The sequence below is a fragment of the Streptomyces sp. NPDC052079 genome (assembly GCF_040680275.1).
Classification (GTDB): domain Bacteria; phylum Actinomycetota; class Actinomycetes; order Streptomycetales; family Streptomycetaceae; genus Streptomyces.
Map to the genome: position 1 here is coordinate 55754 of NZ_JBFAWL010000010.1, position 55667 is coordinate 111420.

The window sequence follows — 55667 nt, forward strand, 5'->3', positions numbered from 1 at the left end:
CCCAGCAGTACGCGCCGGGCTCGGCCATCGCCTCGAAGCCCTCGTGGGTACCCGCCTGCCAGAGGCCGAACACCACCCCGCCGGGGTCGCGGGCGAGGCACATGGTGCCGAAGTCGCCGACCTGCATCGGCTCCATGAGCACCTCACCGCCGTTGTCGCGGATCCGGGCGGCGGTCGCGGCGGCGTCCCGGGTCGCGAAGTAAAGGCACCACTGCGAGGTTCCCTCCTGCCCGGGCATGGGCGGTACGACGGCGGCGACCGCCTTGCCGTTGGCGTACGCCAGCGTGTAGTTGCCGAACTCCGACGAGGTCTCGCCGTAGGTCCAGCCCAGCACGTCACCGTAGAAGCTCTTCGCTCCCTCGATGTCGTCGAACATCGCGTCGGCCCAGCAGGGGGCCCCTTCGGGTTGTACGGCCATGGCTGCGGCCCTCCGGACGGCATGGTCGGTCCGCTTCCTCACGCTAGCCACCCCCGCTCCGGCCCGCGCGGCGAGCGGCCGCCCGGCGGGGAGTGCGTCTTCCCCGGCGGCCCGGCTGTGCTTGCCTGGGGGCCGTTTCGCCACCGCGCGGGGAGCCTTTCGTATGCGCAAGCCGTGGATCGGTCCGTGATGCTCGCACCCGCGCCGGCTCGACGCGTGCACCGATCCGTCGTCGGGACCGGTGACCGGGCCGCCACCGGCCGCCCCGCCGCAGCCGTCTACCACCACACACCAGCGGCCCACCGCCTCCGCACCGCGCGGCGTCCGACCGAGCAGAGCCGTACGGCGGGCGGGAGCGGGGGCCGCGGATCGTCTGGGTGCTGCAGGGCCCGAACCCGGTCACACCGACTGGGTGCGCCGGGTGAACGCGCTCTACGAGCGGCGGGCCGGGCTCCGGCGATGGCCGACGCGGGGAGGACGGTGAGCCCGGCGGGGGCGCGGTACACGTGGGCGCGGTACCTGCCGTTCGACGCCTACGAGCGCAGCCACCCCGACCACTGCACCGACCCGGAACCGGACGGCCCTGCACCGGGACGACGACCCCCTGCACTTTCTGTCTGGGCTCACGACGTGCATGCCCCGGGTGTGCCCGGTCCCCTCCCCCGGCATCGTGCGCATCGCACGGGAGATCACCCAGGCGCTCGGCGATCACGTCCGGGGCGGGTGAGCGGACGGTGCGAATCCGTTCCCCCTGGGCCCTCGCCGCGAACGCACGCCGGCCGACCGCGGGTAGCGGCGGGACCGGTGTACCGGGCCCGCCCCCGTCTCATTCGCCCGCGTACGCCTTCTCCAGGGCGGCGATGTCGAGCTTGCTCATGGTCATCATGGCCTTCAAGGCACGGTCGGCCTTCTCGCGGTCCGGGTCGCTGATCATCTCGGTCAGCCGCACCGGGTTGACCTGCCATGACACGCCGAACCGGTCCTTGAGCCAGCCGCACGGGCCGTGCTCGCCGCCGCCCTCGACCAGCTTCTCCCAGTAGTGGTCGATCTCCGCCTGGTCCTCGCAGTCGAGCTGGAAGGAGATCGCCTCGTTGAACGTGAACTCGGGTCCGCCGTTCAGCGCGACGAACCTCTGGCCGTTGGCCGTGAACTCGACGGTGAGCACGGAGCCCTCCTCGCCGGGCGCGGCACCGGTGTTGTGGACGATGTCACCGAGGCTCGAGTTCTTGAAGACCGAGACGTAGAAGTTCGCGGCCTCCTCCGCCTGGCCGTCGTACCAGAGACACGTGGTGAATCCGTCGGTCCTCATGAGTACCTCCCGGGGATGGATCGCGGTCATGGGTGTCGACTCCCGCGCGAGCCGGAACTCATCGGTGCCCGGCGCACCGGGAGCCGGACGGGCGCTCTGCCCGTGGCGAATCTGCCGCGGGCAGAGATTTCCCCGCTGGCCCGCCCGTCCCCCCGACAGTGGGTGACACGCACGGGCCGCGTTCCGACGAGCGATCCCAGGAGCGCCGATGTCTCCACTCACCGCCGGCTCATGGCCGGCCACGCTGCCCCGGGCCGAGGAGGGCGACACCCCGCCGACCCGGTTCGACGACCATCTCGCCGCCCAACTGCTCGCGCAGCGGATCGTGCTGCTGGGCACGCAGGTCGACGAGGTCTCCGCGAACCGGGTCTGCGCACAGCTGCTGATCCTGTCCGCCGAGGATCCCCGCACCGACATCAGCCTGTGCATCAACAGCCCCGGCGGTTCGGTACACGCCGGACTGGCGATCTACGACACGATGCGGCTGATCCCCAACGACGTCTCCACGCTGGTGATGGGCTTCGCGGCCAGCATGGGCCAGTTCCTGCTCTGCGTGGGCACGCCGGGCAAGCGCTACGCCCTGCCGAACGCGCGCGTCATGATGCACCAGCCGTCGGGCGGCATCGGCGGAACCACGGCCGACATCGAGATCCAGGCGGAGAACCTGGAGTTCACCAAGCGCACCATCGAGCGGATCACCGCCGAGCACACCGGACAGACCCCGGAGACGATCTCCCGGGACGGAGACCGGGACCGCTGGTTCACGGCCGAGCAGGCGCGGGAGTACGGGATGGTCGACCGGGTGGTGGAGTCGCTGGACGACGTCCGCCCGGCGGCGACACGGCGCAGGATGGGGCTGCAGTGATGGGGACGTACACGATTCCGAACGTCGTCGAGCGCACACCGCAGGGCGAGCGGTCGTACGACGTGTTCAGCCGGCTGCTGTCCGAGCGGATCATCTTCCTGGGGACGGAGATCGACGACGGCGTCGCCAACGTGGTCATCGCCCAGCTGCTCCACCTGGAGTCGGCGGCCCCGGAGAGCGAGATCGCGGTCTACATCAACTCCCCCGGCGGCTCGTTCACTTCGCTGATGGCGATCTACGACACCATGACGTTCGTCCAGGCGCCGATCTCGACGTTCTGCGTCGGGCAGGCGGCATCCACAGCGGCCGTGCTGCTGGCGGGCGGGGACCCGGGGCGGCGGTTCGTGCTGGAACACGCGCGTGTGCTGCTCGGGCAGCCGGCCTCGGGCGGGGCGCGCGGAACGGCGTCCGACCTGTCGCTCCAGGCCAAGGAGATGGTGCGGATCCGCTCCCAAGTGGAGGAGGTGCTGGCCCGGCACACGCACCACGACGTGGCGACACTGCGCGCGGACATGGACCGCGACAAGGTGTTCACCGCCGCCGAGGCCGTGGCCTACGGTCTGGCCGACGAGGTGCTGGCCCGGCGCCTGGCGCCTGTCTGAGGCGCCGGGCGGTGTGACGGGCGCGGTCAGGCGGCCAGGCAGAGTCCGCTGTGGGCGGAGCCGGACACGCCCCGGGCGGTGGGTGTCCGCCGGCTGGTGACGCGGACCAGCTCGCCCTGGGCCCGGTGCAGCAGGTCGCCGAGGCCGAGACCGAGCGCCTGGGCGGCGGCCGCGAGGACCTCCGAGGAGGCCTCCTTGCGGCCCCGCTCCACCTCCGACAGATACGGCATGGAGATCCGGGCCGCGTCGGCGACGTCCTTCAGCGTCCGTTCCTGGGCGAGCCGTTCCCTGCGCAGCACGTCGCCGACGAGGTCGCGCCACAGCGGCTCTCGCGGGGCGGGGGCCGGAGCCGGCGCGGCCGTCGGGGCGGCATCGGATCGCAGGGGTATGACGCGGGCGTGGTTCGGCGCTTGATTGGTCACCTGCTCAGCCTAGGGATGGTGGCCCGGAGGGGAAGGGAGCGGCATTCCGCCCTGAGTGAAGGCCGTCCGGGCTGCCCCGCGGAGTAGGTGGGCGTACCCTCGAACTCAGGCGTGACGACCCGTGCGCACCGTGTTTCCGGGCTCCCGGAAAACCGGTGGGCATAGGTTCGTGCGCCCTGGGTACTCGCGGGGCTCAGACACAGGGCATCCGTGACGTTCGTGGGGAGAGGTAATGGAGACCGCCGTGATCCGGTCGCAGGCACAGGGAGCCGACGGGCGCACCGAGGCCGGGACGGGCGGCGGAGACCTGTGGGAAGTGGTGGACCCGCGCGCCGTCGCACCACGCGACGCCAGGGAACTGTCCCGCCAGTTCTTCCGGCGCATGGCGGAACTCGAGGAGGGGACGCACGAGTACCAGTACGCGCGCAACACCCTCATCGAGATGAACATGTCGCTTGTGCGGTTCGCGGCCGGGCGGTTCCGCGGCCGGGGCGACGACATGGACGACATCGTCCAGACCGGCATGATCGGCCTGATCAAGGCGATCGACCGGTTCGAGCTGGCGCGCGAGGTCGAGTTCACCTCCTTCGCGCTGCCGTACATCGTCGGTGAGATCAAGCGCTTCTTCCGTGACACCACCTGGGCCGTGCATGTGCCGCGCCGGCTGCAGGAACTGCGGGTGGAGCTCGCCAAGGCCCGCGAGGAGCTCGCCAGCCGGCTGGACCGGGAGCCGACGGTCGCCGAGCTGGCGACGTTGATGAACATCACCGAGCAGCAGGTCGTCGAGGGGCAGCTCGCCGCGAACGGGTACAACTCCTCGTCGCTGGACGCCGCGCTCACCGGTGACGGGCCGGAGAACGGCGAGGCGGTCCTCGCCGACTTCATCGGGGTCGAGGAGGAGGGCCTGCGGCTGGTCGAGGACTTCCACGCGCTGGCACCGCTCATGGCCGAGCTCAGCGAGCGCGACCGGGAGATCATCCACCTGCGGTTCGTGGAGGAGGCGACGCAGGCGGAGATCGGTGAGCGCCTCGGCTGCTCCCAGATGCATGTGTCCCGCCTGATCAAGCGGATCATCGCCGGTCTGCGCGAGGGGATGCTGGGCGAACTCGGCTGCGCCTGACGGAAAAACGGGACAGAACCTCAGCCCGGGACGAGGCTCAGCACCGCGCGTACGCACTTGCCGACCGGCACCCGCTCCACGCCGACGTCCCGGGCCAGCGCCCGGACGATCTCCAGCCCGTGCCGTCCGACCCGCTGCGGATCGCGGGGGAAGACGCGGGGCAGGGTGCCGTCACTGTCGTAGACCGCCACGGTGAGCGAGGTGTCCGTGCCCTCCAGCTCCAGGATGTACGGGCCCTGGCTGTGCCGGTCGGCGTTGGTGACCAGTTCGCTCACCACCAGCAGGACCGCGCCGTCGGTCCGCGCGTCGATGACGGCGCACCATTCGGTCCTCAGCTGCTGGAGGAACTCCGCGGCGAAGGCCCGCGCCTCGGCGATGTTTCCCGGCTCGCCGGTGAAGTGTGCCGCGCGCCGCAGCGGTTCCACGGGCACGTCGAAAGGGGTCGGTATCACTGCCCCGTCCAGGTCATAGGTCATGCGTGTTCTCTCTGCCAGGCCGGGTGGCCGGTCGATCTCCACCAGTCCTGGTACCCCGGCTCCGGCGGCGCAGTCCCACCTGATCGGTGTCCGGTGCCGCGGGCGGGGAACCCGGATGCCGCGGGGCCGGCTGGAAGGGTGTGCCATGAACGGACTGACGTCGGTGCGGGCCCTGACGACGCTCCCCGTGGTGACGCTGGGCGGTGACGCCGTGGCCCATGTGAAGGACACGGTCTTCGACACGTCGGCCGGGCGGATCGCGAGTTTCACCCTCACCGGCCGGACCCTGCTGTCAGGGCCCCTGCCGCTGGACCTGCCCTGGCCCGCGGTGCACTGTCTGGGCCGGGACGCGGTCATGGTCCGCGACGCGGGGGCGCTGTGCGACCTGCCGCTGTCGGCGGCACGCCGCGACGCCGCACGCGGGCGGCTGCTCGGGGCGCAGGTGATGACCGACGACGGCGAGACGGTGGGCACGGTGCTCGACGTCCTGGTCGAGGGCGGCACCAGTGGCCGGCTCGTCGCGTTCCGGCTCGCCGCGCAGCGTGAGCTGGTGCACGGCTCCCGGCACCGCCGGCACCGGGTGTACGTGCCCCGGGGCGAGGCGGTGAGCCTCGACGGCCGGACCCTGGTGATCCCCGCACGCGCGCGGACGTATGTGACCGACGATCTGCCGGCCTTCGTGGCCCGCGTCGGAGCCGGCCACGGCCTCGGGAGGGAAGTGGCCTCGTGATGCTGTTCTCGCGGGCGCGGGGGCTGCCCGTCCTGACCCCCGGCGACGCGGACCGTGTGGGCGAGGTGCGAGGGCTCACCGTGGACGGGGCTCCCTGGCGGGTCACCCATGTCCTGATCTCGCGGGGGCGGCTGCGCAAGGGGGCCATGGTGGCGTGGAACGCCCTGCGCGCGGCAGGACCCGACATGCTGGTGGTGCGCCCGGCCCGGGGCCCGGACGAGATGCCCCCCCACCGCGAGCTGGTGGGGAGCCGGGTGCTCACGGAGTGCGGCGAGGAGCGCGGCACGGTGCTCGACGCGGCGTTCGACCCGGTGACGGCACGCATCGAGGCGGTGCTGACGACGCGCGGCGAGCTGCCGCCCGACCGTCTGCTGGGTCTTGGCGACCACGCCCTGGTGGTCCGCTCCGGCGCCGCGCACCACCGGGAGTAGCACGACGCGTACGGACCTCCCGGCAGGCGGCGTCGGCGAGGGCTGCTTAGCGTGCACACGTGAGCGCACGCACCTCTTCCGGCCCCTCGGTCGCCCGGCACGGCTGGGCCCAGGCCCTGGCCGCGGTCCTCGGCGCACTGGTCGCCATGGCGGTCGTGGCGGCCCCCGGGCTGTGGGCGGCGGGTGCGACGGGCCTGCCCGGCGATGCCTTCCCCCAGGTCGTCGCGGCGACGCTCGTGACGGCCGTCGGCGGCACGGTGAGGCTCTCCGGCGATGCCGGCGAACTGGCCGGAACGGAGGGCGGACTGACGGTCATCCCCCTGTCCGTCACGCTCACCGGGGCCCTGGTCCTCGGCTGGTGCTTCCGGCGTCCATTGCGTCACCGGGTGGTCGCCGGGGCGCCCGAGCTGGCCGTCTGGGCCGCGCGGATCGCCGTGCTGTGGCTGGCGGCGCTCCTCGGCCTGGGGCTCGCCGCGCGGCACACCTTCGAGATCTCCCTCGGGGAGGGTCCGCTCGGGGACCTGGGCGAGCTGTTCGGCATCAGGCCGATGGCCGGCTTCGCCGCCGACGTGCCGCTGACCATGCTGATCGGCCTGGTCTGGCTGGCGGGGGTGCTGCTGGTGACGCTGCTGGTGTCCCATGGGGCCCCGCTGCCCGCCGGGCTGCTGCGTTTCCAGACGGCGGCGCGTCCCGCGGCGCAGGCGATGGTGATGCTGCTGCTCGCCTCCGTCGTCATCTGCCTAGTCGTCGCGCTGGTCGTCGCCGCCACCCGGGGCCACCCGGTCGAGACGTTCGCCGTGGTGCTGCTCGGGCTGCCCAACGTGGCCTGGCTCGCGCTGACGGTCGGGCTCGGCGCCACCTGGGAGGGCAGGGTGGAAGGGCCCTTCGGGCTGCCGATGCCGCAGGTGCTGGACGAGGTGCTGCGCACTCCGGACGTGTCCGAACTGAACCTGGGCACGCTGGTGGAGCACGACGGGAACAGATGGTGGTGGCTGCTGGTGGTGGACGCGGTGCTGCTGCTGGCCGTCGCGTTCCTGACGGCGGCCCTGTCCCCCGCCGATGTCCGGGTCCTGCGGCACGCCGTGTACATGGGGGTGGCGCTGGCGCTGACGGTGCTGATGATCTGTCTGATGGCCCGGATCTCCGCGCGGATCGGTCTGTCCGTGCTGGGCATCGGCGAGCTCGCCGAGGGGTTGTCCGGGGAGGTGCTGCTGAAGGCGCGGCTGCCGAGCGCCCTGGGGCTGGCCCTGCTGTGGGGGACGGCCGCCGGGTTCGCGGGAGCGTGGGGCGCACGTGCGGTGCGCCGGCGGGGCGGCGGGGCGGGCCGCTGACCCGGCCGCGGGCAAGGGGCCGGTTCCGGTCACGCGACCGGGACGCCGAGCACACGGGCGGCGCGCTGCATCCGCAGGGCGTCCACGGATTCGGCCAGCAGTTCGTACTCGGTGGTGTCGTCACCGGTGGCGACCCGCACCAAGCGTCCGGCGGCGAGCGCCTCGGCGACGTCCTCCTGCCGGTCGACGTCACCGCACCAGGCGCGCAGCACGGCGGGTACGTCGGGCACGCCGTCCGGGACGGGGACGAGCGCGCCCGGCGGTAAGTGCTCGGCTTCGGGCTGCGGGTCGAGCCGCTCGGCGATCCAGGAGGCGCGGTCGCGCAGCCACCACAGGGCCAGGGCGAGGGTGGGCGCCCGGTAGGTGCCCAGGGGTACGCCGATGCGCCGGCCGTCGCAGACCCCGTACGCGGTGACATGGCACAGGAATTCGTCGTGCACGTTCCCTCCCCCGCTGCGTTGCGCGCCTGCCGGGAAGGGCCGGCTGCCCGCCCCCGTGGGCTCGCGTGCTGTGCGTGAGGGCGCCGTCGCGCGGTGTGAAGCGCTCTCGCTGTCGAGTATGTTCACCGCTGAAACAGTGTCACCACGTGTTTCCGGCCAGTCTCCTGGCATATGCACGGGGGGATGCCTGGCCGAAACGGGCCCGGTTCCCGTCGCCGGAGCGGATGTGATCACGCTCGACGCCGGGACCGGGCGCGTGCCGTGTACGGGACTCTGGACCGACTACCGCGTGCCGTGCACGGATTCCGGGCGGACTACCGCCTCACCACCGCGTCGATGCGCCTCAGCTCGTCCTCGGTGAAGTCGAGGTTGCGGGTGGCGGCCACGCTGTCCTCGAGCTGCTGCGGGCTGCTCGCGCCGACCAGGGCGGAGGTGAGACGGCCGCCGCGCAGCACCCATGCCAGCGCCATCTGCGCCAGGGTCTGCCCCCGGGAGGCGGCGATCTCGTTGAGCGTACGCAGCCGGCCCACCAGCTCCCCGGTGACGGCGTCGCTGCTCAGGAAGGGGCTGTCGCTCGCCGCCCGGGAGTCCTCGGGGATGCCGTCGAGATAGCGGCCGGTGAGCAGGCCCTGCTCCAGCGGGGAGTAGGCGATGGAGCCGACCTGGAGCTCGTCCAGGGCGTCCAGCAGTCCCTCGTCCTCGGGACGGCGGTCGAGCATCGAGTAGCGGGGCTGGTTGATCAGCAGCGGTGTGCCCAGCTCGCCAAGGATGCGGGCGGCCTCGCGGGTCTGCTCGGCGGAGTAGTTGGACACGCCGACGTACAGCGCCTTGCCCTGCTGGACGGCCGTGTGCAGGGCGCCCATCGTCTCCTCCAGGGGAGTCTCCGGGTCGAAGCGGTGCGAGTAGAAGATGTCGACGTACTCCAGGCCCATCCGGCCGAGGCTCTGATCCAGCGAGGACAGCAGGTGCTTGCGCGAGCCCCATTCGCCGTAGGGGCCGGGCCACATCAGGTAGCCGGCCTTGGTGGAGATCACCAGCTCGTCGCGGTACCGCGCGAAGTCCGTCCTCAGCGCATCGCCGAAGGCGGTCTCGGCCGCGCCGGGCGGCGGCCCGTAGTTGTTGGCCAGGTCGAAGTGGGTGATGCCCAGGTCGAAGGCGCGGCGCAGGATGGCGCGCTGGGTCTGGGCCGGACGGTCGGGTCCGAAGTTGTGCCACAGGCCGAGCGAGAGCGCGGGGAGCTTCAGGCCGCTGCGTCCGGTGCGCCGGTAGGGCATGTCCGCGTAACGGTCGGGGTGTGCGGTGTACAACGCGACTCCAGAGGGGTTGGCACGTCTTCCGGCGGTTCTGTCGAACCGTTACTCCACTCTGTCGTGACCTGCGGGCAGTGGTCCAACAGAAGAATCCGATGGAATTCAGCGGATACGGTTCTCAATCATGGAACTGCGTCACCTCCAGCACTTCGTGGCCGTCGCCGAGGACCGGCACTTCACCCGCGCGGCGGAACGGCTGATGGTCTCCCAGTCGGGCCTGTCCGCGTCGATCCGCGCGCTCGAGCGGGAGCTGCGGACGCCGCTGTTCGTACGGACGACCCGCAGGGTGACGCTCACCGAGGCCGGGCGGGCGCTGCTGGCGGAGGCCGAGCGGATCCTGGCGCAGGTGCGGGCGGCGCACGAGGCGGTGGCCGCGGTGCAGGGTGTGCTGCGCGGCACGCTGGCGCTGGGCACGGAGCAGTGCATCGCGGGGGTGAACGTGGCCGGGCTGCTCGCCGCGTTCCGGCGGCTTCACCCGGACGTGGAGATCCGGCTGCGCCAATGGGGCTCGGCCGCGCTGGCCGAGGAGGTAGCGGCGGGCCGGCTGGACCTCGCCTTCGCCTACCGGACGGAGGCCGATCCCGAGCATCTGCGCTGCGTGCCGCTGACGGGTGAACCGATGACCGTGCTGTGCCATCCGGACCACCGCCTGGCCCGGGACGGGGTGCCCCCCACGCCGCGCGACCTGGCCGGCGAGGTCTTCGTCGACTTCCACCCCGACTGGGGCCCGCGCCGTGCCACCGACGCCGCCTTCGCCGCGGCGGGGGTACGGCGCACGGTGGCGCTGGAGGTGAACGACGTGCACAGCCTGCTGGACCTGGTCGACGAGAACCTGGGCATCGCCGTGGTCCCGCGGCACTTCCGGCACAAGCGCCCGGCGCTCACCGCGCTGCGGCTGAAGGGCACGGGCGAGGCGGCGTACGAGACGGTCGCGCTGGTGCCGGCCCCGCGGGCGACCAGTCCGGCGGCGCGGGCCCTGATGGCCCTGCTGGACGACGGGGGCGCGTGAGGCGCGCGGATGCGCGAGGGTGGACCCATGCATGCCAAGGACATCCTCATCGACGGCTTCGGCCGCATCCGGGAAGAAGTCCACGCCGCCGTCGAGGGCCTCGGCCCGGACGAGCTCGCCGCCCGGCCCGGCCCGGAGGCGAACTCGATCGCCTGGCTGGTCTGGCACCTCACCCGCATCCAGGACGACCATGTCGCGGACGCCTTCGGCCTCGACCAGGTGTGGCTCTCCGACGGCTGGGAGAAGCGCTTCGGGCTCGGTCTGCCGCGCCACGACACCGGGTACGGCCACACCCCGGCGCAGGTCGCCAAGGTGCGGGTCGACTCCGGCGACCTGCTGACCGGCTACTACGACGCGGTGCACGAGCAGACCCTCGGGGCCCTGCGCACGCTGACCGCCAAGGATCTGGAGCGAGTCGTCGACGAGCGCTGGGACCCCCCGGTGACGCTGGGGGTACGGCTGGTCAGCGTCCTGTCCGACGATCTGCAGCACGTCGGACAGGCGGCCTACGTGCGCGGGCTGGTCCGGACCGCCGCGTCGTAGCCGGGCAGCACCACGTCACGGAGGAGGGCGGTCCGCTCGTCGAAGGGCAGGAAGGCGCTCTTCACCGCGTTCACCGTGACCGTGCGCAGATCCTCGATCGTCCACCCGGCCTGCTCGACCAGCAGGGACATCTCCCGGGTCATGGTGGTGCCCGAGACGAGGCGGTTGTCGGTGTTGAGGGTGACGCGGAAGCCGAGGTTCTTCAGCGCGGTGATCGGGTGGCCGGCGATCGAGGCCGCGGCGCCGGTCTGGAGGTTGGACGTGGGGCACATCTCCAGCGCGATCCGGCGGTCGCGGACCCAGCCGGCCAGCCGCCCGAGCTTGCCCGCCCCGAGGTCGGGGATGTCCTCGGTGATGCGCACACCGTGCCCGATCCGCTGGGCCCCGCAGACCTGGAGGGCCTGGTGGATGCTGGGCAGTCCATGGGCCTCGCCGGCGTGGATGGTGAACGGCACGCTCTCGCGCCGCAGATGCTCGAAGGCGGCGAGGTGGTCCGCGGGCGGGAAGCCGTCCTCGGCGCCGGCGATGTCGAAGCCGACGACTCCGGCGTCCCGGAAGGCGACGGCAAGGTCGGCGGCCTCACGGACGCGGTCGAACATGCGCATGCCGCAGAGCAGCGTGCCGACCCGGACGGGCGTCCCGGCGGCGGCCGCCTTGGCCATACCGGCCGCGAGCCCCTCCTGGACGGTCTCCACGACCTCGCGCATCGTCAGCCCGCCCCGGGTGTTCAGCTCGGGGGCGTAGCGCACCTCGCCGTAGACGACGCCGTCGGCGGCGAGGTCGAGCACGTACTCCTCGGCGGTGCGCAGCAGGCCCTCGCGGGTCTGCATGACGGCGAGGGTGTGTTCGAAGGTGGCTATGTAGCGGACCAGGTCCCCGGAGTTCGCGGCCTCGACGTACCAGGCGGCGAGCTCCTCGGGATCGGTGGTGGGCAGGGTGTGGCCGACCGCCTCCGCGAGCTCCACCACGGTGGCGGGGCGCAGACCGCCGTCGAGGTGGTCGTGCAGGACGGCCTTGGGGAGGCGGCGGATCAGTTCGGCGTCTACACGCGTAGCGTTCATACGGGACTTCCTTGAGCGGGCGGTTCGAAAGCAGAAAAGCGGGGGGGGGAGAGGTCAGGCGGCGGGCTGGAGCAGGTCCCAGCGATTGCCGTACAGGTCCTGGAAGACGGCGACCGAGCCGTAGGGCTCATGACGCGGCTCCTCCAGGAAGGTCACGCCGGCGGCGGTCATGCGCGCGTGGTCGCGGGCGAAGTCGTCGGTGTGCAGGAAGAAGCCCACGCGCCCGCCGGTCTGGTCGCCGACCCCGGCCCGCTGGGCGTCGCCCTTGGCGCGGGCGAGCAGCAGTCCGGCGCCGGTGTGTCCCGCTTCCGGTTCGACGACGACCCAGCGGCCGCCGTCCGGCCGGGGCGCGTCCTCGGCGAGGCGGAAGCCAAGGGCCTCGGTGTAGAACCGGATCGCCTCGTCGTAGTCGTCGACGACGAGGGTGACCAGGGCGATGCGTCTCATCGTGACCTCTCGCGGGTGGTGTGACCGGAGAGGTTATACGTAAAACTGCCGTGGGCGCCACTCCCCTCCCCGAGCGGTTCCCCCGGGGAGGGGACCGGTCGGCCCCTACGGGTAGATGTACGTGTTGAGGTCGGCGACGGCGGCCGCGGGGTTGCCGAGGTCGTAGCGGTCCACGGCGAGGTAGTTGGGCTTCTTGCGGGCGGCCGGCCCGCAGAACCGGCGGGCGCGGTCGGCGAGCTTGGAGTTGTCCGTACCGGCCGTGGAGGCCATCGCCGCGTCCCGGAAGTGGTTCATGACGAACAGAGGCCTGAAGCCCGGCTCGGTACGGGTCAGCGGGATGTTGGTGCCCGCGTCGTACCAGCGGCTGTAGCAGGACCAGTCGGAGGCGCCCAGGCCCGAGCCCATGGACCAGTAGTTCTCGACGGTCCACTCGCGCTGGTACATCACGCCGAAGGTGTCCCGGGTCAGCCCGGCGGCCTCGTCGGCGGCGCGGCTGTGATCGGAGAAGATCAGCAGCCGCTGCCCCGCGGCGGTCAGCTCCGCCAGGGCAGGCCAGCCGTTCTCGCGGACACCGGTGCGGTCCGGCCGGTACAGCACGTCCGACAGCCCCTGGACGCGGGCGAGTTCGGCGCGCAGGACGCCCGGGTCGACGTAGTCCTCCAGGAAGACGGTGACGAACTGGTCGGGGCGGGCGCGCAGGAAGTCGACGATCCGCTGGAGGTCGACCCACAGGGCGACCGGCCCCCGGACGAGGGTGCAGCTGTTGTGACAGAGGATCGCACCGTCCGGCGTCTGGTGGATGTCGAGCATGAAGCCCCGGACCCCGTCGGCGAGCTGGCGCTCGATGCCACGGGTCTGGTTGGGGAAGAGGTCGACGAAGGGCGGGGCGAAGCCGCCGTCCACGCCGTTGGCGTAGGCGTTGTGGGCGGTGAGGAAGGTGACCTGGTCCAAGGTGCGCCGGCTCTCGGGCGGCATGGGGCGGGTGACCGGGTCGACCGGCGTGAGGTACCAGGCGGCGAGGTCACCGGTGCCGGGGCCGACGGCGAGCGGGGCGGGGTGATTGGCGCCGGAGGGCTTGGGGGCGACGGTGAGGCGGCGGTCCGTGCCGGGGACGGTGAGCGTGAACCGGTCGGCGCCCGCGGAGGCGATCTCCCAGCGCGCCTCGGGGCCGTCGCAGGCGACGGTCCGGGCGCGGTCGCCCGCGCGCCCGAGGCATATGCCGGGGCTGTCGGTGCTCTCCAGGGTGCCGTCGGCGCTCAGGCTCCACTGCTGGTGGTCCTCGTTGCCGCGCGGTCTGTGCTGTTCGACCGCTCCCGCGCTGTCGGCGGCGTTGAGCCCGGTCACCGCGCTCTGCACGTAGTACGTGCCGGGCGGCGGGAGGGCGCCGGCGGCTGCGGCGGACACGGCGGGCGCCGGTGCCAGGACCGTCGCGGCCAGCGCGGCCGAGACGGTCACGGCGAACAGGGCGTGGGGGGTGCGCATGGCGGATGCCCTTTCGTCCAAGTACGGCCGGGCGCGCGAGGTGCGCGCCCGGCCGTGCGGATGGTCAGGGGCATGACATCACGGAGGGCGTCAGCAGTACAGGTTGCCGCCGGGCGACGTACCGAGGATCTGGGCGAACTGCTGATACTTGGTCACCCTGCTCTGCACCTGCGCCGGGTTCTTGCCGTCGCACTCCACCCAGCCGTTGATGGCGCGGATCGTGTGGCCGAACCCGGCCTGGTTGACCATGGCGCTGTGCGCGGTCATCGACCCGGGACCCCGCTGGGTGTTCCAGTACCACAGGGCGGTCTTCCAGGCGACGGTGGAGTCGTTCTGCACGAGCCAGGGGTTGTTCAGCAGATCGATGCCGAGCGCATCGCCCGCCGCCTTGTAGTTGTAGTTCCAGCTCAGCTGGATCGGGCCGCGCCCGTAGTACGCCGCCTGTCCGGCCGGGCATCCGAACGGCTGCCCGGAGTCGCAGTAGTGCGGGTAGTTGGCGGTGTTCTGCTCCACGATGTGCACCAGACCGCCGGTCTCGTGGTGGACGTTGGCGAGGAAGGCTGCGGCCTCCTGCTTCTTGACCGCGTCGCTGCCGGTGTTGGCGAAGCCCGGGTAGGCGCTCAGGGCGGCGGTCAGCCCCCGGTAGCTGTAGAAGGAGTTCCGGCCCGGGAACATCTGGTTGAACTGCGCCTCGCTCACGACGAAGTTCCCGACGGGCGCGCCGGGGCCGTTGTCACAGGCGTAGGGCTCCCAGTACCAGGTGCTGATGACCGGGTCGTAACCCGGGTTGGCGTGCTCGGCGATGTACGCCTTGCCGTCGGTGTAACGCACGATGTCACCGGCGTTGTACGACCTTCCGGCGACCCAGTTGGGATAGCTGGAGCAGGAGGCGGCGGAGGCGGTCGCGGCGGGGAGCAGTACGGGGGCGCTGCCGGCGAGGACCAGGGCGGCCGTCATGGCGGCGATACGGCGTCTCGACAAGGGATCAACTCCTTTGGGGGCACGGCCGCTCCCGGGCGAGGACATGCCTGAGCGAAGCCTCGCCCGCACGCGCCGGCGGGGCCGGTCACGGCAGTGGGGGGCGGCCGCGGTGGGGGTGTGGAGCACACTCAAGCGCTTTGGTCTGTACCAGTCAAGGGTTTAGACCAGTCATCACAGCAGACCGGTTGACCGGATTCCGCCCCCAGGCTCTACACATAAAGACGAGATAAGCGCAAAATAAGACTTATGCGGCTCTTATGTCGCATACCACACAAGACGCAGTCAGGCTTGCTAGTCGAAGGAGAGGAGTCATGGCCAACGTCTCGCACCCGCGCGGTGACCTCGCGAGCCATCCCGACGCAGCGGAGCTGCGGGCACGGTACGACCGTGTGCTCGGCGGTCGTGACGTGGTCCTCGTGGACGGGCCGGTCTTCCTGCTCGGCCTCTACTGTGCGGTGTCCCCGTGGATTCTCCATTACACGGCGAGCCAGCCCGCTCTCGTGCCCCACAATTTGATCGTGGGCATCGCGATCGGCCTGCTCGCCCTGGGGTTCACCGCGGCCCCGGCCCGTATGTACGGCCTCAGCGGAGCCATGTGCGCCGTGGGCATCTGGATGATCATCTCTCCGTGGATCGTCGGCGACGGCCCGGACGCCGGTGTGATCTGGAACAACGTCGTCATCGGCGCCCTCGCCGTGGCACTCGGCACGGTCTGCCTGGCCACCGCCGCCAGGACCGGGCGCAAGGCATAGACAGGCCACGAAAGGAGCGGAGCGCCGGCCCGCGTCGACCGCGGGCCGGCCCTTTCGTGTCCGGGCCGGACTGTCCCTCCGGCGAGGGGGCAGACGCACAGCAGCGGGGACACGAGGAAAAGGGGCGAGATGGAGATCGACGGCATCATCAGTGCCATCCTCATCGGCATTGTCATCGGCGTTCTGGGCCGGCTGGTGGTCCCGGGGCGCCAGCGCATCGGGGTCCTGTGGACGATCCTGGTCGGCATCGTCGCCGCACTGATCGGCTCGGCGCTCGCCGCGGCCTTCGGGGTGGCCGACACCAAGGGCGTCGACTGGATGGAGTGGCTGATCCAGATCGGCCTCGCCGGACTGGGGGTGGCGGCGCTGGACCGCACGAAGGCCGGCCGCTGACGGCCGTCGCCGACTCGCGTCAGAGCGTGGCGGGCCACTGCTCGTACCGGGTCACCGTGGCGTGCACGGTGTCCCCGAGCGGTGTCTGCGCCATGACGACTGTGGTGTGCGGAAGGAGGCCGTCGCGGCCCGGGCGGACGCGTCGCTGCCGGAACGGGCTGTCCCGCCTTACCGCGCGGGCGCGCACGCACCGGAGTCGTCGTGCTTACGGCGCCGGTGCGTACACGTACGGAGTCGTCGTGGTGAGGGCGGCGAAGCCGAGGCGTTCGAGGATCGGACGGCTCTGTTCGGAGGCGTCGACCTGCAGGTAGCGGTAGCCACGGTCCGCGGCGAGCCGGGCCCGGTGGGCCACCAGGGCGCGGTAGATGCCGCGTCCGCGCCACTCCCGCACGGTGCCCCCGCCCCACAGTCCGGCGAACCGGGCACCCGGCACCAGTTCCATGCGGGCCGCGCTCACCGGCTCCCCGCCGGCCAGGGCGAGGACCGCGACAACCGTGTCCGGGGCGGCGGTCAGCCGGTCGAGCAGCTGCTGTCGGTACCGGGAGGCGTCGGCCCCGAACGCCTTCTCGTGCACCTCGGCCACCAGGTCGACGCCCGCCCGGTCGGTGACGGGCACGACACGGATGCCCTCGGGCGGCTCAGTGTCGAGGGAGAGGCCGGACACCTCGCCGATCATGAGCGTCTCCTCCGGCCCGGGCGTCAAGCCGGCGGCCACGAGCCGCTGCCCGAGATCCGCCGGGAGGTCATGGCCGTACAGCTTCCATTCGAACTCGAGGCCGAGCCCGGTGAAGTACGCGATCTGCTCCGCGATGGCCGCGTCCACGTCCCCCTCGTCCAGGGCCGAACAAACGACGCCGTTCCAGCCGTGCGCGGGAGCCGTCTGCCGGACCACCCCGCCCACGCGCTCGACGCAAGCGCCGGGGCCGTCGGGCCGCGCCCCCTCGCGCATGTCACGGTCGAACAGGGCGAGTACGGCGGCGTGGTCCATGCGCATGAGTCGACCATGGGCCGCCATGGGGAGCAACGGAATTAGGGTTGCTGTCGATCACGCCGTCACGAGGAGGCCGGACGATGGTCGTGAAGGATGACGAACTGCCGTATCTGCGGCGCTGTGTGGAGCTGGCGGCCGAGGCGCTGGAGTCCGGCGACGAGCCGTTCGGTTCGGTCCTGGTGGACGGCGACGGTGCGGTGCTCGCCGAGGACCACAACCGGGTGGCCTCCGGAGATCGCACCCGGCATCCGGAGTTCGAGCTGGCGCGTTGGTCGGCGGCGCACATGTCGCCCGCCGAACGGGCCGCGGCCACGGTGTACACGTCCGGGGAGCACTGCCCGATGTGCGCCGCCGCCCACGCCTGGGTGGGCCTCGGACGCATCGTGTACGTCGCCTCCTCCGAGCAGTTGACCTCCTGGCTGTCGGAGCTGGGTGTGCCCGCCCCGCCCGTACGGATGCTGCCCGTCCAGGAGATCGCTCCGGGCGTCGCCGTGGCCGGGCCCGTTCCCCAACTGGCGGAGGAGGTCAGGGAGTTGCACCGGCGTTTCCACCGCGGGCGCGGCTGACCCGCGGGGCCCCGCCGGACGGTGCGGGCGGCGGGACCACGCGGGCCTGATCGTTTCTCCGGGGACGTCAGCCGTCCGTCCGCGGGCGGGCTCGGCGGTACAGGGCCACTCCGCCGAGGAAGAGGGCGGCGCCGGTCGCGAGGACCGGCAGCGTCCGGTCGGCGCCCGTGTCGGCGAGGGCGGCGTCGTCTCGCGGGGCCGCGTGCGGCGCCGGATCGGGGAGGGTCCGCGGCGGCGTGGACGGCTCGGGCTCCGGTTCCGCCGGGCGGTCGGGGCGCTCGCCGGAGGTGTTGGTGGAGGTGTTGTCCGTCGACCCGTTGCCGACGCCGGCCAGGTTCACACTGTTCCCGCTGACATTGACCGGGAGGTCCACCGGCAGCTGCACCCCGTTGCCGGACACCACGCCCGGGGAGTCCTGCGTGTCGCTTTCCGCGGCCGCCCCGGCTGCGGAGTCCGCGGCACGATTCTCCTCGCGCGTGTCCTCGTTGACACAGGTGTTGCCCGCGGCGGGGTTGAGGAGGCCCGCCACGTTCACCGTGTTCCCGCACACGTTCACCGGGAGGTGCACCGGGAGCTGGACGGTGTTTCCGGACACCACTCCGGGTGAACCGGCGGCGACGCCGTCCGCCCCGGCGTCGGCGTGCGCCGGCACCGCCATGGCCATCGCGCCCGACGCGGCGGCGACGGCGATCACACCGTTTCGGGTAACCCGTCTCATAGGTTCCCTGCCCTTCCAGACTTGGTCACGAGCGCTCGCCCGTACCGGAGAGAACGCGGCTGCGGCATCCGGGTTATGGCTCATCCGAATGCCGCAGCCGGTTCACCCCATCGGGGGTACCGTCGCTCGAACCGCGGGCAAAGGCCGTCGAACTCATGGCGGACGCACGCACGGCACGGCCCGCCCGGAGTACCGCCGTACGGCCGACAGGCGGGTGCCACGGGGCGCGCCTATGGTGAGCAAGGGCGCCGGTCGGGGCGTCCGTGGAGGCATCGATGCTGGCCAAGCTGTCGAAGCGACCCCGGATCCGGAGCTGCGCGGTGCGCCCCTCGGGTCGGCGCTGCGCGGCCGCCGGGGCGGTCGGCCTGGCCCTGCTGGGCACGGGACTCGCGGCCAACGGCCCGGTCAAGCCGGACCTCGACCGGTTCTACGACCAGAAGATCACATGGTCGGCCTGCGAGGGCGTGGAACTGCCGAAGGACATGCAGTGCGGGACCGTCACCGTGCCCCTCGACTACGCGGAGCCCGGGGAGGGCACGCTGGAGCTGGCGCTGGCCCGCTACCGGGCCACCGACGGCCCCCGGGGCTCGGTGGTGCTGAACTTCGGCGGCCCGGGCGTTTCCGGGGTACAGGGACTCGCCCAGGGCCGCAAGGACTTCCTGGGCCTGACCGACGACTACGACGTGGTCTCCTTCGACCCGCGCGGCGTCGGGCTCTCCTCACCGGTCAGCTGCGGTACCGACGCCACCAGCCGGGCGCTGGAGGCGACCGACGGAGAGGAGATGGCCGATCCGCGCGAGGTGCTGCGGCAGTTGCGCGAGGTGGCCGCCGAGTGCGCCAAGCACTCGGGCCCCGTCCTGGAGCACATCGGCACCGTGAACGTCGCCCGGGACCTCGATGTGATGCGCCAGGCGCTCGGCGACGACAAGCTCAACTACCTGGGGTTCTCCTACGGAACCCGGCTCGGCGCGGTGTACGCGGCCCGGTTCCCGGAGAAGGTGGGGCGCATGGCGCTGGACGGCGTGGACACGCTGACGGAGCCGCTGGCCGAGCAGGGGCTGGCGAGCACGCGGGGGCAGCAGACCGCGCTGGAGAACTTCCTCACGTGGTGCACCGAGGAACTCGCCTGCCCCTTCGGGCAGGACGCGCGCGACGCCCGCAAGCAGGTCGTGGAGCTGGTCCACTCGCTCGACGAGAACCCGGTGCCGACCGACTTCGGGTACGAGTTCACCGGTCAGGACCTGGCCGGCGCCATCGGACAGGGCCTCTACACCAAGGAGACGTGGCCGCTGCTGCAACGCGCGCTCGCCCAGCTGATGCAGGACGGGGACACCAGCGGGGTGGAGGCACTGGCGACCGGCGGGGCGGCACCGACCGCACCGCAGCGGGCCGAGGACCCCGTCGTCGACCCGGAGGACGTACCGCCGGACAACGTGCCGGCCGCGCTGATGGCGGTGAACTGCGCGGACGACCCCGACCGCCCGGACGCCGAGCGGCTGACCCGGGACCTGGCCCGGCTGCGGTCCGAGTACGAGGAGGTCTCGCCGGTCTTCGGCCGCTACCGGCTCGCCCAGGTGGTGCTCTGCTACGGCCGGCCCAAGGGCACCGACTACATCCGGGAGCAGGTCAAGGACCTCGACACGCCGAAGATGCTGCTGGTCGGCACCCGGGGCGACCCCGCCACGCCGTACCGGTGGGCGGTGGAGACCGCCGAGCGGATCGGCTCCCCGGCGGTGGTGCTCGACAACCGGAACGAGGGCCACACCGGCTATGGCTCGTCCGAGTGCGTCCACCGCAAGGTCGACGACTTCCTGCTGTACGGCTCCCTGCCCCCGAGCGGCAGTTCCTGCGGCCCCGGGGGCGACGACCGTCTCTGACCGGCTACCCGGACGCCACGAACCCGTACTCCTCGCCCCCGTCCCCGCCGCGGCGCAGCGTTTTCGCCGCCCGCCCCGCGTCGGGCACGGAGACGGCCAGGCGGGCGTAGGGCACCGGGTGCCACAGGTCGATCAGCACGGTCGGCACCCCCGCGCGCACGGCCACGAAGTCCCGGCCGAGCGGATGCTCCCGCTCCCCCACGCAGAACCTGCCCGGCCGGCAGCGTCCGGTGACGGGCGTGCCGCGCATCGCGCGCCACCAGTCGGGTTCCACGCCGGTCGCCCGCACCTCGGACAGGGGCACGCGCACCGTGCGCCTGCGGGCCAGGAGCGCCTCCCACCACGACAGGCGGACGACGAGGGTCCGGGCGTCCGCCGGCCCTTCCACGTCCAGGTGCGCCATCGCCGGTTCACCTCCCCCACCAGCGTGCACCCGCGACCGGCCCCGCCCCACTCCCCCGCCGGGGCCTTTGCCCCAAATGCCGTACCGCCCGATCGGCCCTATGGTGCTGTCATGGAGCACGATCTGAGTCCCGCGGCCCTGGCCGAGCTTCGTCGCCCGCGCCCCTACCCGGCGGTGTCCGTGCTGACGCCGACGCATCGGGGCCGGCGCTTCAACAGCCAGGACGCGGTCCGGCTGCGCACCATGGTGGCCGAGGCCAAGAGGCGGCTGGAGGCCGATCCCGCGGTCAGTCGGGACCGGCGCGCCGATGTGTCCCTGCAGCTCGACCGGGCCCTGGCGGAGGTCGACCCGACGCACACCGAGGACGGTCTGGCCATCTTCGCCGCCCCCGGCGAGCACCAGGTGTGGTCCCTCGCCCGCGGCGTGCCCGAGCGGGTCGCCATCTCGGACACCTTCCTGACCCGCAACCTCGTCTCCGCCCACACGGCGGAGCGGCCGTTCTGGGTGCTGTCCGTGTCCGCCGACCGGGTCAGCCTGTGGAGCGGCGGGGTAGACCGGGTCGCCGAGGAACGCACCGGAGGCTTCCCACTGATCCGTGAGGGGCGGGCGTTCGACCCGGAGCGGCAGGAGAGGGTCGGTGACCAGCCGAGCAGCTTCCGGGACGAGGACACCCGGCGGTTCCTGCGCGATGCCGACGCGGCGATGGCCGCGCTGCTGCGCCGGCACCCGCGCCCGCTGTACGTCACCGGCGAGCCCGCCGCCCTGTCCGTGCTGCGCGAGACCGGAACCGTGACCAAGGACGCCGTGCAGATCCCGCGCGGCGGGCTGGCGCACGGTACGCCGGAGGCGGTGTGGCAGGCGGTGCGGCCGGTGCTCGAGGACGAGGCGCGCAAGGGTACGCAGGATGTGGCCCGGTCCCTGGAATCGGCCCGGGGGCGCAGGGAGTTCGCGGCCGGCGTCGACGAGCTGTGGCAGAGCGCCCGGGAGGGCCGGGTCCGGCTGCTGGCCGTCGAGGAGAACTACCGGATCACCGTGCGGGACGCCGGTGATCATCTGATCATCGCCGAGGACGGCGACCTGGACGCCCGCGAGGACATCGTGGACGAGATCGTCGAGCAGTGCCTGGAGACCGGCGCCGAGGTGCGCTTCGTCCCGGACGGCATGCTCGCCGACGCGGACGGGATGGCGGCGGTGCTGCGCTACTGAGCGCGCGGTTTTCATCGACACGTCCCGGCGAACAAACACCTCGCCATCGAACAGCTGAGTGAGTGGCCGTCCCCGTCTCCGACGTAGCGTCATGTCACTTGCGTACCATGGGAGTTGAGGCGTCGATCGGGCCTCTGGCGTATATCCCCGGGTAACCCCGGGAAGACGGTGGCATATGACATGGGCACCGCCTTATCGTGTGTTGCCGAATCCCTTACAGGCCGTCGCGGGCTGTGCCACAGTCGTAGCGGTCCCTTTCGTCCGCCTGAAGGCCGTACCGTCCCCGCATCGGAGTGCGTCATGCCGTCCCACCTCTCCGCGGACCGCCCAGCCGCCCAGCCGCCAGGACGCGGCCCGGTCGACGCGCTCATCTCGCAGACCCGGCGGCTCAAGGGCGACGTGGACGCCGTACGCCGTGACACCCCGGACGACGGAACGGACCCGCGGGAACGCTGGCGGCGCGCGCTGTACGACCTGGCGCTGCATCAGCTCGACGACCTGGACCGGCATCTGGCGGAACTGCGGGACGACCCGCTGTCCACGCCCGCCCCGTCCGGCCCGGATGCCGCCGGCCCGCCCGCGCCCCGGCACGCCCTGCTGCTCGACCGGGTCGGCAGCGCGGAGTGGAACCTGCTCACGGATGAGGTGAGCTGGTCCGCCGAGCTGTACCGCATTCTGGGCCGCGATCCCGCCGCTCCGCCGCTCACCCTCGACGAACTGCCGTCGCTGGTGCTGGACGAGGACCGGCCCGGACTGACCGCGATGGTCACCGGCTGTCTGGTCGACGCCCGGCCCATCGACGGGGAGTTCCGCGTGCTGCGCCCGGACGACGGCGTACGCACCGTGCACATGATGGGCGAACCGGTCCTCGGTGCCGACGGCAGCACCGTCTCGATGTGGGCGGTGCTGCGCGACGTCAGCGAACTGCGCCGCTGCCGGCGGACGGTGAGCGAGACCCGTGACTCGCTGCACCACCAGCGGCATGCCGCCGCGCGGACCGAGCACCGGCTCGCGGTCGAGTTGCAGGAGGCCGTGCTGCCGCTGTGGCGCGGCTCCCTGCGGCTCCCGCACGAGGGGCCCCGCGCCCTGGACGTCGCCGCCGCCCATCTGCCGCCGTCGGCGCACGCGCCAGTCGGCGGGGACTGGTACGACGCCCTGGAACTGTCCGACGGCACCACGCTGCTGAGCGCCGGCGACCTCACCGGCCGCGGGGTCGGGGCGGCCTCCGGCATGGCGATGCTGCTCGGCGCCGTGCGCGGCATGGCCATGACCGGCACCGAACCCGGCCCGCTGCTCGCCTGTCTGAACCGGTTACTGGACGCCACCGTGCAGCCGGCCCTGGGCAGCGCCGTCTGCCTGCGCTACCGGCCCACGACCCGCTCACTGGTGTGGGCGCAGGCCGGACACCCCGCCCCGCTGCTGTTCCGCCGCGGGGCGGGGCGGGCGCTGGAGGCGCCCCGGGGTGTGCTGCTCGGTGCCGCCTCGGGCTCCTCCTACGAGCAGGCCGAGGAGACCCTCGAGGTCGGTGACCTGGTACTGCTGCACACCGACGGGCTGGTGCCCGGGCACGCCGGAGCCACCGCGGTCCACCGGCTGCTCGGCCTCGCCCCCGGTTTCGCCGGAGCCCGCACCGCGCAGGACTGTGTCCGGGCGGTGGTACGGGAGTTCGGCGAGGGCGAGCGGGAGGACCACGCCTGCGTGCTGGTGGCCAGGGTCGCCTCCTGACGGCCCCCGCGGAACCGGCGCTCACGCCGGGGCGCTGCCGCCCTTGCTCCTGGGCCGGGGCAGCGCCAGTTCGATTTCCTCCCTGAGCTCCTGGATCCTCGGATACGACGCGTACTCGGCGGTGAGCCGGTACATCTGACGCAGCCGGTCCCAGGTGCGGCGCGAGGAGTTCTGCCCCATCGACACCAGGGCGAGGCGCGCGAACCGGTCCGCCTGCTCGGGATCGTCCGCGATGAAGCACGCGGAGGCCATGGACAGGAAGTCGAAGATCTTCGACCGCTGCTGTGCGTCGACCCGCAGGGCCAGCGCCTTGTCCGCGAAGTGCTGGGCGTGCGTGGCCGCGTCCGGCTCGAACTCCGCGAGCGTCCGGTACGCCAGGGCCTGCATGCCGTACAGGTCCGCCTCGTTGAACAGCTGCATCCAGCTCGGCGGCGGCACGTCCGCCTTGTCGGAGACGAACAGGTCCTCGGCACGGCCCAGGGTGCGGCGCATCGCCTGCCCCTTGCCCATGGACGCCTGCGCCCACGCCTCGATGGTGTGGAACATGGCGCGGGTGCGCGGCAGGACCTCCTCGCCCGAGCCGGACTGGGCGAGCTTCATCAGGTCCATCGCCTCGTCGGGCCGCCCGAGGTGCACCATCTGGCGGGCCGCCCGGGACAGCGCCTCGCCGGCGCGCGGCCGGTCACCGCCCTCCCGGGCCGCGTGGGCGGCGATGACGAAGTACTTCTGGGCGGTGGGTTCCATCCCGACGTCGTGCGACATCCAGCCGGCGAGGACGGCGAGGTTGGCGGCGACGCCCCACAGGCGCCGCTGGAGATGGGGTGGGTGGCGGTAGGCGAGCATGCCGCCCACCTCGTTGAGCTGGCCGACCACCGCCTTGCGCTGGAGACCGCCGCCCCGGGCGGCGTCCCAGGCGCGGAACACCTCCACGGAGCGTTCGAGCTCCTCGATCTCCTCCGACCCGATGGGGGCCGCCTCGTAGCGGTCGAACCCGGCGGGCTCGGCGCGCAGGGGCTGGTCGAGTCGGGGAGCGTCGGCGGTCAGGGCCGGATCGGTGTGCAGCCAGTCGTGCATGGCGCTGCTGAGTGCGGATCCCGCGGTGAGCGCGGCACCCGCGCCCACCAAGCCGCGTCGGTTGAGCATGAGGTCCATTCCCGTGAATTCGGTGAGGACCTCGGCTGTCCGCTCGGGCGCCCACGGCACTCCGTCGGGATGTTCCGCACTCCCGGGGCGTGGCCGTTTCCCCGTACGCCCGTGCCGGACCAGACCGAGATCCTCGATGGTCACGACACGGCCGAGACGCTCGGTGAACAGGGCCGCCAGCACCCGCGGTACGGGATCGCGCGGGATCTCTCCCATGTCGATCCAGCGCCGCACCCGGGAGGTGTCGGTCGCCAGCTGGGGGTGGCCCATGGCCGCCGCCTGCCGGTTGACCAGCCTCGCGAGTTCGCCCTTGGACCAGCCGGCCAGGCCGAACAGGTCCGAGAGCCGGGTGTTGGGTTGTCCGCTCACGTCAAGCCCCCAGGTTCTCGGCTGAGTTGACAGTAGCCCGGTGCGGGTTGCCGGGCGACTATTCGCCAGGGTTCGCCAGGGTGCGCCAGATGGTGTGCCAGGGGCCCTCGGGTGTCGAGTAGGAACGCGCCACCACGACCCCGTCGCCGCAGGGACATTCCCCAGGGTGCGCCGGGCGGCCGGGCCGGGTGGTGCGATGACGTCGCAGGCACACGAAGGGATCTGTATCACCCATGTACGCAGCATCGTCCTCCGTGTCCGCCCCGCCCCGGCCGCTGCGTCCGCGTCCGTCGGACAGCGGCCCCTACCTCTCCCCCGCGCGGCCGGCGGCGCCCGTGCTCGGCGCGGGCGGCGCACGGCGCACCGCGGGACCGGGCACCCAGCCGCTCAGCGGGCGGCTCGACCTGTCCGGTCCGCAGGGCGCCCAGCTGCGCACGGCGATCGCCTCGGTGCACCGCATCTGCCCGGAGTTCACCCCCGTCCAGGTGCTGCGCCGCACCGGCCGGTCCGTCCTCCTGGTCGGCACCACCGGCCGGAACACCGCGGTCGCCAAGTGCTTACTGGACCACTCCCCGGCCTGGAGTGAGCGGATCCGCCATGAAATAGCGGCCTACCGCTCGTTCGTCCGGCACCGCCCTCCCGTACGGGCGCCCCGGCTGATCGCGGCGGATCCGGACAACTGCACGCTGGTGATCGAGCGGCTGCCGGGCCGGGTGGCGGCGCTGCAGCGGCACCCGGCCGAGGCACCACCGCGGGCGGACATCAGGGCGGCACTCGGCGCGATCTGCCGGCTGAACTCCTGGCGGCCGCCGGCCGGGACGTTCGACGCGCCCCTGGACTACGCGGCCCGTATCTCCCGGTACCACGAGCTGGGGCTGCTCACCGACCGCGACCTCGGCGATCTGCAGAAGCTGCTGCGCGGTATCGCGCTGGCGACCGGGCGCCAGGGCATGGGCCAGTTCTGCCACGGCGACGCGCTGCTCTCGAACATCCTGATCTCACCGGCCGGTCCCGTGCTGGTGGACTGGGAGCACGCGGGCTGGTACCTGCCGGGCTACGACCTGGCGACGCTGTGGTCGGTCCTCGGGGACGCGCCGGTGGCCCGGCGGCAGATCAGCCAGATCGCCCAGTCGGCGGGCCCCGCCTCGCGGGACGCGTTCCTGGTGAATCTGATGCTGGTGCTGACCCGGGAGATCCGCACCTGCGAGACGGCCGTGCAGCGGTCGATGAACGAGGCGGTACCGGTGCCGTCGGGGCATCCGGGCGCGGCACCGTCCGGCGAGGAGCAGCGGCTGCTGCTGCGGCGCCTGCACGACGACTGCCAGTTGGCCCGCAGGGCGGTGCGGGCGGCGGTGGGCACGCGCTGACGTACACGACTGCCCGCGGCCGCGGGCGGTCGTGCCTCCCCCCTGGGCCCACACATGGGGCACAGTTGGCCCGGGCTTTCCTCCGCGCCACCGGTGTACACCACTGACGCACCGCAGGCCCCGCCGCAACCCGCCACGAAACCACCGCACACCCCGATTGACGAGGGAATTCACGCCTCCCTGGGCATGATTGACGGATTATCGGCCGACCGGTACCACTGACACGCACCGCTCGGCACCGTACGGCGCACCATGCCCGCCCGCCCCAGGAGGCTGCATTGCGACATCCCGCCACCGACCCCGGTCCCACGCCGGGACCATCACGACGCGCTACCCGCGGCACCCTGTGCACCCTCGCGGCGGCCGCCCTGACCCTGCCCCTGCTGGGCGCCGCACCCACCCCCGCCCAACCGCCCACCGCCCGGCTGCAACAGGCATTCGCCGCCGCGTCCGCCGAGTACGACGTGCCGCAGAGCGTGCTGCTCGGCGTCTCCTATCTGCAGTCCCGCTGGGACGCGCACGGCGGTGCCGCTAGCGTGACCGGCGGCTACGGGCCGATGCACCTCACGGACGCGCGCACCGCGCTCGCCGCGTCCGACCACCACGGCGAGGGCACGGAGGATCCCCGCGGCGACGACGCCCGCCGGCCGCTGCGTCCCGAGGAGCGGGCGCCCCGCACCGACCGGCTGCCGGACCGCCTCACCACCCTGCCGAAGGCGGCGCGGCTGACCGGGCTCAGTCCCGAGCAGCTGCGCGAGGACCCGGCCGCGAACGTGGCGGGCGGCGCCGCGCTGCTGGCCGAGGCGCAGCGCCGGCTGGGCGAACCGAGCAGCGAGGACCCCGCGGACTGGTATGCGGCGGTGGCGCTCTTCTCCGGCACCGACGACACCGCGTCGGCGGTGGCGTACGCCAACGAGGTGTACGAGGTGATCCGCGCCGGTGAGCAGCGGGTCACGGACGCCGGACAGCAGGTCGCCCTGACCGCCCGTCCCGGCCTCGCGCCGGACACCTCCGCGCTGCGCCGCGCCGGGCTGCGCACCAGCTCCGCCGCCGGCACGGAGTGCCCGACGACGGTGTCCTGCGAGTGGATCCCGGCGCCGTACGAGGATCTCGGGGACGGCGACTACGGCAACCACGATCTGGGGAACCGGCCCGCCTCGCAGGACATCCGCTACATCGTCATCCATGACACGGAGGGTGCCTGGGAGGGCGTCCTCAACATGGTGCAGGACCCCACCTACGTGTCCTGGCAGTACAGTCTGCGCTCCACGGACGGCCATATCGCCCAGCACGTGAAGGCGAAGGACGTGGCCTGGCACGCCGGCAACTGGTACGTCAACGCGGGGTCGATCGGACTGGAGCACGAGGGCTTCCTGGCGGAGCCCGACGCCTGGTACACCGAGGCGATGTACCGGTCCTCGGCCCGGCTGGTGAAGTACCTCGCCGGGAAGTACGACATCCCGCTGGACCGGCAGCACATCCTCGGCCATGACACCGTGCCCGGAACGACCACGGCGACCATCCCCGGCATGCACACCGACCCGGGCCCCTACTGGGACTGGCGGCACTACTTCGAGCTGCTCGGCCGCCCTCTGAAGGCGACGGCCGGCCCGGACTCCGGTGTGGTGACGATCCGGCCCGACTATGCCGCCAACCGGCCGGTCTTCACCGGCTGCGAGGTCGCGGGTGAGCCCTGCGCGACGCACGGGTCCAGCGCCGTGCGACTGTACTCCGACCATGACGAGAGCTCCCCGCTGATCCGGGACATCGGCCTCGGCCGCGCCCCGACCACCGGGGTGAACGACCTGTCCTCACGGGTGTCCACGGGCCAGAGCTACGCGGTCGCCGACCGCTGGGGCGACTGGACGGCCATCTGGTACCTGGGTCAGAAGGCCTGGTTCAAGAACCCCAAGAAGCACCCCGCCGCCGTGCCCACGCAGGGCAAGGTCGTGACCCCGAGGAAGGGTCTCGACTCGGTGCCGGTCTACGGGAGGGCGTATCCGGAGAAGGAGGCCTACCCGGAGGGTGTGCCGGCGCAGGCGGTGTCGCCGCTGCCGTACACGGTGCTCAAGGGACAGAAGTATGTGACCGGGGGGAAGGTCCCGGGCGAGTACTACTACGCGGTGACCTTCGACGATGCCTCGCACCGGGTGGTGCGGGGGAAGGACCTGTACTACGAGATCCAGTTCGGCCACCGGGTCGGCTTCGTGCGGGCCGCGGACGTGACGGTGCGGTCGTCGTAGCGGCGCCGGAGGCGTGGTGAAGGGGCCGGGTTCCCCGTGGAGCCCGGCCCCGAAGTGTCAGCCCTGCTGGAACAGTTCCGCGGGCAGCGGCTTGAGGAGGGCGTACAGGTCGTCGGTGATCGGGCGGTCCCAGGCGGCGATGGTCACCAGGACGTTGTCACTGCGGTCGAACTGCACACAGGAGATCCGGCCCTCGGACAGCTTGACGCGCCGCACGATCAGCAGATTGTCGCCCTGCATCACCGGCACGTCCTCGGTGCCGACGACGGTCACCTCCTCGTCGTTCTCCAGCGCCAGCAGCAGTTGTCCGACCTCGAAGGGGACCTCGCCCTCGGGGACGTCCCGGGCCGGGGAGCCCTCGGGCAGATTGCCGATGATCATCGCCGGGCCGCGTCCGCCGAACAGGTCGTACCGCAGGAACACACCCTGGCAGCTGCCGTCGGGGGCGGGCAGCAGCCCGGCACCCAGGTTGCCGGGCCAGTCGCCCGGGTCCATGGCCAGTACGTCGAAGTCGGGCCCGGCGGGGGTGGCACTACGGCGGCGGAGGAACGACATGCGGCCATGGTACGTGCCCGGACCGACGTACGGGCGCGCGGGCGACGCCCGCCGCGACTACCCGGACCGCCGGTGCCGCTCGTGGTGGCGGGCCACCCGGGCACGGTTGCCGCAAGGTGTTCCTTCAGGAAGTAGCGCACACAGCGCGGGGCGTGGCAGGCGTGCAGCCGCTCCCGGTCGGGGCCGGTGAGGAAGCCGATGGCGGCCCGGGCGAGCATGGCGGTCAGGTCGTCCGCGCCGTCCGGCACGGGCCGCCGCGGTACCAGGGGGTCGCCGTCCTCGTCACCGGTCAGGACCGGGACGGTGGGGGTGCGGGCGGCGGCCTCGTTCAGCCGGCGCAGCGCCTCGGGGACGGACAGCAGGCAGTTCGCGTCCGCCGGGCCGGCCGGTGCGGGGCGGACGGCATGGGCGAAGAAGGCACGGACGGCGGTGAGGCAGGCGGCGTCGGGGAGGTGGCGCTCCGCTCCGGGGAGTGCGTCGTGGCGGGCGCGCACCGAGGCGGCGAGGGCGGCGGGACCGGTCAGGTCGTCGGTGACTTTGCCATCCCCCTCGTGGCGGATGGTGAGGACGAGGTCCAGCGCGAGCCGGGCGTCCCCGGTGATCTAGTCCCGCATGCGGTCGATGACAGGGGCGGCGCGTCCGGGGCGAGGGCCTGTCCGGCGGATCAAGTCGGGGAAGGGGGCGGCGCCGTGCAACCCAGGTGAGCGGGGTCGGGTGCGTCCAACTGCAAGGCGGAGGAGGGAATCGACGCGATGGGGGTCCCCAACGCCGCAGATGGGCGTACCAGGCCCCGCGTCCCCGGCACGATCCGCCGGACAGGTCCTACGCCTCCTCCGGAGGGGCCGGCGGTACTACGGCTACCGGGCTCGCCGCGTGGAGGAGTACCGCCTGGGTGACCGAGCCCATCATGCGGGCGGGCGCCATCAGCCGGCGGCGATGGCGCCCCACGACGACCAACTCCGCGTCCTGCGACGCGTCGACCAGATGACCGGCCGCGTCACCCGGGAGCACGTCGGTCCCGGCGGTGACGCCCGGATGCCGTTCCCGGTGGGCAGCCAGAAAACCCTCGGCGAGGGTGCGGGTCTCGTGCTCGACGGCGTCCTGGTCGATGTCCGGCGGTGGCACCTCCCCCGGCAGCATCCAGGTCTGCAGCGGCCAGGAATACGCGGCGACGACCCGCAGCCGTGTGCCGCGCAGACCGGCCTCGGTGAAGGCGAAGGCGAGCGTGGCCTCGTCGGGACTGTCGACGTTCAGGCCGACGACCACGGGCCGGCCGGCCGCGGACGTCGTATCGGCGTCGCCCTTGGGGCGGGGCACCACCACGACGGGACACTCGGCGTCGCGTGCCGCCGCGAGCGAGTTGGAACCGAGCAGCAGACTGGCGAACCCTCCGCGGCCCCGGGAGCCCAGCACCAGCAGCTGCGCCGTCGCCCCCATCTCCGGCAGCAGCGCGCCGGGCGCGCCGTCCAGGGTGATGTACTCGACGTCCGGGAGCGCGCTCTGCGGCTCCATGTGGCCGCGGACCTGGTCGAGGACCGGGTCCGCGTCCGGGCCGGGCGGCCCGGAGACCAGGACCTGGGACCGTGTCCAGGAGGTGTACTGGCGTACGTGCACGACCCGCAGCGGGGCCTCGCGCCGACGGGCGGCGTCGACGGCCCACTCGAGGGCACGCAGGCTCTCCTGAGAACCGTCGACCGCCGCGACGACCGGCTGGGTGTCCATGGTTCCTCGCTTCCGGAGTACGCTCTTCGCCTTCCCCGGGCCAGCCTGACTCAGGCATGGCCGGGCAACGGCTCTTCAGCTCGCGTGTCCGGAAAATCGCGGGGAACACTCCCCGGTGGCGGGCCGTCCCGCGACGGCCGCACCTTTCACGTCAGGTCGAACTCGCCCTCCCGCGCTCCCGACACGAACGCGCCCCACTCGGCGGGGGTGAAGATCAGGGAAGGGCTCTCCGGGCGGCCACTGTTGCGCATGGCGATGAATCCCTCCACGAAGGCGATCTGGACATCGCCCAGGCCTCGGCTGCTGGACTGCCACTCCGCATTGCTGAGGTCCAGGTCCGGCTTGTCCCAGCCCATGAGGGGGCGCTGCTGGGTGGTGCTCTCGGCCACGTCCGTGCTCCTCCCGGTTTCGTCGTCCGCCGTCAGCCTAGCGACCGGGTCCGGTGCCCGACAGGCCGCGGGAAAAGTACCGGTGGGTCCCGGGCCGTCCCGTCGGGCGGGTGAAAGAGGCGGGGCGCGGGTTGAACCCGTCGCGGCCGGCGTCCGTACTGGTGGGGGCAGACCCGTTCGACGGGTCCTGTTCGCCATGCCATCGCAGTACCGCACGGAAGGACCCTCCGGGTGTCGCTCTTCACTCGCCCCCGCCGGCTGCCGGACACCACCGAGGGCGGAGCGGACCGGGACGGCGATCCGGCGGCGCCGGAGGAGACCGCCGGGAGTACGCCGGCCGTCACGCCGCCGGGCTGGTTCGGCTGGCGCCGTCGCTGGCCCCGTACGGCACGCGGGGTGACCGTCGGGATCACCGTGCTCGCCGGGGCGCTGCTGCTGATCGCGCTGCTGCTGCCGAACCGGATGGAACGCGTGAACCTGTTCGCGTTCCTGCGGCTGCCCTCCGAGGGGATCCTGCTCGCGGCGCTGCTGCTGGCGCTCCCGCCCCGGCCGCGGCGGATCACGGCGGTGGTGTCGGGGGCGCTGCTGGGTCTGATCACCGTGCTGAAGTTCGTCGACATGGGCTTCTACCAGGTGCTGGCCCGGCCCTTCGACCTGGTGCTCGACTGGATCCTGCTCGACGACGCGACGGACTTCGTCCGGGAGTCGTTCGGGCGGAGCGGGCAGGTGCTGGCCGTGATCGGCGTGATCGTGCTGTTCCTGGCGGTGCTGGTGCTCATGACGCTGGCGATGGTCCGGGTGACGGGTCTGATGGTCCGCCACCGTCCCGTCGCCACCCGTACGACGCTGATCCTGGGCGTGGCGTGGATGACGTGCGTCACGCTGGGCGTGCAGCACTCCGGTCTGCCGGTCGCGGCCAAGGTCGAGGCGGACATCGTGGGGAACCGGGTGGAACAGGTGCGCGCGGGACTGCGCGACGCGCGGGTCTTCGAGAAGCAGGCCGCCGTCGACGCGTTCGCGAAGACACCGCCCGACCGGCTGCTCACGGGGCTGCGCGGCAAGGACGTGCTGTTCACCTTCATCGAGAGCTACGGCCGGGTGGCGATCGACGACCCGGCGATGGCGGAGCCGATCGACGCGGCGCTGAAGGACGGCACCCGGAGGCTGAAGGACGCCGGTTTCGCTTCGCGCAGCGGCTGGCTGAGGTCGCCGGTGACGGGCGCCGGCAGCTGGCTCGCCCATTCGACCTTCCTGTCCGGACTGTGGATCAAGAACCAGCAGCGCTACCGCAGTCTGACCACGAGTGACCGCATGACCCTGACCAAGTACTTCCGCAAGACGGGCGACTGGCGCACCGTCGGCATCGTGCCCGGGGTGCGGCGGGCCTGGCCGGAGGGCAAGTTCTTCGGCCTGGACCACATCTACGACTCCGAGCAACTCGGCTACCACGGGCCGTACTTCAGCTGGACCCCGGTGCCCGACCAGTTCTCGCTGGAGGCCTTCGAACGCCTGGAGCACGGTAAGAAGGACCGCGAGCCGATCATGGCGGAGATCATCCTGGCCTCCAGCCACAACCCCTGGTCGCCGATCGCGCGCATGATCGACTGGGATGACCTCGGTGACGGTTCGGTGTTCCACGGGATCAAGAAGGAGGGCACGGACCCGAAGGAGGTCTGGAAGGACCCCGAGAAGGTGCGTACCGAGTATCGGCGGGCCATTGAGTACTCGCTGCGCAGCCTGACGGAGTGGGTGGAGCGGTACGGCGACGAGGATACGGTGCTGGTGTTCCTCGGGGACCATCAGCCGGTGCCTACGGTGCTGAACGGGAGCACCGACAGGGATGTGCCGGTCACGATCGTCGCCAAGGATCCCAAGGTGCTGGAGCGGGTGGGGGACTGGGGCTGGACCGATGGGCTGAAGCCCGCGCCGGACGCTCCGCGGTGGGGCATGGACAAGTTCCGCGACCGCTTTATGACGGCGTACGGGCCGGAGGGTGGGTGAGGGTGTTTCGCCCCCGCCGCCCCTTCCCATTCCCGACCCCGGGGGCGCTGCCCCCGGACCCCCGCTCCTCAAACGCCGGAGGGGCTGGATTGTGCCGGACGGGCTGAAAATTCAGCCCGTCTGGGGGTACCCCCTCTGGGGGAGTTTGAGGACGAGGCCCGAAGGGCCGAAAGGGGGGTCTGGGGGCACAGCCCCCAGGGACGGGACGGGAAAGGGCGGCGGGGGCGAGGAAAACAGGCCGGCTACCCGGCGGCCACGATCCGGTCGACCGCCGCCGCCACCAGGCGGTCGCGCTCCGCCGGGGTGAACACCTCGGGCAGGGTGAGCTGTTCGACGATGAGCCAGTTGAACGCCAGATAGAGCAGCTTGACGGCCGTGGCGTCGCCGGGAAGGCCGGACTCCTCGTGATAGCGGACGTTCGCCGCCACATCCGCACGCACCCGTTCGGTAAGCACCGTACGCAACTCCGGCCGCCGGGTGGCCTCCAGCCGGAGTTCCAGCAGCGCGAGATAGCCCGTGCGGAACGCGGCGACACGCCCGACCACTTCACGCATCAGCACCGCGTACGCCTCCCGGTCCCGCCCGCCGGCCCGCTGCCGAGCGATGAGCTCCTCCTCCGGCTGGAGCCGCTCGTAGACCCGGGCGCCCGCCTGGGTGAGCAGCTCGTCGCGCGAGGCGAAGTAGTTGGAGGCGGTGCCGACCGGCACCGCGGCCTCGGTGTCGACCGCCCGGAAGGTCAGGCCCCGGGCGCCGTCCCGGGCCAGCACCTCGATCGCCGCGTCCACCAGCGCGGCCCGCCGCTGCTCGTTCCGTCTCACCACTGACATCACTCCGCCCGCCGGGACACCGTCACCCATCACACCACTTCACTCACAGTACTTCGCCCGGAGTCACCAGCCCCGCCCCATTGACACATCCCGTACCTGACAGGAAAGTTTCACTCCGCGCGACGTTCCCGAAAAATTCTTTCAGCCCCTCACTCGGGGTCACAACACGGGAGGAACTCATGGCGGAGGCAGGCGCGGGAAGCATCACCCGGCGTCAACTGGGCCGAGGCGCACTGGCCCTGGGCGGAGCGCTGACCATCGCCCCCCTTCCGGCCGACCCCGCCTCGGCCGCCGGGGCTGCGTACGGCGGCCCTCGGACCCTGAAGCACGGATCGGCCCGGCGTGCCGGACTGCTCTCCGCGCCCCTGCGCCAACTCGTCACCGACGCCGAGGCGTTCCTCGCTCCGTCGCCCACGCACCCCTGGTACGCCGGGGCCGTGCTGCTGGCCGGACGGGGCGGCACGGTGGCGCTGCATCGGCCCATCGGCATGGCGGTGCGCTACCGGGCGTACGACGAGGAGACCGACACCGGCGTCGAGTTCCCTGCCGACCAGCAGATTCCCATGAGCGCCGACACCGTCTTCGACCTGGCCTCGGTGTCGAAGCTGTTCACCTCCGTTCTCGCCGTGCAGCAGATCGAGCGGGGCAGGCTGGAGCTTGAGGCGACCGTCGCGTCGTACCTGCCGGACTTCGGGCGCGCGGGCAAGCAGGAGATGACGATCCGGCAGCTGCTCACCCACACCTCGGGGTTCCGCGCCTGGATCCCGCTGTACAACGCGCCCACGTACGAGGAGAAGATCCGGCTCATTTACGACGAGACGCCGGCCAGTCCGCCCGGGACCGCGTACCGGTATTCGGATCTGAACATGATCTCGCTGCAGCTGGTCCTGGAGGAGATCACCGGCCGCACGCTCGACGTCCTCCTGCGGGACGGGATCACCGGCCCGCTGGGCATGCGCCGCACCCGCTACAACCCTCCCGCCTCCTGGAAGCCGCGGATGGCGGCCACGGAGGACGCCCGCAGACCGTGGTCCGGCCTCGACCGGGGGCTGGTGTGGGGTGAGGTGCACGACGAGAACGCGTACAGCCTCGGCGGCGTCGCGGGTCACGCCGGGGTGTTCTCCAACGCCTGGGACCTGGCGGTCCTCGCCCGTACCCTGCTCAACGGCGGTGTCTACGGCCGGGAGCGGATCCTCACGCCGGAGTCGGTGGAGCTGATGTTCACCGACTTCAACACCGACTTCCCCGGGGACGAGCACGGTCTGGGCTTCGAGCTCCACCAGCACTGGTACATGGGCGCGATGGCCACTCCGCGCACGGCGGGCCACACCGGCTTCACCGGCACCTGTCTGGTGCTCGACCCGACGACCGACTCGTTCCTCGTCGTGCTGGGCAACTCCGTCCATCCCGTGCGCAACTGGCGTTCGGGGTCGGCTCCCCGCGTGGCCGCCGCGAACCAGCTGGCCCGCGCGGTGCCGGTCCGGCCGGCCCGGGGCCGTACGGCGTGGTTCTCCGGGATGGCGAGCTCCGCGACGGCGACCCTCACCCTGCCCGCGCTGGACACCTCGTCCGGCGAGGCCCGGCTGCGCTGCTCGCTGTGGTGGGACACGGAGCCCCGTGCCGACGTCCTGGTCCTCGAAGCCTCCGCGGACGGCGGCGCGAGCTGGCAGGCGGTGCCGTTCGCCACCGGGCGCCGGGGCGCGGAACCGCAGCCGCATCCCTCGGGCACGGTCACCGGCTGGTCCGGACGGGTCTGGCACGACCTCACCGCCGCCCTGCCCGCCGCCCGGGACCTCACCCTGCGCTGGCGGTACACGACGGACCGGCTGTACGTGGGGCGCGGCGCCTATGTCGACGCCGTGCGTGTCGACGCGCCCGGCGGCCGGCTCTTCGACGAGGCACGCCGGGCGGACGCGGCACGGGTCCGGGCGGAGGGCTGGTCCCGGTCGGCCGACTGACCCCGCGGGTTAGGGCCTGTCCGGCGGACCATGCCGGGACGCGGGGGCTGGCACACCCATCTGCGGCGGTGTCGTCGGTCGCCGACTCCCCCACTCTGAACCTCGCTCGAGCGGGGGGACCCCCACCGCGTCGACTCCCTCCTCCGCCTTGCAGCTGGACGCACCGGACCCCGCTCACCCGGGTTGCACGGCGCCGCCCCTATTCCCCGACTCGATCCGCCGGACAGGCCCCTAGTCCCCTAGTCCCCGGCCTCCAGGACCGCCATGGCGGCGTTGTGGCCCGGTACTCCGCTCACGCCGCCGCCGCGCACCGCGCCCGCGCCGCACAGCAGGACATTGGCGTGCCGGGTCTCCACGCCCCAGCGGCCGGTGCCGTCCTGGGTGTGGGGCCAGGACAGTTCGCGGTGGAAGATGTTGCCGCCGGGCAGCCCGAGATCGCGTTCGAGATCCAGCGGGGACCTGGCCTCCAGGCACGGGCGCCCCTCGGCGTCGGTGGCCAGGCAGTCGGCGAGGGGTTCGGCGAGATGGGCGTCGAGCTGGGCGAGGGTCGACTTCAGCAGTTCCTCGCGTACGGCGTCGTTGTCCCGCTCGAACAGCCGGGCGGGGGTGTGCAGTCCGAACAGGGTGAGCGTCTGGTAGCCCTGGGCGGCCAGGTCCGGGCCGAGGATGCTCGGGTCGGTGAGCGAGTGGCAGTAGATCTCGGACGGCGGGGCGGCGGGCAGCTCGCCCGCGGCGGCCTGGGCGTGTGCGGCGGCCAGTTGCCCGTACCCCTCGGCGATGTGGAAGGTGCCGGCGAACGCCTCACGCGGGTCGACGGAGGGGTCGCGCAGCCGGGGCAGCCGCTTGAGCAGCATGTTCACCTTCAGCTGGGCGCCCTCGGCCGGGGGCGGCGGTGTGTCGCCGGTGAGGATGGCGAGTTCCTGCGGGGAGGCGTTGACCAGGACGTGCCGTGCGGTGGCGACGCCCTCGTCGTCGGCGGTGCGGTGGGTGACCTCGGCCGTGCGGCCGTCGGTGTCGATGCGCACGGCGCGATGGCCCGTGGCGATGACCGCGCCGGCGGCGCGCGCGGCGTCGGCGAGCGCGTCGGTGAGGGCGCCCATGCCGCCGACGGGGACGTCCCAGGCGCCGGTGCCGCCGCCGATGACGTGGTAGAGGAAGCAGCGGTTCTGCGTGAGGGAGGGGTCGTGGGCGTCGGCGAAGGTGCCGATGAGGGCGTCGGTGAGGACGACGCCCCGCACCAGGTCGTCCTTGAAGTTCTGCTCCACGGCGACGCCGAGGGGCTCCTCGAAGAGGATCCGCCAGGCCTCCTCGTCGTCGACCGCGCGCCGCAACTCCTCGCGGGTGGGCAGCGGTTCGGTGAGGGTGGGGAAGACGCGCCGGGCGACGCGGCCGGTCATGTCGTAGAAGCGCTGCCAGGCCCGGTACTCGTCCTCGGAGCCGGTGAGGCGGGCGAACGCCTCGCGGGTGCGCTGCTCGCCGCCGCCGACGAGCAGCCCGGTGGGCCGTCCGCCGCGTTCGGTGGGGGTGTACGAGGATATGGTGCGGGTGGCGAGCCGGAAGTCGAGCCCCAGATCCTGGACGATCTTCCGGGGCAGCAGGCTGACCAGGTACGAGTACCGGGACAGCCGTGCGTCGACGCCGGTGAACGGGCGGGTGGAGACCGCCGCCCCGCCGGTGTGGTCCAGCCGCTCCAGCACCAGCACGGAGCGCCCGGCCCGGGCGAGGTAGGCGGCGGCGACGAGACCGTTGTGGCCTCCGCCGATGATGACGGCGTCGTATGTCCGGGACTCCTGGGATGCGCTCATGGTTCTTCGTAACACGCGATGATCCGTACGGGCCAGACCGGGTCCGGGTCACGCGCCTCCGGCCGCCCCCTGCTGCCGCAGTGCCGCGACCCTGCGGTACAGCCCCGCCGCCTCCTTGCCGTGGCCCAGCCGCTCCAGGCAGTGCGCCTCGTCGTCGCGGGCGGCGAGGGTGTCGGGGTGGTCGGCGCCGAGGACGCGCTCACGGGTGTCGGCCACCTGCCGGTACTCGGTCAGAGCGTCCGCCCAGTGGCCGAGCCAGCCCAGTCCGACGGCGACCTCGCGGCGGCTGACCAGGGTGTCGGGGTGGTCGGCGCCGAGGACCCGCTCGCGCAGGGCGCACACCTCCCGGGACTCGGCCAGGGCCTCCACCCAGCGGCCGAGCCGGCCGAGGTTGACGCCGATGCCGTGCCGGGCGCGCAGGGTCTCGGGGTGGGCTGCTCCGTGTACCCGGGTGCGGTCCTCGACGAGGCGGCGGTAGAGGTCGAGTGCCTCGCCGGTGCGGCCGAGCCGGCCCAGGCTGATACCGGTCTCGTAGCGGGCGGCGAGGGTGTCCGGGTGGTCCGGGCCGAGCGCCCTGGCGCGGGCGTCGGCGACCTCCCGGTAGGTGTCCAGGGCCTCCGTCCAGCGGCCCAGCTGTCCGAGGGCGTAGGCGACGTCGTACCGGGTGACGAGGGTGTCGGGGTGCTCGGGGCCGAGCACCCGGGCGCGGGCGGCGGCCACCTCGCACGCCATGCCGTAGGAGTCCTCCTGGCGGCCCAGCCGGCCGAGGTTGAAGGCGAGGTTGTGGCGGCAGCGCAGGGTGTCGGGGTGGTCCGCCCCCATGGTCCGCTCGCGGGCGGCGAGCACCGACAGATACACCTGATGGGCGTCGAAGGGCCGGCCCAGCTGGGCAAGGACGTAGGCCATCTCCTGGCGGGCGGCGAGCGTGTCGGCGTGGTCCGGTCCGAGCGTGCGGATGCGGGCCTCGGTCACGTGCTTGTACTCGCGCAGCGCGTCGGCGGCGCGGCCGGTGCGGCTGAGGGTGAACGCCACCTCGTAGCGGCTGGCGAGGGTGTCGGGGTGGTCGGGGCCGAGGAGGTGCTCGCGTTCGGCGGCCACCGCGCGGTGCACCTCCCCCGCCTCCGTCCAGCGGCCGAGGCGTCCCAGGCTCAGACCGGCGTTGTGCCGTCCGGCGAGGGTGGTCAGGGCCTGCGGGGACGGGGCGGGCCGCTCCTCGGGCACGGGAGGCGCGAGGGGGCCGGTGGCCGGGCGGGCGATCCATTCACCGGAGAGTCCGGCCCCCGGGTCGGGGGGTGCGGTGCGCGGGCCGTTGCCGGCCGCCGTGTGTCCGGAGGTCATGCCGCGTGTCCAGGACGGCAGCCGGGCCGCGCGCCCCGCCGACCCGGCGCGTGCTCCGACCGCGCGTTCCGTCGGCCCGGGTGCGGTGGTGCCCGGACCGGCGCCCACCGTGGCCGGGGCCGCCCGCAGTGCGCCGATCCGGTCGGCCAGTTCACGGGCGCTGCCCGGTCGCCCGGCGGGCTCCTTGGCCAGCAGGTCCAGGATGATCTGCTCGAGGTGTTCGGGGATCTCGGCGCGGTGGATGCGCGGCGGGCGGGGCGGGGTGTCGCGGTGACCGACGAGGATCGCCCAGGCGTCGTCCAGGTCGAACGGCGGCACGCCGGTGGCGATCTCGTAGAGCACACAGCCGAAGGAGTACAGGTCGCTGCGCCGGTCGACCTCCGAGCCGCTGATCTGCTCCGGCGACATGTAGTGCGGGGTGCCCATGGCGATGCCCGTGCCGGTCAGCCGGGAGGTGAAGCCGATGTCGTGGCCGAGGCGGGCGATGCCGAAGTCGCAGATCTTCACGGTGCCGTCGTCCAGCCGCACGATGTTGGCGGGTTTGAGGTCCCGGTGCACGATGCCCTGGTCGTGGGTGTAGGCGAGGGCCGCGGCGACCTGGCCGGCGACCTCCACCACCTCGTCGACCGGCAGCGGGTGCTGCTTGTTGTCCTCCAGGAGCTGGCTGAGATCGCGGCCCTGGAGCAGCTCCATCACCAGATACAGCACGCCCTCGGACTCCCCGAAGTCGTGCACGACCGTGATCCCGCGGTGCTGCAGCGCCGCGGCCACCCGGGCCTCGCGCCGGAACCGTTCGCGCAGCACGCGGCCGAACGACTGGTCGGGCTGCGCGCCGACGGGCTTCAAGCACTTCACCGCCACCTGCCGGCCCAGCGACTCGTCCCGTGCCCGCCACACCTCGCCCATGCCGCCGCGCCCGATCCGGTCGAACAGCCGGTACCGGCCGTGGATCAGCCTGCTGTCCCCCATCTCCTTCGCCCGCCCCCGTCGCAGTCCGCCCCGCCCTCCCCTGGCTCGTCCAGTATGGCGACAACTCGCCCGAGTTTGTACGGTGCCGGGGCGCGCGGCCCGTCCGCTCCGGTCGGCGGTCGGTTCAGGCGGTCAGTTCAGGGTGGCAAGGAACTCCGTGCAGGCCCGCGCGCAGGCCCGGCACGCCTCGGCCGTCTTGTCCGCCCCGGAGTGTCCGTCGAACGCCTGGGCGGTCTCCAGGCACACCTGCCGGCACCATTCCACCTGGATCCTGATGGTCGCCTCGTCCACCAGGTTCTGCTCGGACAGCATGCGGCAGGTCGCGTCGCAGACCTCCGCGCACATGATGCCCTTGCGTCGTACGAGTTCCTGGTTCTCGGTCCCGTCCGGGTCCACCAGACTGACCCGCGTGGCGCACGCCCGTGCGCACTCGGTGCAGGCCTGGGCACAGGCGAAGCGGTCTTCCAGGTACCGGAACAGCTCCTTCTGCGATGTCGTCGTCACACCGCGCGGGTAGCCGCCGCCCCGGCGGTCAAACGCGGGCAACGGTACGTGTACGGCGATGGGGCGGGCGTCCCGCGGCGAGGTGAGCCGGTTCGTGCCGGGGTCCGGGGGTACCCGCGAGCCATGATGAACACCTCATGGATGGAGACGGCCGACCTCGCGGCGGGCCGTGGCGCCCTGGGCGCCGGGCTGGGCGTGGCGGCGTTGGTGGTGTTGGCCGTGTTGATCGGCATGTTCGTCTTCGGCAGCCGCCGGGTCAGGAACAACCGGACGCGCAGGCCCCGGCCGGAGGAGCAGCCCCGGATGCCCGAGGGCGGCCCGGTGCAGGAGGTACGGGAGCGGCGTGAGCCGGACGAGGTGCCCCGGGGCGACGAGCGTCTGACACCGCACGAACTGAAGGGCCACGGCACGGCCGGCAGCCGCGGGGGCGCGTCGCAGGAGCGGCCCCGCTGGGACGAGGGCAGCAGCGGGGCGTTCGGCAGCGGCGGACCGGGCCGTCACTGATCCGTCCCGGGCCGGCGGCCACTGCCGTACCGCTCGTACCGTCGTACACAGGGAAGTGAGAACCATGGCAGATCCCGACCGGAAGACCCTGCCGCTGCCGGATTACGACCATCTGCCCCTCAGCGGGCTGGAGAGCCGGATCCGCTCGCTGACGGAGGACGAGATCGAGGAACTGCTGTCCTATGAGCGGTCGCACGCCGACCGGGTCCCGGTGATCGAGTTGCTCACGGCCCGGCTGGAGCAGTTGCGCGCGGGCGCCGAGCCGACGTCCGGCGACCCGGAAGCGCTGCGCCCCGAGCAGGGTGCCCGCCAGGCCGGGTCACCGGTCTCGCCCGCCACCTCGCCGCAGCCGCACCATCCCCCGCCGCACGGCACCCCGGACCAGCCGGGCAAGCCGAAGGCCAACCGCACGTAGACGGGCCGGTGCTGACAAGGCACCGCCAGTTGCATGGTCCTACCGTGGAGGAATGGGTGCCGGCACGGTGACGCTGTTCCTGTGCGGCGACGTCATGCTCGGGCGTGGCGTCGACCAGATCCTTCCGCACCCGGGCGACCCCGCGCTGCGGGAGGAGTACATCCGGGACGCCCGTGACTACGTGGCGCTGGTGGAGCGTGTCAGCGGCCAGGTTCCCCGCCCGGTGCCGTTCTCGTGGCCGTGGGGCGACGCCCTGCGGGTGCTCGACGACGCCGCGCCGGACGTGCGGATCGTGAACCTGGAGACGTCCGTCACGCGCAGTGACGCGTTCGCGCCCGGCAAGGCCGTGCACTACCGCATGGACCCGGCCAACGTGCCGGCGCTCACGGTGGCCCGTCCCGACGTGTGCGTCCTGGCCAACAACCATGTGCTGGACTTCGGCCGCCCGGGACTCGGCGAGACGCTGGACGTGCTGGACGGCGCGGGCCTGGGTGACGCGGGCGCCGGCCGGGACGCCGACGCGGCGCATGCCCCGGCCGTGGTCCCCGTAGCGGGCGGCCGGGTGCTGGTGTTCGCCGTCGGGACGGCCTCGAGCGGCATCCCGCCGGACTGGGCGGCGACGGCGGACCGGTCCGGCGTGGCCTACCTCGCGGAGCCTTCGGCGGCGGCGGCCGAGGCGGTGGTCCGGCGGGTACGGCGGGTGAAGGGGTCGGCGGACATCGCGGTGATGTCCGTGCACTGGGGTTCGAACTGGGGATACCGGGTCCCGCCGGATCACGTCCGCTTCGCCCACGCTCTGGTGGACGGCGGTGTCGACGTGGTCCACGGTCACTCCTCGCACCACCCCCGCCCCGTCGAGGTGTACCGGGACCGTCCGATCCTGTACGGGTGCGGCGACTTCATCGACGACTACGAGGGCATCTCCGGCTACGAGGAGTTCCGCGACGAGCTGCGGCTCGCGTACCTGCCGACGCTCGACGCCCGCACCGGGCGCATGGCCGGGCTGCGGATGGTGCCGCTCAGGGCGCGGCGGATGCGGCTCGAACGCGCCGCGCCGGAGGAGCGGGACTGGCTGCGGGAGACGCTCGACCGGATCAGCGGCGTGGACATCGGCCTGGACGCCGACGGGGCACTCACCCTCGCGCCCGCCTCCCGGTGAACCGTTTCGGGCGTTCCGGCCTGGGCACTCGGGCCCGCCCAGGGTTGGAGGAGGTCCCCGTATGACGGACGACATCGTGCGAGCGGCCGGGCACGCCGATCCGCCGCCGCGCATGGGCTTCTTCACCGACACGTCGGTGTGCATCGGCTGCAAGGCGTGCGAGGTGGCGTGCAAGGAGTGGAACGCCGTCCCGGAGGACGGCCTCGACTTCACCGGCATGTCCTACGACAACACCCAGGGCCTCGGCGCCAGCACCTGGCGGCATGTGGCCTTCATCGAGCAGCGCGTGCCCGCGGCCGGGGCGGCACCCGAATCCGGCGTGGAGGGCGTCGACGTCTTCGACGCCGCCCGGGGTCTCGCCGACTCCCCCGCGCCGTCCGCCGACGGCGGTGAGATGCGCTGGCTGATGTCGTCCGACGTGTGCAAGCACTGCACCCACGCCGCCTGTCTCGACGTATGCCCGACGGGCTCGCTGTTCCGCACCGAGTTCGGCTCGGTCGTCGTCCAGGAGGACATCTGCAACGGCTGCGGCTACTGCGTCTCCGCCTGCCCCTACGGGGTCATCGAGCGGCGGCCCGGCGACGGACGCGCCTGGAAGTGCACCCTGTGCTACGACCGGCTCGGCGTCGGCATGGAACCGGCCTGCGCCAAGTCCTGCCCCACCGACTCCATCCAGTTCGGCCCGCTGGAGGAGCTGCGCGAGCGCGCGGCGGACCGGGTGGAGCAGTTGCGCGCGGCCGGGGTCGGCAGCGCCCGTCTGTACGGCGAGGATCCGGGGGACGGGGTCGGCGGCGACGGCGCGTTCTTCCTGCTGCTGGACGAACCGGAGGTGTACGGGCTGCCGCCCGACCCGGTCGTCACGACCCGCGATCTGCCCGACATGTGGCGGCACGCCGCGGCGGCCGCCGTCTCGCTCGCCGCGCTGGCCGTGGCCGGCTTCGCCGGGAGCCGGCGATGAGCGGGGTCCCCCGGGACGGGCTCCCGGACGCCGGACGCCGCCGACGAGGACGGGGACGCGGACGGGGACGCGGTGAGCGGGCCATCGTCCCGGAGGCCGAGTTCGCGTCGTACTACGGCAAGCCGGTTCTGAAGCGGCCGGCGTGGAACACGCTGGACGTCGCGGGCTATCTCTGTCTCGGCGGACTGGCCGGCGCCTCGTCGCTGCTGGCCGCCGGGGCGGACGTCACCGCCCGGCCCGCACTGGCCCGGACGGCGAAGCTGGGGGCGGCCGGAGCGATCTCGTTGTCGCTGGTGGCGCTCGTGCACGACCTGGGCCGTCCCGCCCGCTTCCTCAACATGCTGCGCGTCTTCAAGCCGACGTCGCCGATGAGCATGGGGTCGTGGCTGCTCGCGGGCTACGCGCCGCTCACGATGGCCGCGGCGGCCGCCGACGTCACGGGCAGGTACCGGATCGTGGGTGCGGCCGCCACGGCGTCCGCCGCCGCCCTCGGGCCGGCGGTGGCCACGTACACCGCCGTGCTGATCTGCGACACCGCCGTGCCGTCGTGGCACGAGGGGTACCGCCAGATGCCGTATGTCTTCGCCGGTTCGGGCGCCACCGCGGCGGCCGGTCTGGCGCTGGCCGCCGTACCGCCGGGGCAGACCGGTCCGGCCCGCCGGGCGGCCGTCCTGGGCGCGGTGCTCGAACTGGGTGCCTTCCAGCTGATGAAGCGGAACATGGGACTGGAGGCCGAGGCGTACGAGCGGGGCGGGCCGCGGGCCTGGCTGCGCGCGGCGGAGGTGCTCACGGCCGGCGGCGCCGCGCTGGCGGTCTGTTCCGGCCGCCGTGGCCGGGCGCTCGCCGCACTCGCGGGGACGGCCCTGCTGGCCGGTTCCGCGGCCCTGCGGATGGGCGTGTTCCAGGCCGGCGTGGCCTCGTCCGAGGACCCCCGGTACACGGTCGCACCGCAGCGGGAGCGGCTGAGGGCCCGGGCGCGCACCGGGGTTCCCGGTTCTCCTGATTGACGCGCGCGGTCCTGGGTACTCCGCCGGGGCCATCGCGCACCGGGGAAAGGCAGGCGTCATGGGCGTACGCACGTGGATCGATTCCTGGCCGGTCTACCGCCAGCTCACGGGCACCGACCCGCTGGGCCGCGGCGCCGCGGCCAAGAGCGGGACGAGCGAGCGTCTGACGCCCCGGGTCGCCTCGGCGGACCGGGTCGTGCGGTCCGTCTGCCCGTACTGCGCCGTCGGCTGCGGCCAGAACGTGTACGTGGAGGACGGGCGCGTCACCCAGATCGAGGGCGACCCCGACTCGCCGATCTCACGCGGCCGGCTGTGCCCCAAGGGCGCGGCCAGTCTGCAGCTGACCACCGGAGATGCGCGCGAGCACCACGTGCTGTACCGGCGTCCGCACGGCACCGAATGGGAGCGCCTCGACCTCGACACGGCGATGGACATGATCGCCGACCGTGTCATCGAGGCACGCCGGGCGGGCTGGCAGTGGGAGGTCGACCAGGCCCGCACCCGGCGCACCCTCGGCATCGCGAGCCTCGGCGGGGCCACGCTGGACAACGAGGAGAACTACCTCATCAAGAAGTTGTTCACCGCCCTCGGGGCCGTCCAGATCGAGAACCAGGCCCGTATTTGACACTCCTCCACCGTTCCCGGTCTGGGAACCTCGTTCGGCCGCGGCGGCGCGACCACCTTCCAGCAGGACCTGCAGAAGTCCGACTGCATCGTCATCCAGGGCTCGAACATGGCCGAATGCCATCCGGTCGGGTTCCAGTGGGTGATGGAGGCCAAGGCCCGCGGGGCGAAGCTGGTCCACGTCGACCCTCGGTTCACCCGCACCAGCGCCCTGGCCGATCTGTACGTACCGCTGCGGGCCGGTTCCGACATCGCCTTCCTCGGCGGGATCATCAACCACGTCCTGCGGACGGACGCGTATTTCCGTGACTACGTGGTCGCCTACACCAACGGGCCCGTGATCCTGCGGGAGGACTTCCAGGACACCGAGGAGCTCGACGGGGTGTTCTCCGGGCTGGACGCCGACAGCCGCACCTACGACCCGGCCACCTGGCAGTACCAGGGCATCGACGTGCAGCCGGCCTCCGGACAGCGGGACCAGCAGTTCGACAGGCTCAGCGCGTCCCCGAAGGTCGCGGAGGCGGCACGCGGCGAGGCCCACGGCTCCGGCGGCGCCACGATCCCCCCGGGCGAGCCGGAGTACGACGAGACGATGACCCACCCCCGCTGCGTCCTCCAGGTGCTCAAACGGCACTACGCCCGCTACACCCCCGAGATGGTCGAACGGATCTGCGGTGTCCCCCAGGACCTGTTCCGCCAGGTGTGCGACCTGGTCACCGAGAACTCCGGGCGGGACCGCACCACCGCGTTCGCGTACGCGGTCGGCTGGACCCAGCACACGGTCGGTGTGCAGTACATCCGGGCCGCGTCCGTGCTGCAGAGCCTGCTCGGCAACATCGGCCGGCCCGGCGGAGGCATCCTCGCGCTGCGCGGCCACGCCTCGATCCAGGGCTCGACGGACATTCCCACCCTGTTCAACCTGCTGCCGGGCTACATCCCGATGCCGCACGCCCACAAGCAGCAGAATCTGGACGCCTTCGTCCGGGCCGACGCCGCGCCCAAGGGCTACTGGGGCAACATGCGCGCCTACCTGGTCAGTCTGCTCAAGGCGTACTGGGGCGACGCGGCGACGGCGGAGAACGACTTCTGCTTCGACTACCTGCCGCGGCTGACCGGCTCCCACTCCACGTACGAGACGGTCATGGCCCAAGTGGACGGCACCTGCAAGGGCTACTTCCTGATGGGCGAGAACCCCGCGGTCGGCTCCGCCAACGCCAAGCTGCAACGCCTGGGCATGGCCAACCTCGACTGGCTCGTCGTCCGGGACTTCTCCCTCATCGAGTCGGCCACCTGGTGGAAGGACGGCCCCGAGATCGAGACGGGTGAGCTGCGCACCGAGGACATCGGCACGGAGGTGTTCTTCCTGCCGGCCGCCGCGCACACCGAGAAGGACGGCAGCTTCACCAACACCCAGCGGCTGCTGCAGTGGCACCGCCAGGCGGTGCCGCCGCCCGGCGAGGCGCGCAGCGACCTGTGGTTCACCTTCCATCTGGGGCGGATCATCCGGGAGAAGCTCGCCGCGTCGACCGATCCGATGGACCGGCCGCTGCTCGACCTGACCTGGGACTACCCGACGGCGGGCGAGCTCGCCGAGCCGGACGCCGAGGCGGTGCTGGCCGAGATCAACGGGTATGACGCCGACGGCGCCCCGCTGTCGGGCTACGACCGGCTGGCGGACGACGGCTCCACCTCCTGCGGTTGCTGGATCTACTGCGGGGTGCGGGCCGACGGCGTCAACCAGGCCGACCGCCGCACCCCGGGCCACGAACAGAACTGGGTGGCCGCCGACTGGGGCTGGGCCTGGCCGGCGAACCGCCGGGTGCTCTACAACCGCGCCTCGGCCGACCCGGACGGCAGGCCGTGGAGCGCGCGCAAGGCGCTGGTGTGGTGGGACGCGGAGCAGGGCGAGTGGACCGGGCACGATGTCCCCGACTTCCCGAGGGCCAAGGCGCCCGGTCACCTGCCGCCGGAGGACGCGACCGGCCCCGAGGCGCTGTCCGGGACCGACGCGTTCATCATGCAGGCCGACGGCAAGGCCTGGCTGTACGCGCCGGCGGGCCTCACCGACGGCCCGCTGCCGACGCACTACGAGCCGCAGGACTCGCCGGTCCCCAACCTGCTGTACGGCCGTCAGCGCAACCCCGTACGGCACCTGCTGCCGCCGCACCCGGACAACCGCTACCAGCCCAGCGCGGAAGAGCCGGGGTCGGAGGTGTACCCGTACGTCGCCACGACCTACCGGCTCACCGAACAGCACACGGCCGGCGGCATGTCGCGCTGGCAGCCCTATCTGGCGGAGCTGCAGCCGGAGTTCTTCTGCGAGGTGTCGCCGGAGCTGGCCGCCGAGCGGGGCCTGGCGCACACCGGCTGGGCGACGATCGTCAGCGCCCGCGCGGTGATCGAGGCGCGGGTGCTGGTCACCGACCGCGTGCCGGCGCTGACCGTGCACGGCCGCCGTCTGCACCAGGTGGGGCTGCCCTACCACTGGGGCCCGAACGGCTACAGCACGGGGGACGCCGCCAACGAGCTGGTGCATCTGTCCCTCGACCCCAACACCCACATCCAGGAGACGAAGGCGTTCGCCGTGGACATCCAACCGGGACGCCGGCCGCGGGGTCCGGCCGCCCGGGACCTGGTGCTGGACTACCGGGCGCGGGCGGGCATCGACGCGGAGACCGGCACCGGGTGGTGACGCTCACCTGAGGACGACGGAATGCGGGCCCTCGGGGACGAGTTCGCCGACCACGGGGGCGCCCGGCACCTCGCCCGCCACCAGCAGTCCGCCCGAGGTCTGGGCGTCGGCCAGCAGCACCCGGGTGTCGTCGTCCACGGAGCCGAAGTCGGTGAACGGGCTCACCCAGTCCAGGTTGCGCCGGGTACCGCCGCTGACATAGCCGTCCCGCACCGCCTGCCGGGCTCCGTCGAGGAAGGGCACGGCGGCGGTGTCGAGCACGGCGGTGACGCCGGAGGCGCGGGCGAGTTTGTGCAGGTGGCCGAGGAGGCCGAAGCCGGTGACGTCGGTGGCGCAGGTCGCCCCGGCGGCCAGCGCGGCGGCGGAGGCGTCCCGGTTGAGCGCCACCATGGTGGCCACCGCCTGCTCGAAGCGCTCGCCGGTGGCCTTGTGCCGGTTGTTGAGGACGCCCAGCCCGAGCGGCTTGGTGAGCGACAGCGGCATGCCGGGGCGGCCCGTGTCGTTGCGCAGCAGCCGGGCGGGGTCCGCCAGACCGGTGACGGCCATCCCGTACTTGGGCTCCGGGTCGTCCACGCTGTGTCCGCCGCCGACATGGCAGCCCGCCTCGGCGGCCACGTCCCGTCCGCCGCGCAGCACTTCGCGGGCCAGCTCCAGCGGCAGGACGTCCCGGGGCCAGGCCAGCAGGTTGACGGCCAGGACGGGGCGCCCGCCCATCGCGTAGACGTCGGACAGGGCGTTGGCGGCGGCGATGCGCCCCCAGTCGTAGGCGTCGTCGACGACAGGGGTGAAGAAGTCGGCGGTGGACACCACCGCCTGCGGTGCCGCGCCGTCCGGGGCCGGGAGGGCGGCCACCGCCGCGTCGTCGCCCGTGGCCGTCCCCACCAGCAGCGGGGTGTCACCGGTGACCGTCACCGGCGCGTCGAGGCCGGCGAGTACGTCCTCCAGCTCACCGGGCGGGATCTTGCAGGCGCAGCCGCCGCCGTGCGCGAACTGGGTGAGACGTACGGGCGTCCGGGTCAGAGAGTGCATGTGCCGGGCTCCTTGTCGGGGATCGGTGGGGTGAGCCGGTAGCCTGAGCGGGCGGTGGAGGCGTGTGGGTGCCTGGTGGCCCTCCCGGTCTTCAAAACCGAGGTGCCCGAGGATCTCGGGCAGGCGGGTTCGATTCCCGTCCGCCTCCGCTCTCCGCGTCGGCGGCGCGGCAGCGCCGGCGCTGGTCGTCCACCCGTTCGGTGAGACCCCGCGCGTCCAGGAACTCCAGCAGCGGTACGGCGACCCGGCGGGTGGTGTCCAGGGCCCGGCGGGCCTCGCTGAGGGTGAACGGCTGCGGCAGGCCGCGCAGTACGGCGACGGCGCGGGTGTCCGCCCCCGGCAGCAGGACGATGCCGTCGGCGATCCGCAGCAGCGCGCCCGCGGTGACCGCGGCGGCGAGTTCCCTGCGGCCGAGCCGCAGTGCGGCCAGCCGCCCGGCCTCCGGGGCACGGAACGGGGCCCGTTCCAGTTCCTCCCGGAGTGCCTCTACGGCGGCCCGTACGTGCGGCGGGAGAGAGGGCCTCTCCGCTCCGGGGGCGTGCAGCCGCCCGCCGCTCCGGCGCAGCGGCACCGTGCCCGGGGTGCCGGCGAGGGCGTCGACCAGGGCCCGGTCCGGCAGATCCAGCAGCCGCCGGGCCGCCTCGGTGGGAAGTCCGGGGTCCAGCGGGTGATCCGCCGCGTACCGCCGCACCTCGGCGCCGAGCCGGTCCCGCAGCGCCGCCCAGTGCTGGGGATCGGCCAGCCAGTCACCGGCGACGGGCACCGCGGGGGCGGCGGCTCCCATGGCCTCCAGCTCCGTACGGCGCACCAGGCGGCGCCGTCGCAGTTCGGCCGTGCCGTCCGGGTGGCCGGTCAGGCCGGCCAGTTCGGCCGCTCGGGCCCGGGCCGCTCCACGCCGGGTCAGATCCGGCGGGCGGACGTCCAGCACGGTCACCCCGCACGGGGCGCGCCGTCGTGCGCCGGGTTCCCGCAGCACCGCCCGGTCGCCGATCCGCAGCGGCAGCCTGCGGGCGGCCGTCAGCCTCGCCGTGTCCGCGCCGAGCGGCCGTACGGTCACCGGCACGGCGGCGGTGCCGAGGTGCAGGGTGGTCTCACGGGGGAGGTCGCCGACGGGCGTTCCGGTGACCCGGACGTCGAACGTTCCGGTGAGCAGCCAGCGGTCCGGCGTCCACAGCACCCGGCCCCGGCCGAGTGCGGCGTCAGAGGCCCCGTGGACGTTGACGGCCACCCGCGCCACGCCGCGGACGGCGGCCCGGTCCTCCCGCAGGGACTGCAGCCCGCGCACCCGCAGCGCGGTCGTGCCGTCCCCCGTCGTCAGCCGGTCGCCGACCCGCAGGGTGCCCGCCGCCAGGGTGCCGGTGACGACCGTTCCATGGCCGCGCACGGTGAACGCCCGGTCCAGCCAGAGCCGTACGTCCGCGTCGGCCGGCGGGACGGGCAACGCGTCCGCCGGCCGAGCCAGTTCCTTGCGCAGCTGATCGAGTCCCTCGCCCGTCACCGCGCTCACCGCTACGGAGGGCACCGTGCCGAGGGAGGTGGCGGCCAGGCGGGCGACGGCGTCGGCGCGCACGGGTTCGGGGTCGGCCAGGTCGCTGCGGGTCACGGCGAGCACGGCGTGGCACACGCCGAGCGCGTCGAGGATCTCCAGGTGTTCCTGCGACTGCTCCTGCCAGCCCTGGTCGGCGGCCACCACGAACAGCACGGCCGGCACGGGTCCGACGCCGGCCAGCATGGTGGCGACGAACCGTTCGTGGCCCGGCACGTCGACGAGGGCGAGGTGCTCGCCGTCCGGCGGGTCGAGCCGGGTCCACACGAAACCGAGGTCGAGGGTCAGACCCCGGCGCCGCTCCTCCTCGAACCGGTCGGGTTCCATCCCGGTGAGCGCCCGGGCCAGGGCGGACTTTCCGTGGTCCACATGCCCGGCGGTGGCCAGTACCCGCATGCCCCTACCTCCCTTCCACGGCCCGTACGGCCTCGGCGAGGCGCTCGTCGTCCGCCTCCGGCACGGCCCGCAGGTCGAGCAGACACCGCCCGGCCTCCAGGCGCCCCACCATCGGCACCGGTCCGGTGCGCAGGGGCCGGGCGTACCGCTCGGGCAGCGACAGTGCGGCACTGGGCAGGGTCACACCGGGTGCTCCCCCGCCGCCGACGGTCGCCTCGCTCGGGACGGCCCGTGCGTCGACGCCGTCGGCGGCCAGCAGGGCCGCGAGCCGCTCGGCACGCCGCCTCAGCGGTTCCGGTGCGGCACGGAGCGCCTCGTCGGTCGGGGTGGCGGGGCCGGTCAGTGTGGCCTCGAGGGCGGCCAGCGTCAGTTTGTCCACGCGCAGGGCGCGGGCCAGCGGATGGCGGGACAGGGTGCCGATCAGGTCCTCACGCCCCAGGAGCAGTCCGCACTGGGGCCCGCCCAGGAGCTTGTCGCCGCTTGCCGTGACGAGCGCCGCACCCGCCGCCAACTGGGTGCGCGCGTCGGGCTCTTCGGGCAGTGCCGGATGCGGGGCGAGCAGCCCGGACCCGATGTCGACGACGACGGGGACGCCCAGGGGGGCGAGTTCGGCGACGGTCGCGGCGCGGGTGAACCCGGTGATCCGGAAGTTGGACGGGTGCACCTTCAGCACGAAGGCGGTGTCCGGCCCGACGGCCTGGGCGTAGTCGGCCGCTGTCGTGCGGTTGGTGGTTCCCACCTCGCGCAGCCGGGCACCGGTGGAGACCAGCAGGTCGGGCAGGCGGAAGCCGTCGCCGATCTCCACCATCTCCCCCCGGCTGACGACGATCTCCCGGCCGGCGGCGAGCGCGGTGGCGGCCAGCACCAGTGCGGCGGCCCCGTTGTTGACGACGTGCGCCGCTTCGGCGTCCGGTACGGCGGCGCGCAGGGCGGCCAGGGCGGTACGGCCCCGGCGGGCCCGGACGCCGGTGCGCAGGTCGAGTTCGACGTCGGTGGGTCCGGCGGCCTCGTGCACGGCCTGCCGGGCCGCCGCCGAGAGCGGGGCCCGGCCGAGGTTGGTGTGCAGGAGCACACCGGTGGCGTTGATCACCGGCCGCAGTCCGCCGGCCGACGGCGGCAGCAGGGACACGGCCGTGTCGGCGACCGCGTCCGGCGGTACGGCGCCCTCCCGCGCCCGCTGCTGGGCCCGGTGGACCGCGGACTTCACCCGCGCGGTCCCCAGCCGGGCCGCCGCGTGGAGCAGTCGCGGATCGCGCAGCACGGCGTCGGTGCGCGGAATCCGCCGTCGTACGTTCGTGTCGACGCCTGCGCCCGTGGGATCCACCCGACACCTCCGTTCAGGCCCGATTGCCGGCCGGCCGGTCCTTCATCGTCCACCAGTGCCCCGGGCGGCGAGGACGACACGCCGAAGCGCCGCGGCGACCGGGTTCCGTGCGGTCCGGGGTGCGGGCGCCGGTGGGCGCAGTACGCTGGCCGCATCCGGCCCCCGGGAGCTGACGATGTGGAAGCGCAGGAAGCAGGCACGGCGTCCGGAGACGTTCCCGCTGGAGCTGTGCGACCGCTGCGCGGCCACGTTCCCCGCGGACCAGGCGGTGCGCGGGTACGTCGCGGACTCCTCGTCCGTCCATCCCACCGACGAGCACCACGACGGTCTGCGCCGCGTCACCGCCTGCGGCGAGGCCCACCTCGACGCGATCCGCCGGGAGTACGCGCGCCGGCCCTTCGTCTACGAGGAACTCTGGGCGGCCAAGATCACCCGGGTGCTGACGTCCGGCCCGCCGGCGCTCTCCATGACCCAGCTCGCCTGCCGGACCGGGCTGCACGAACCCGACATCCGGCGGGCGATCGCCTGGCACAACGAGCGATGCCGCCGGATGGCGCAGTGACCGCCGGCCGCTCTCAGGCCTCCTGCGGCCGCGAGAGGCCTGACCCGGTGTTGCCGGGCCGCGGGGGTCAGGCGGTGGCCGGGGCCGCGGGGCCGACCAGTTCGGACAGAACGTCTTCCATGGTCACGAAGCCGATGACCGTGCCGTTCTCCCCGACGGCCGCGGCGAGGTGACTGTCTTCGGCACGCAGGGCGGTGAGTGTGTCGTCCAGCGGCGTGTCGATGCGCACCCGGGTGATCCTGTGCAGCGCGGTGCGCGGGAACGGCCGGTCGCGGTCGGCGGCGCCGAGGGTGTCCTTGATGTGCAGGTAGCCCAGGACGGCGCCGTCGGGACCGGTGACCGGGAAGCGGGACAGGCCCGCCTCGGCGGCCAGCCGTTCCAGCCGGGCGGGGGTGACGGTGTGGTCGACGGTGCGCATCCGCTGCGCGGGCACGAGGATCTCGCCGACCGGCCTGGTGCCCAGTTCCAGCGCGTCCCGCAGCCGCTCGCCGTCGGCGGGACCGAGCAGGCCGGCCTCGCTGGAGTCGACGACCATCCGGGCGAGCTGGTCGTCGGTGAACACCGACTCGACCTCGTCCTTCGGCTCGACGCGCAGCAGCCGCAGCAGGACGTTGGCGAAGGCGTTCATGCCGAACACGAACGGCCGCAGCGCCCGGGTGAGCGCGACCAGCGGCGGGCCCAGCAGCAGGGCGCCCGCCACGGGCGCGGCCAGCGCGATGTTCTTGGGCACCATCTCGCCGATGAGCATGTGCAGATACGTGGCGAGGGTCAGGGCGATGACGAACGCGATGGGGTGCACCAGGCCGTCCGGGATGTGCACCGCCTCGAAGCCCGGCTCCAGCAGATGCGCGATGGCGGGTTCGGCGACCGCGCCGAGCACCAGGGAGGAGACGGTGATGCCGAGCTGGGCGGTGGCCATCATCGCGGACAGGTGCTCCAGCGCCCACAGCGTCATCCGGGCGCGTTTCTCGCCCGCCTCGGCACGGGGTTCGATCTGGCTGCGGCGCACCGAGATCAGTGCGAACTCGGCGCCGACGAAGAACGCGTTGGTCAGCAGGGTCAGGGCGCCGATGGCGAGCTGCAGGGCGGTCATCGGGCTCCCTCCGTCACGCGGTCGAGCGCGGGCGTGGCCGGCTCGGTGACCCGTATGCGGTCGGCGCGGTGGTGCTCGACCTCCAGCACCTCGCACCGCCAGCCGTCGAGGTCCACGACGTCCCCCTTGGCGGGGATGCGGGCCAGGTGGGTGGCGATCAGCCCGGCCAGGGTCTCGTAGGGGCCGTCCGGCGCGGTGAGTCCGATGCCGGAGAGCTGGTCGAGGCGGACGCTGCCGTCCGCCTCCCACACCGTGCGGCCGTCCTCCGTGGCGGGGGCGGGTGCCAGGTCGGGCGCCTCGACGGGGTCGTGCTCGTCGCGTACCTGGCCGACGACCTCCTCGACGATGTCCTCCACGGTGGCCACGCCCGCCGTACCGCCGTACTCGTCGATGATCACGGCCATGGTGCGCTGGGCACGCATCCGCTCCAGCAGGCGGTCGGCGGTCAGGCTGTCGGGGACCAGCAGGGGCGGGGTGGTCAGGTCGGTGACGGGCGTGCCGGCCCGCCGCTCCGGCTCCAGGGCGAGCACGGCACGGATGTGGACGGTGCCGACGACCTCGTCGAGGCTGTCGCGGTAGACGGGGAAGCGGGACAGACCGGTGGCGTGGCTGAGGGCGGCCGCGTCGGCGGCGGTGGCGTGCACCTCCAGGGCCCGGACGTCGACCCTCGGGGTCATCACGTTCTCGGCGGTGAGCTCGCTCAGGTGCAGGGTGCGGACGAAGAGTTCCGCGGAGTCCGCCTCCAGGGCGCCCTCGGCCGCGGAGCGCCGGGCCAGCGCGCCCAGTTCCTCGGGGGTGCGCGCGGAGGCCAGTTCCTCGGCGGGCTCCAGGCCGAAGCGGCGTACGAACCGGTTCGCGGTGCTGTTCAGATGCCCGATGAACGGGCCGAAGGCGGCGGTGAACGCGCGCTGCGGTCCGGCAACCACCTTCGCGACCGCGGACGGCCGGGAGATGGCCCAGTTCTTCGGGACCAGTTCGCCGACCACCATGAGCACGACGGTGGATACCGCCACACCGAGCACGGTCGCCACCGTCGGGGCGGCGCCGCCCAGTCCGGCCGTCCGCAGCGGTCCGCGCAGCAGCGCGGCCAGGGACGGCTCGGCGAGCATGCCGATCACCAGGGAGGTGACGGTGATGCCGAGCTGGGCCCCGGACAGCTGGAGCGTCAGACGCCGTACGGCACGCAGCGCGCTGGCGGCGCCGCGCTCGCCGGCCTCGGCGGCACGCTCCAGCTCACCGCGCTCGACGGTGGTCAGGGAGAACTCGGCCGCGACGAACACCGCGCAGGCCAGGGTCAGCACCAGGGCGAGCAGGAGCAGCAGGACCTCGGTCACCGTGCCACCCCCGCTCCCTCGGCTGCCGTACGGCGTGGACGGGCGGTGGTGGCACGGCTGCTACTGGGAGGATCACCCATTGGGAGACCGTTGCTCCTTCTCGGACACGTGGACGATATGTGGGGGAAAGCAGGATGGCCTGTTTCCACGCCAACTGTAAAGGAGCCGCAAAGTCGTCGTGGTCTTCGGGGGGCGGCGCGGCGCTTCAGGTGATCTCCAGTACGTC

51 protein-coding genes, 1 tRNA gene and 2 pseudogenes (2 of these 54 running past the window's edge) are annotated in these 55667 nt (G+C 72.9%); 26 read left to right on the forward strand and 28 right to left on the reverse strand.

The window, feature by feature from the left end; genetic code table 11:
- Nucleotides 1–418, reverse strand: the 5' portion of a protein-coding gene (locus AB0L56_RS17390; RefSeq protein ID WP_365424242.1) for a VOC family protein. It extends 380 nt beyond the left edge of the window; 418 of the gene's 798 nt are visible here — the first part of the coding sequence; it begins with the start codon at nucleotides 416–418; its stop codon lies beyond the left edge, outside the window.
- Between the two features lie 826 nt (nucleotides 419–1244).
- Nucleotides 1245–1727, reverse strand: coding sequence for a VOC family protein (locus AB0L56_RS17395; protein ID WP_361032571.1), 483 nt, complete (start codon nucleotides 1725–1727; stop codon nucleotides 1245–1247).
- 208 nt (nucleotides 1728–1935) lie between these two features.
- On the opposite strand from AB0L56_RS17395, the gene AB0L56_RS17400 reads away from it, so the two are divergent.
- Together AB0L56_RS17400 and AB0L56_RS17405 are read left to right on the forward strand one after the other, a co-directional pair.
- Nucleotides 1936–2592: an ATP-dependent Clp protease proteolytic subunit gene (locus AB0L56_RS17400; protein WP_361032568.1), complete on the forward strand. Its 657-nt coding sequence runs from the start codon at nucleotides 1936–1938 to the stop codon at nucleotides 2590–2592.
- Nucleotides 2592–3194: an ATP-dependent Clp protease proteolytic subunit gene (locus AB0L56_RS17405; RefSeq protein ID WP_190163336.1), complete on the forward strand. Its 603-nt coding sequence runs from the start codon at nucleotides 2592–2594 to the stop codon at nucleotides 3192–3194. The genes AB0L56_RS17400 and AB0L56_RS17405 overlap by 1 nt, the downstream gene beginning before the upstream one ends.
- Before the next feature lie 26 nt (nucleotides 3195–3220).
- Here the strand turns inward: AB0L56_RS17405 and AB0L56_RS17410 are convergent, their stop codons facing one another.
- Complete coding sequence (locus AB0L56_RS17410; RefSeq protein ID WP_361032564.1) at nucleotides 3221–3616, reverse strand: helix-turn-helix transcriptional regulator; 396 nt, start codon at nucleotides 3614–3616, stop codon at nucleotides 3221–3223.
- A 232-nt stretch (nucleotides 3617–3848) separates the two neighbouring features.
- Between AB0L56_RS17410 and AB0L56_RS17415 the strand changes: the two genes are divergently transcribed.
- Nucleotides 3849–4736, forward strand: a complete 888-nt coding sequence (locus tag AB0L56_RS17415; protein WP_365424245.1) for an RNA polymerase sigma factor SigF — start codon at nucleotides 3849–3851, stop codon at nucleotides 4734–4736.
- Between the two features lie 20 nt (nucleotides 4737–4756).
- Here the strand turns inward: AB0L56_RS17415 and AB0L56_RS17420 are convergent, their stop codons facing one another.
- Nucleotides 4757–5212: an ATP-binding protein gene (locus AB0L56_RS17420; protein WP_361032558.1), complete on the reverse strand. Its 456-nt coding sequence runs from the start codon at nucleotides 5210–5212 to the stop codon at nucleotides 4757–4759.
- Nucleotides 5213–5357: 145 nt separating this feature from the next.
- On the opposite strand from AB0L56_RS17420, the gene AB0L56_RS17425 reads away from it, so the two are divergent.
- Genes AB0L56_RS17425 through AB0L56_RS17435 form a run of 3 tightly spaced genes read left to right on the forward strand, consistent with a single transcriptional unit; the run spans nucleotide 5358 to nucleotide 7704 of the window.
- Nucleotides 5358–5942, forward strand: coding sequence for a PRC-barrel domain-containing protein (locus tag AB0L56_RS17425; protein ID WP_365424248.1), 585 nt, complete (start codon nucleotides 5358–5360; stop codon nucleotides 5940–5942).
- Complete coding sequence (locus AB0L56_RS17430) at nucleotides 5942–6373, forward strand: PRC-barrel domain containing protein (protein WP_365424395.1); 432 nt, start codon at nucleotides 5942–5944, stop codon at nucleotides 6371–6373. Before AB0L56_RS17425 ends, AB0L56_RS17430 begins: the two co-directional genes overlap by 1 nt.
- A gap of 59 nt (nucleotides 6374–6432) precedes the next feature.
- Nucleotides 6433–7704 carry a streptophobe family protein gene (locus tag AB0L56_RS17435; protein WP_361032552.1) on the forward strand — a complete coding sequence of 424 codons (1272 nt, stop codon included), beginning with the start codon at nucleotides 6433–6435 and terminating at the stop codon, nucleotides 7702–7704.
- A 29-nt stretch (nucleotides 7705–7733) separates the two neighbouring features.
- Here AB0L56_RS17435 and AB0L56_RS17440 read toward each other — a convergent pair whose 3' ends face one another.
- Together AB0L56_RS17440 and mgrA are read right to left on the reverse strand one after the other, a co-directional pair.
- The gene (locus AB0L56_RS17440; protein WP_361032549.1) at nucleotides 7734–8144 is read right to left on the reverse strand and encodes a hypothetical protein; all 411 of its coding nucleotides are present in this window, start codon (nucleotides 8142–8144) and stop codon (nucleotides 7734–7736) included.
- A gap of 314 nt (nucleotides 8145–8458) precedes the next feature.
- Nucleotides 8459–9451, reverse strand: a complete 993-nt coding sequence (mgrA, locus tag AB0L56_RS17445; RefSeq protein ID WP_365424250.1) for an L-glyceraldehyde 3-phosphate reductase — start codon at nucleotides 9449–9451, stop codon at nucleotides 8459–8461.
- Between the two features lie 127 nt (nucleotides 9452–9578).
- On the opposite strand from mgrA, the gene AB0L56_RS17450 reads away from it, so the two are divergent.
- Together AB0L56_RS17450 and AB0L56_RS17455 are read left to right on the forward strand one after the other, a co-directional pair.
- Nucleotides 9579–10463 carry a LysR substrate-binding domain-containing protein gene (locus AB0L56_RS17450; protein ID WP_365424252.1) on the forward strand — a complete coding sequence of 295 codons (885 nt, stop codon included), beginning with the start codon at nucleotides 9579–9581 and terminating at the stop codon, nucleotides 10461–10463.
- Nucleotides 10464–10490: 27 nt separating this feature from the next.
- Nucleotides 10491–11006 carry a DUF664 domain-containing protein gene (locus AB0L56_RS17455; protein ID WP_365424254.1) on the forward strand — a complete coding sequence of 172 codons (516 nt, stop codon included), beginning with the start codon at nucleotides 10491–10493 and terminating at the stop codon, nucleotides 11004–11006.
- Here AB0L56_RS17455 and AB0L56_RS17460 read toward each other — a convergent pair.
- The 4 genes from AB0L56_RS17460 to AB0L56_RS17475 all read right to left on the reverse strand — a co-directional run bounded on the left by AB0L56_RS17460 (nucleotide 10970) and on the right by AB0L56_RS17475 (nucleotide 14977).
- The gene (locus AB0L56_RS17460; RefSeq protein ID WP_365424256.1) at nucleotides 10970–12067 is read right to left on the reverse strand and encodes an adenosine deaminase; all 1098 of its coding nucleotides are present in this window, start codon (nucleotides 12065–12067) and stop codon (nucleotides 10970–10972) included. The genes AB0L56_RS17455 and AB0L56_RS17460 overlap by 37 nt on opposite strands.
- Nucleotides 12068–12121: 54 nt before the next feature.
- Nucleotides 12122–12514, reverse strand: coding sequence for a VOC family protein (locus AB0L56_RS17465; RefSeq protein ID WP_365424258.1), 393 nt, complete (start codon nucleotides 12512–12514; stop codon nucleotides 12122–12124).
- A gap of 105 nt (nucleotides 12515–12619) precedes the next feature.
- On the reverse strand, nucleotides 12620–13996 hold the full coding sequence (locus tag AB0L56_RS17470; protein WP_365424260.1) for a phospholipase: 1377 nt from the start codon (nucleotides 13994–13996) through the stop codon (nucleotides 12620–12622).
- Nucleotides 13997–14086: 90 nt separating this feature from the next.
- Complete coding sequence (locus AB0L56_RS17475) at nucleotides 14087–14977, reverse strand: glycoside hydrolase family 19 protein (RefSeq protein ID WP_365424262.1); 891 nt, start codon at nucleotides 14975–14977, stop codon at nucleotides 14087–14089.
- A 311-nt stretch (nucleotides 14978–15288) separates the two neighbouring features.
- Here AB0L56_RS17475 and AB0L56_RS17480 point away from each other — a divergent pair, with 311 nt between their 5' ends.
- Together AB0L56_RS17480 and AB0L56_RS17485 are read left to right on the forward strand one after the other, a co-directional pair.
- Nucleotides 15289–15729, forward strand: a complete 441-nt coding sequence (locus AB0L56_RS17480) for an SPW repeat protein (RefSeq protein WP_361032525.1) — start codon at nucleotides 15289–15291, stop codon at nucleotides 15727–15729.
- Between the two features lie 129 nt (nucleotides 15730–15858).
- Nucleotides 15859–16122, forward strand: coding sequence for a GlsB/YeaQ/YmgE family stress response membrane protein (locus AB0L56_RS17485; protein WP_365424264.1), 264 nt, complete (start codon nucleotides 15859–15861; stop codon nucleotides 16120–16122).
- Between the two features lie 205 nt (nucleotides 16123–16327).
- Here the strand turns inward: AB0L56_RS17485 and AB0L56_RS17490 are convergent, their stop codons facing one another.
- Nucleotides 16328–17110, reverse strand: coding sequence for a GNAT family N-acetyltransferase (locus AB0L56_RS17490; protein ID WP_365424397.1), 783 nt, complete (start codon nucleotides 17108–17110; stop codon nucleotides 16328–16330).
- Nucleotides 17111–17193: 83 nt separating this feature from the next.
- Between AB0L56_RS17490 and AB0L56_RS17495 the strand changes: the two genes are divergently transcribed.
- Nucleotides 17194–17679 carry a nucleoside deaminase gene (locus AB0L56_RS17495; protein ID WP_361032519.1) on the forward strand — a complete coding sequence of 162 codons (486 nt, stop codon included), beginning with the start codon at nucleotides 17194–17196 and terminating at the stop codon, nucleotides 17677–17679.
- A 67-nt stretch (nucleotides 17680–17746) separates the two neighbouring features.
- Here AB0L56_RS17495 and AB0L56_RS17500 read toward each other — a convergent pair whose 3' ends face one another.
- Entirely contained in the window at nucleotides 17747–18373 is a 627-nt protein-coding gene (locus AB0L56_RS17500) for a chaplin (protein WP_365424267.1), read from the reverse strand.
- A 299-nt stretch (nucleotides 18374–18672) separates the two neighbouring features.
- Between AB0L56_RS17500 and AB0L56_RS17505 the strand changes: the two genes are divergently transcribed.
- On the forward strand, nucleotides 18673–20274 hold the full coding sequence (locus AB0L56_RS17505; protein ID WP_365424269.1) for an alpha/beta hydrolase: 1602 nt from the start codon (nucleotides 18673–18675) through the stop codon (nucleotides 20272–20274).
- Between the two features lie 4 nt (nucleotides 20275–20278).
- On the opposite strand, the gene AB0L56_RS17510 is transcribed toward AB0L56_RS17505, so the two are convergent.
- A complete protein-coding gene (locus tag AB0L56_RS17510) occupies nucleotides 20279–20677 on the reverse strand; it encodes a hypothetical protein (RefSeq protein WP_361032510.1) in 399 nt (132 codons plus the stop codon).
- A 111-nt stretch (nucleotides 20678–20788) separates the two neighbouring features.
- Here AB0L56_RS17510 and AB0L56_RS17515 point away from each other — a divergent pair, with 111 nt between their 5' ends.
- Nucleotides 20789–21883 (forward strand): chemotaxis protein, encoded by a 1095-nt coding sequence (locus AB0L56_RS17515; RefSeq protein ID WP_361032507.1) that lies wholly within the window; start codon nucleotides 20789–20791, stop codon nucleotides 21881–21883.
- Between the two features lie 300 nt (nucleotides 21884–22183).
- Nucleotides 22184–23608, forward strand: a complete 1425-nt coding sequence (locus AB0L56_RS17520) for a SpoIIE family protein phosphatase (RefSeq protein ID WP_365424272.1) — start codon at nucleotides 22184–22186, stop codon at nucleotides 23606–23608.
- A gap of 21 nt (nucleotides 23609–23629) precedes the next feature.
- On the opposite strand, the gene AB0L56_RS17525 is transcribed toward AB0L56_RS17520, so the two are convergent.
- On the reverse strand, nucleotides 23630–25120 hold the full coding sequence (locus AB0L56_RS17525; RefSeq protein ID WP_361032501.1) for a hypothetical protein: 1491 nt from the start codon (nucleotides 25118–25120) through the stop codon (nucleotides 23630–23632).
- Between the two features lie 233 nt (nucleotides 25121–25353).
- On the opposite strand from AB0L56_RS17525, the gene AB0L56_RS17530 reads away from it, so the two are divergent.
- Entirely contained in the window at nucleotides 25354–26487 is a 1134-nt protein-coding gene (locus AB0L56_RS17530) for an aminoglycoside phosphotransferase family protein (protein WP_361032498.1), read from the forward strand.
- A gap of 344 nt (nucleotides 26488–26831) precedes the next feature.
- The gene (locus AB0L56_RS17535; protein ID WP_365424399.1) at nucleotides 26832–28730 is read left to right on the forward strand and encodes an N-acetylmuramoyl-L-alanine amidase; all 1899 of its coding nucleotides are present in this window, start codon (nucleotides 26832–26834) and stop codon (nucleotides 28728–28730) included.
- 57 nt (nucleotides 28731–28787) lie between these two features.
- On the opposite strand, the gene AB0L56_RS17540 is transcribed toward AB0L56_RS17535, so the two are convergent.
- From AB0L56_RS17540 to AB0L56_RS17555, 4 genes and pseudogenes are all read right to left on the reverse strand, one after another.
- The gene (locus AB0L56_RS17540) at nucleotides 28788–29285 is read right to left on the reverse strand and encodes a hypothetical protein (RefSeq protein ID WP_004991805.1); all 498 of its coding nucleotides are present in this window, start codon (nucleotides 29283–29285) and stop codon (nucleotides 28788–28790) included.
- Nucleotides 29286–29342: 57 nt separating this feature from the next.
- Nucleotides 29343–29887: pseudogene (locus AB0L56_RS17545) on the reverse strand (ABATE domain-containing protein).
- 220 nt (nucleotides 29888–30107) lie between these two features.
- Nucleotides 30108–31007 (reverse strand): universal stress protein, encoded by a 900-nt coding sequence (locus tag AB0L56_RS17550; RefSeq protein ID WP_361032491.1) that lies wholly within the window; start codon nucleotides 31005–31007, stop codon nucleotides 30108–30110.
- Nucleotides 31008–31153: 146 nt separating this feature from the next.
- Complete coding sequence (locus AB0L56_RS17555) at nucleotides 31154–31396, reverse strand: DUF397 domain-containing protein (RefSeq protein WP_361032488.1); 243 nt, start codon at nucleotides 31394–31396, stop codon at nucleotides 31154–31156.
- A 231-nt stretch (nucleotides 31397–31627) separates the two neighbouring features.
- Here AB0L56_RS17555 and AB0L56_RS17560 point away from each other — a divergent pair, with 231 nt between their 5' ends.
- The gene (locus AB0L56_RS17560; protein WP_361032486.1) at nucleotides 31628–33397 is read left to right on the forward strand and encodes a sulfatase; all 1770 of its coding nucleotides are present in this window, start codon (nucleotides 31628–31630) and stop codon (nucleotides 33395–33397) included.
- A 242-nt stretch (nucleotides 33398–33639) separates the two neighbouring features.
- Here AB0L56_RS17560 and AB0L56_RS17565 read toward each other — a convergent pair whose 3' ends face one another.
- A complete protein-coding gene (locus tag AB0L56_RS17565; protein WP_365424276.1) occupies nucleotides 33640–34218 on the reverse strand; it encodes a TetR family transcriptional regulator in 579 nt (192 codons plus the stop codon).
- Between the two features lie 185 nt (nucleotides 34219–34403).
- On the opposite strand from AB0L56_RS17565, the gene AB0L56_RS17570 reads away from it, so the two are divergent.
- Nucleotides 34404–36182: a serine hydrolase gene (locus tag AB0L56_RS17570; RefSeq protein WP_365424278.1), complete on the forward strand. Its 1779-nt coding sequence runs from the start codon at nucleotides 34404–34406 to the stop codon at nucleotides 36180–36182.
- 239 nt (nucleotides 36183–36421) lie between these two features.
- On the opposite strand, the gene AB0L56_RS17575 is transcribed toward AB0L56_RS17570, so the two are convergent.
- The 3 genes from AB0L56_RS17575 to AB0L56_RS17585 form a co-directional block, all read right to left on the reverse strand.
- Nucleotides 36422–37987 (reverse strand): NAD(P)/FAD-dependent oxidoreductase, encoded by a 1566-nt coding sequence (locus tag AB0L56_RS17575; RefSeq protein WP_365424280.1) that lies wholly within the window; start codon nucleotides 37985–37987, stop codon nucleotides 36422–36424.
- 48 nt (nucleotides 37988–38035) lie between these two features.
- A complete protein-coding gene (locus AB0L56_RS17580; RefSeq protein ID WP_365424282.1) occupies nucleotides 38036–40294 on the reverse strand; it encodes a tetratricopeptide repeat protein in 2259 nt (752 codons plus the stop codon).
- A 132-nt stretch (nucleotides 40295–40426) separates the two neighbouring features.
- Nucleotides 40427–40798 (reverse strand): ferredoxin, encoded by a 372-nt coding sequence (locus AB0L56_RS17585; protein ID WP_361032471.1) that lies wholly within the window; start codon nucleotides 40796–40798, stop codon nucleotides 40427–40429.
- 126 nt (nucleotides 40799–40924) lie between these two features.
- Here AB0L56_RS17585 and AB0L56_RS17590 point away from each other — a divergent pair, with 126 nt between their 5' ends.
- The 6 genes from AB0L56_RS17590 (at nucleotide 40925) to fdh (ending at nucleotide 48157) form a co-directional block, all read left to right on the forward strand.
- Nucleotides 40925–41302 carry a DUF6479 family protein gene (locus AB0L56_RS17590; protein ID WP_365424401.1) on the forward strand — a complete coding sequence of 126 codons (378 nt, stop codon included), beginning with the start codon at nucleotides 40925–40927 and terminating at the stop codon, nucleotides 41300–41302.
- A 64-nt stretch (nucleotides 41303–41366) separates the two neighbouring features.
- The gene (locus AB0L56_RS17595; RefSeq protein WP_361032468.1) at nucleotides 41367–41717 is read left to right on the forward strand and encodes a hypothetical protein; all 351 of its coding nucleotides are present in this window, start codon (nucleotides 41367–41369) and stop codon (nucleotides 41715–41717) included.
- A gap of 52 nt (nucleotides 41718–41769) precedes the next feature.
- Nucleotides 41770–42876: a CapA family protein gene (locus AB0L56_RS17600; protein WP_365424285.1), complete on the forward strand. Its 1107-nt coding sequence runs from the start codon at nucleotides 41770–41772 to the stop codon at nucleotides 42874–42876.
- Between the two features lie 61 nt (nucleotides 42877–42937).
- Nucleotides 42938–43834 (forward strand): 4Fe-4S dicluster domain-containing protein, encoded by an 897-nt coding sequence (locus tag AB0L56_RS17605; RefSeq protein WP_365424287.1) that lies wholly within the window; start codon nucleotides 42938–42940, stop codon nucleotides 43832–43834.
- The gene (gene nrfD, locus AB0L56_RS17610) at nucleotides 43831–44841 is read left to right on the forward strand and encodes an NrfD/PsrC family molybdoenzyme membrane anchor subunit (protein WP_365424289.1); all 1011 of its coding nucleotides are present in this window, start codon (nucleotides 43831–43833) and stop codon (nucleotides 44839–44841) included. Before AB0L56_RS17605 ends, nrfD begins: the two co-directional genes overlap by 4 nt.
- Nucleotides 44842–44899: 58 nt before the next feature.
- Entirely contained in the window at nucleotides 44900–48157 is a 3258-nt protein-coding gene (gene fdh, locus AB0L56_RS17615) for a formate dehydrogenase (RefSeq protein ID WP_365424291.1), read from the forward strand.
- Nucleotides 48158–48160: 3 nt separating this feature from the next.
- Here the strand turns inward: fdh and selD are convergent, their stop codons facing one another.
- Nucleotides 48161–49186, reverse strand: a complete 1026-nt coding sequence (selD, locus tag AB0L56_RS17620; protein WP_361032453.1) for a selenide, water dikinase SelD — start codon at nucleotides 49184–49186, stop codon at nucleotides 48161–48163.
- 56 nt (nucleotides 49187–49242) lie between these two features.
- On the opposite strand from selD, the gene AB0L56_RS17625 reads away from it, so the two are divergent.
- Nucleotides 49243–49335 (forward strand) — tRNA-Sec (locus AB0L56_RS17625).
- A gap of 38 nt (nucleotides 49336–49373) precedes the next feature.
- Here AB0L56_RS17625 and AB0L56_RS17630 read toward each other — a convergent pair.
- Together AB0L56_RS17630 and selA are read right to left on the reverse strand one after the other, a co-directional pair.
- Nucleotides 49374–51128 (reverse strand): annotated as a pseudogene (locus AB0L56_RS17630) (SelB C-terminal domain-containing protein); the annotation flags it as partial.
- A 4-nt stretch (nucleotides 51129–51132) separates the two neighbouring features.
- Nucleotides 51133–52452 carry an L-seryl-tRNA(Sec) selenium transferase gene (selA, locus tag AB0L56_RS17635; protein WP_365424293.1) on the reverse strand — a complete coding sequence of 440 codons (1320 nt, stop codon included), beginning with the start codon at nucleotides 52450–52452 and terminating at the stop codon, nucleotides 51133–51135.
- Nucleotides 52453–52627: 175 nt separating this feature from the next.
- Between selA and AB0L56_RS17640 the strand changes: the two genes are divergently transcribed.
- Nucleotides 52628–53014, forward strand: a complete 387-nt coding sequence (locus AB0L56_RS17640) for a hypothetical protein (RefSeq protein WP_361032447.1) — start codon at nucleotides 52628–52630, stop codon at nucleotides 53012–53014.
- 67 nt (nucleotides 53015–53081) lie between these two features.
- Here the strand turns inward: AB0L56_RS17640 and AB0L56_RS17645 are convergent, their stop codons facing one another.
- From AB0L56_RS17645 to AB0L56_RS17655, 3 genes are all read right to left on the reverse strand, one after another.
- On the reverse strand, nucleotides 53082–54107 hold the full coding sequence (locus AB0L56_RS17645; RefSeq protein ID WP_365424295.1) for a hemolysin family protein: 1026 nt from the start codon (nucleotides 54105–54107) through the stop codon (nucleotides 53082–53084).
- A complete protein-coding gene (locus AB0L56_RS17650; protein WP_365424297.1) occupies nucleotides 54104–55441 on the reverse strand; it encodes a hemolysin family protein in 1338 nt (445 codons plus the stop codon). The genes AB0L56_RS17645 and AB0L56_RS17650 overlap by 4 nt, the downstream gene beginning before the upstream one ends.
- 205 nt (nucleotides 55442–55646) lie before the next feature.
- Nucleotides 55647–55667, reverse strand: the 3' portion of a protein-coding gene (locus AB0L56_RS17655; protein WP_365424298.1) for a nitroreductase. 975 nt of this gene lie beyond the right edge of the window; only the last 21 of its 996 coding nucleotides appear in the window; its start codon lies off the right edge, out of view; its stop codon occupies nucleotides 55647–55649.

Bases quoted from the DNA above. Each gene is read 5' to 3' on its own strand.
- AB0L56_RS17470 (WP_365424260.1), bottom strand. From the start codon at position 13,996: ATGCGCACCCCCCACGCCCTGTTCGCCGTGACCGTCTCGGCCGCGCTG.
- AB0L56_RS17600 (WP_365424285.1), top strand. From the start codon at position 41,770: ATGGGTGCCGGCACGGTGACGCTGTTCCTGTGCGGCGACGTCATGCTC.
- AB0L56_RS17575 (WP_365424280.1), bottom strand. From the start codon at position 37,987: ATGAGCGCATCCCAGGAGTCCCGGACATACGACGCCGTCATCATCGGC.
- AB0L56_RS17640 (WP_361032447.1), top strand. From the start codon at position 52,628: ATGTGGAAGCGCAGGAAGCAGGCACGGCGTCCGGAGACGTTCCCGCTG.
- AB0L56_RS17550 (WP_361032491.1), bottom strand. From the start codon at position 31,007: ATGGACACCCAGCCGGTCGTCGCGGCGGTCGACGGTTCTCAGGAGAGC.
- AB0L56_RS17515 (WP_361032507.1), top strand. From the start codon at position 20,789: ATGGAGCACGATCTGAGTCCCGCGGCCCTGGCCGAGCTTCGTCGCCCG.
- selD (WP_361032453.1), bottom strand. From the start codon at position 49,186: ATGCACTCTCTGACCCGGACGCCCGTACGTCTCACCCAGTTCGCGCAC.
- AB0L56_RS17495 (WP_361032519.1), top strand. From the start codon at position 17,194: ATGGTCGTGAAGGATGACGAACTGCCGTATCTGCGGCGCTGTGTGGAG.
- AB0L56_RS17580 (WP_365424282.1), bottom strand. From the start codon at position 40,294: ATGGGGGACAGCAGGCTGATCCACGGCCGGTACCGGCTGTTCGACCGG.
- AB0L56_RS17645 (WP_365424295.1), bottom strand. From the start codon at position 54,107: ATGACCGCCCTGCAGCTCGCCATCGGCGCCCTGACCCTGCTGACCAAC.
- AB0L56_RS17505 (WP_365424269.1), top strand. From the start codon at position 18,673: ATGCTGGCCAAGCTGTCGAAGCGACCCCGGATCCGGAGCTGCGCGGTG.
- AB0L56_RS17430 (WP_365424395.1), top strand. From the start codon at position 5,942: ATGCTGTTCTCGCGGGCGCGGGGGCTGCCCGTCCTGACCCCCGGCGAC.
- AB0L56_RS17590 (WP_365424401.1), top strand. From the start codon at position 40,925: ATGAACACCTCATGGATGGAGACGGCCGACCTCGCGGCGGGCCGTGGC.
- AB0L56_RS17485 (WP_365424264.1), top strand. From the start codon at position 15,859: ATGGAGATCGACGGCATCATCAGTGCCATCCTCATCGGCATTGTCATC.
- AB0L56_RS17510 (WP_361032510.1), bottom strand. From the start codon at position 20,677: ATGGCGCACCTGGACGTGGAAGGGCCGGCGGACGCCCGGACCCTCGTC.
- AB0L56_RS17415 (WP_365424245.1), top strand. From the start codon at position 3,849: ATGGAGACCGCCGTGATCCGGTCGCAGGCACAGGGAGCCGACGGGCGC.
- AB0L56_RS17395 (WP_361032571.1), bottom strand. From the start codon at position 1,727: ATGAGGACCGACGGATTCACCACGTGTCTCTGGTACGACGGCCAGGCG.
- AB0L56_RS17490 (WP_365424397.1), bottom strand. From the start codon at position 17,110: ATGGACCACGCCGCCGTACTCGCCCTGTTCGACCGTGACATGCGCGAG.
- AB0L56_RS17570 (WP_365424278.1), top strand. From the start codon at position 34,404: ATGGCGGAGGCAGGCGCGGGAAGCATCACCCGGCGTCAACTGGGCCGA.
- AB0L56_RS17520 (WP_365424272.1), top strand. From the start codon at position 22,184: ATGCCGTCCCACCTCTCCGCGGACCGCCCAGCCGCCCAGCCGCCAGGA.
- AB0L56_RS17405 (WP_190163336.1), top strand. From the start codon at position 2,592: ATGGGGACGTACACGATTCCGAACGTCGTCGAGCGCACACCGCAGGGC.
- AB0L56_RS17400 (WP_361032568.1), top strand. From the start codon at position 1,936: ATGTCTCCACTCACCGCCGGCTCATGGCCGGCCACGCTGCCCCGGGCC.
- AB0L56_RS17455 (WP_365424254.1), top strand. From the start codon at position 10,491: ATGCATGCCAAGGACATCCTCATCGACGGCTTCGGCCGCATCCGGGAA.
- AB0L56_RS17420 (WP_361032558.1), bottom strand. From the start codon at position 5,212: ATGACCTATGACCTGGACGGGGCAGTGATACCGACCCCTTTCGACGTG.
- AB0L56_RS17465 (WP_365424258.1), bottom strand. From the start codon at position 12,514: ATGAGACGCATCGCCCTGGTCACCCTCGTCGTCGACGACTACGACGAG.
- AB0L56_RS17605 (WP_365424287.1), top strand. From the start codon at position 42,938: ATGACGGACGACATCGTGCGAGCGGCCGGGCACGCCGATCCGCCGCCG.
- AB0L56_RS17460 (WP_365424256.1), bottom strand. From the start codon at position 12,067: ATGAACGCTACGCGTGTAGACGCCGAACTGATCCGCCGCCTCCCCAAG.
- AB0L56_RS17530 (WP_361032498.1), top strand. From the start codon at position 25,354: ATGTACGCAGCATCGTCCTCCGTGTCCGCCCCGCCCCGGCCGCTGCGT.
- AB0L56_RS17425 (WP_365424248.1), top strand. From the start codon at position 5,358: ATGAACGGACTGACGTCGGTGCGGGCCCTGACGACGCTCCCCGTGGTG.
- nrfD (WP_365424289.1), top strand. From the start codon at position 43,831: ATGAGCGGGGTCCCCCGGGACGGGCTCCCGGACGCCGGACGCCGCCGA.
- AB0L56_RS17595 (WP_361032468.1), top strand. From the start codon at position 41,367: ATGGCAGATCCCGACCGGAAGACCCTGCCGCTGCCGGATTACGACCAT.
- AB0L56_RS17540 (WP_004991805.1), bottom strand. From the start codon at position 29,285: ATGTCGTTCCTCCGCCGCCGTAGTGCCACCCCCGCCGGGCCCGACTTC.
- AB0L56_RS17480 (WP_361032525.1), top strand. From the start codon at position 15,289: ATGGCCAACGTCTCGCACCCGCGCGGTGACCTCGCGAGCCATCCCGAC.
- AB0L56_RS17450 (WP_365424252.1), top strand. From the start codon at position 9,579: ATGGAACTGCGTCACCTCCAGCACTTCGTGGCCGTCGCCGAGGACCGG.